We start from the raw sequence: 55,855 nt of genomic DNA on the forward strand, positions 1-55,855 counted from the left end.
TCGGAAATCGCGCCAGCATGGTGCCGTCGTGCCGAACCAGAGCGATCGAGCCGCCTTCGCCGAGCGCTACGGAGCGATAGAAATCCTCGAAATACTTCAATTTGACGGCGGCCTGGACCACGCCGAGAAACCGCCCGTCCGAGCCACCGACGCGCCGCGCCATGTAGAGCGTCCAGGCGCCGTCCAACTTGCTTTGAACCGGCTCGCTGATGAACAGCGCGCCGTCGTCGTGGTCCTGGTGATGGCGGAATTGTTCACGCTCGGAGATCGACATCACCGGCGTCGGCCACGATACCGAGCTATTGATCAACATTCCGTCGGCGCCGGCGAGGATCAGATTGCCGACCTGCGGCAGACCGAAGACCCGATCAGCGAGGATGCGATGCTGCTCCTCCCCGATCCAGCCGGCTCGCAACTGCTCCTCGCTGTCAGGATGCTTTGCGGCGATGCGGTCACCGATTTCCCGTAGCACCAGATCGACCGACTGAAACGATCGCGATGTTTGCTCTGCGATCACCAGTGCCAGCGTTCCCAGGCTGGCCTGGGTCTTTTGCTCAACGCGCTCGCGCAACGTCCAGACGTTGAAGATCGCGGCAACGACCATCAAAATGATCAACAGCGTGGCGGCGGCGATGATCGGAAGATGCGATTCCCGATCCAGCACGCTCGCGTCGACATCGCCCTCGAAATCGTCCGAAATCCAATTCACGGCTCACACCCATCCTCCGAGGTGACCCCCGCGACCCGCCGCAGCGCTGCCGTGGTCCGATCCAGCGCCTCGATCAGGGCCGGCATTCGCTGTCGCATCGCCTCAATCGCCGGCAATTCCAGTTCGATCTCGCAGGCAATAGCCGCCAGCCGCGCCGCGCCGAAAGTGCCGGCGCAGCCTTTGAGGATATGAGCCGAGCGCCGCGCCTGGACGACGTCGCTCGCGGCCAGCGCTTCAGCGATCGCTGCAAGCGAGTTCGCCGCTGCCGGCGGCAGTTCCGACAGCATCGCTAACAGATCCTCTGGCCCGACCGCATCCCGAAGCATGCCGATCTGCGCCTCGTCGAACAGTTCCTCGTCGGCGTAATCCGCTAGCATTGCCGCTCCTTTCGCAGGACCGTCAGCTCTGCAAGTCCGGGCACGAGCGATTCCAACGGCTCGTCAAAGAAGCAGTCGCGACACGAGCGCGCAGCCGCGGTGCCGCGGCGGTCGATGCAGACGATCGTGGTATCGTCCGGCAGCGCGCTGTCGCTGCCGATCCCCGCCGCGCGGCAGACGTGGTCGATGACTTCATGCGGCGTCAGCCCCGGATGCGCGGCCGCCACCGACCTCAGCAACCCATCCTCGCCGATACGGTCGCCGTAGTCGTCCGGGAATTCCGGCAGACCGTCGCTGAACAGCAGCAAACTCGATTCCGGCAAGAACGCCAATTCGTGCAAATCGTATTCCACGCCACGCACTACACCCAGCGGTACGCCGCAGGCCTCCGCGAACTGCGTCGGCCCCCGCAGTCCGCTCGTCACGATCGGCGGCGGCGCTCCGGCCGAGACAAATCTCAGCAAGTTCGCTTCGTGATTGATGACGACGTAGAGAAACGTCGCGAACTGACCGGGCGGCAGCAGCCGCGCCAGCCGTTCGTTGAGCATGGTCACGAGCCCGATCGGATCATCATGCAGCGCTCTGTATTCGTGAATCAGCGCATGTAGGCGAAACGTGTTGAGCGCCGCGGTCACGCCGTGGCCGGCAAAATCCGCCAGGAAGATGCCGAATTCCTCCGGACCAATAGGTAACAGCCCCCAGAGATCGCCGCCGATCTCCGATGACGGCCGGGCATAGGACCCCATCCGCAGCCCCGCCGCTGCGGCGATCTCCTGCTGCAGCAACCGCCCAGGCAACAATTCAGATTGCATGCGCTGCGCGGCTTCGAGTTCCTGCGAGGTGCGTCCGCGATAGTCGCGCAGTTCACGCAGCAATGTTTGACGTTCCAGATGGACCGCGACGCGCGAAATCAGTTCCGACGGATTGATCGGCTTGGACAGGAAGTCCGAGACCCCCGCCATGAACAACGCGCCCATTTCTTTGCGGTCCACCGTGGCGGTCTGCACCAGGATCGCCATGTCGATCAGTTCGGGCCGTTGCCGGACCTGCTCGACCACTTCCAGGCCGCTGAGATCCGGCATTTGCATGTCAAGTAACACCAAATCGGGCTGAAAACTATCGATCTGCTCCAATGCCGAAATGCCGCCGTCCGCAAAGCGCAGGTTGCGAAACTGATGCTTCTTCAGGATGGCTTCGAGCAGCCGACACGACAACGGGTCGTCGTCGACGACGAGAATCTTCGAGACGAAGATGCTCTTGCTGGTCCGCGTCCGGGTGATGCCTTCGCCGTGCCGCTTGCTGTTGACTGGCTGGCTCATAGATGGAATCCTAACCTGATCAAGGTGCCGCCCCGAAGCAGGGCAAGACGATCGCAGAACGCCTCCAGGATCAGGAAACCCCGGCCGCTGCCGATATGGCCCGCGGCTGACCATTCCTCCGACGCCGGTACCAGCTTTTTGTCGAAGCCGCTGCCGCTATCGCGCACCATGATCAGGAGTTCGGCGGCATTCCAAATCGCGTCGATGCGAATCGCGCTGAGCGCTACCTGCGGCTTCAGCAAAAGCTGCTCGATAGTGTCGTGGGTCTTGTCCATCCCGGCAAGGTCATCGCGCAACGCGGAATCGAGTTCCAGGTTGCCGTGCAGCACCGCGTTCATCACCGCTTCCTGCAGCGCCGTATGCGCCCGTTCCCGGACATCGTCCGACAGATCAATTCGTTCGGCGATCGCATCGACAAAAGGTCTGGCGACCATGCAGCGATAGGCAGATCGCGTCGTCAACACCAAGCCAAGGTGTCGACAAACCGGGCGCGGCCGCGACCAACGCTTGCATGAATCGATCAGATCCTGCTCGACGCAAACGGTCGCCGGGGGTAACAGCGACAGCGCAAGCGATGCCTCTGCTAGTCCGTTCCAACACGCCGTGGTGGATTCGACCTCCGCCGTCGCCATCTCGGCATCCAACGTCGACGTCATCGCATTACGCCTCGACGGAGAACAGCGTATCGAACTTGGTCAACCCGAACATCCGACCGACCTGCCCCTTGGCGCCGCGCAGCACCAACGTCCGGTTCAATTTGCGAGCCTCCTCGCGTGCGATCAGCAGCATGCCTAGGCCGGCCGAATCGATGAAGTCGAGGTTTGCGACGTCGATCACGATCGTCTTGTCGGTTGAGGCCCTCAGCCGGTCGGCGATCTCGCGGAACATCATGTGGTCGGCAAAGGTCAGATCTCCACTGAAGGACACGTTCGCGTCGTTGCCGTTGAATTCGAAACGCATTGCACTCTCCTCAAAAAAGTTCGACTGATCCACCTTGCGTCGGTCCGCTCTCTGCTGCCTGCTCCGGCATCTGCGTCGCGTGACCGTCGATAACTTGCGCTATGAAACGTTCGCGCACTTCGCTCATCGTGTACCGATCGAGCAGTTTCTTGACCCATTCCATATCGGCCGGCTCCAGTTCGGAGAGCTCGGGCGCGACCATTAGGGTACTTGATTTGACCTCCTGCACCGCCTCATCGAGGACGTGCAGCGTATCGACGACGTGCTCGAGCCGCTGCTTGGTACGGTCCTGAAACTGGATTCCGGTGACCATGCCGTCGACCACGCCGGAGATGATCTCCGCCTCCGTGATCGCGCTGTCGACTGTGATCTTCAGCAGCGCGCTGCGCGTGGCCAGCGCGCTGATCAACAGGTCAAGACGGTCCTTGGCCAGGATATTATCCGACATGTCGATCGTCGCGACGCGCCGTAATGTCTCCTGGCCTGAGGCAAGCCCTTCGCGGACCAGCTTCAGCTCGGCGTTCATCGTCGCCGCCAGCGAGTCGGTGGACTTGGACAGCTCGCGGACTTCATTGGCAACCACGCGAAATGCATTGCCGGCCGCGCCGGCCCGTTCGGCTTCGATCCGCGCATTCAACGCCAGCATGTTGGTGGTGCGGTTGATCTGCTCGAGGCGCACCATGCAGTCGTCGACGCGCTTGACATTGATGCCGAGCGCATCCAGCGCGTAGACCATCGACATCGAGTCTTTCGACAGCAGCAGGATCTTCGCCACGACGTCGGTCAGGGTCTGCTCCAGCAAGGAGCCGATATCCCGAACGGCGAAGCTCTGGTCTTCGAACTCCACGGTCTGCGCCAGGCTGGTCAGACTCTGCACCCGCTCGGTCTGTTGCTGCGCGCTGATCGCAAGTGTCTGAAATTTCTGGCTGAGGTCGTCCGCCTCGGTCTCGACAAAACCGGAGGTCTGGGTGATTTCGGCGGCGAGTACTTTGATGACCCGCTGCTGCATCTCGGCCAGCGACATCCAGCTTCGCAACAGCGCATCGTGACCGCCGGCAGCCGTCTCGCACGGCTCCGCTTCGGGCGGCGGCAGCGCCATCTCGACCGGCGCCAGGCGTTTCTTGCTCAATGCGAACATATCACACCCGAACGCCACGGCCGACCAGGGCCTGGCAATTGTGCAGCACCTGTTGCGCGATCTTCCTGATCGGCAGTTCGATCTCGATCGCCCCGCAATCCATCGCCGCCCGCGGCATGCCGTAGACCACGCAGGTCGCTTCGTCCTGGCCGATGGTCGAGGCGCCGGCGCGGCGCATCTCCAGCAGCCCCAGCGCGCCGTCGGCACCCATTCCGGTCAGGATGATTCCTACCGCATTGGCTCCTGCGGCTTTCGCCACCGAGCGGAACAGCACGTCGACCGAGGGCCGATGTCCGGACACCGGCTCTTGGTCGCCGACCCGACAGACGTAATTGGCTCCCGAGCGCGCCAGTTCCAGATGAAATCCGCCAGGTGCGATATAGACGTGGCCGGGCAACACCCGCTCGCCATCCTTCGCCTGAGTTACGGTGACAGCGCAGAACTGATCGAGCCGGTTGGCGAAACCGGCCGTGAAGGCCGCGGGCATGTGCTGGGTCACGAGAATTGCGGGCGAGTCCGGCGGGAACGCGGTCAACAGTTCCTGCAACGCCTCGACGCCGCCGGTCGAGGCGCCGACCGCGATCACCTTCTCGGACGAGCTGTAATGCTGACCGGAGCTCAATTGCGCCACCGGCGCCCTGGTCGCCGATGCCACGCGCACTTGAGCCTTGGCGGCCATCTTGATGGTCGCGATGATCTCGCTCCTCAACTCCTCGAAGCCTTCGCTGAGGCCGACCATCGGTTTGGCGATGTAGTCGACCGCGCCCATCGCCAGGGCGCGTACCGCGGCGTCGGCGCCCTTCTGGGTCAGCGACGAAATCATCACCACCGGCATCGGCCGCAGCGACATGATCTTCTCGAGAAAGGCCAGGCCGTCCATTCGCGGCATTTCGATGTCGAGCGTGATCACGTCGGGATTGAGCGTCTTGATCATGTCTCTGGCGACGATCGGGTCCGGCGCCGCCCCGACCACCATGATCGTCGGGTCCGACGACAGCAGTTGCGTCAGAACCTGCCGGACGAAGGCAGAGTCATCGACGATAAGGACGCGAATGGGCTGCATGGCCGACCTCAAAACAGTTCCGCAGAACCCGCCACGGGCTCGACCTGGATTTTCGATTTGTAATCGCGTTCGCTGCGAACCACGGCTTCTTCCTCGGTGCGCTGCAGTTCCAGCAACATCACCTTACCGGTGGCCGGGAAATAGTGGACGCGGCGGGGCAGATTGCCGCGTAGATGGTGGGCGTGGATGGGAAGGTTCTCCGCTGACAAATAGCTCTCGACGAATTCGGCATTGCGGTGGCCGATATTGGTCGTCCCCTTCATCACGTTGCCGCCGCCGAACACCTTGATCTCCAGCCGTTGCCGGCTCCCGCCCCTGGAAAGCACGTCATTGATCAACCGCTCCATCGCCACGTTGCCGTAGCGCATACTTGCCGAGGCGGTATCCCAGCCGGCGCCCCCGGCTTCCGGCAGCATGAAATGATTCATGCCGCCGACATTCGTCAGCGGATCCCTGATGCAAGCCGCAACGCAGGAGCCGAGGATGGTGACCAGCATTTCATCCGCATCCGCGGTCACGTAGTGCTCGCCCGGAAACACCTTGACGGCGATCGCATCGAACCGCGGATCGCGGTAGCGCCGCACGCCAGTCTGGGTCTCGGGACTGACGAGCGGCGCGGCGCGGCGAATACGTGAATGCCGCGTCATGATGTCCTGCGATAGATTGTGCGCCCAACCAGGCTGAAGCGGTTGGTGACGTTGAGCAGGCTCTCGGAGTGGCCGATGAACAGCCAGCCATCCGGCCGCAGCAACTCGGCATAGCGGTCGAACAGCTTGCGCTGGGTCGGCTTGTCGAAATAGATCACCACGTTCCTGCAGAAGATCACATCGAACGGGCCGCTCATCGGCCATTTCTCCAGCAGATTAAGCGGCGCGAAACTGATCAGTGAACGCACCTCGTCGTTGATCCGGAACCGACCGTCGTTCTCGACCGTGACGTAGCGCTTGCGAAACGGGGCCGGGATGGTCTCGAGCCGATCGGCGTCGTAGACACCGGCGGCGGCGTGCCCGACGACGTTGGTGTCGAGATCCGTCGCCAGAATCCGGGCATCCCAATCCGCCAGCGACGGCCGAAACTCACGCAGCGTCATCGCTATCGTGTGCGGCTCCTCTCCGGTCGAGCAGCCGGCTGACCAGATCCGCAACCGTCCGGGCTTGTTGCCGTGTTCGGTCGCAATGGTCGGCAGCACAGTCTTGGTGAGGTAGTCGAAATGATGCTCCTCGCGAAAGAAGCTGGTGTGGTTGGTGGTCACCGCGTTGACCAGCATGTGACGTTCGTCTTCGCCATCGCGGCTCTCCAGCAGTCGGCAATACTGGCTGAAATCCGACAGACCCAGCATCCGCAACCGTCGGCCGAGCCGTCCGTGGATGAACGCCCGCTTTTTTTCGCTCAGGACGATTCCGGTCTTGTCCATGACCAGTTTGGCGATCTTGCGAAAGTCGCCGTCCTGAAGGGCGTAGTCCTGTTCCACGATACTCTCCTCACTACCACCACCCGAAACGCCGGCTCACCGTGGTGAGCCGGCGCCAATCGTCGGCTTAGAACTGCTTCCAGTCGGTGTCGCCACCGCCCGCGGCACGACGCCGGGGTTCTTCCTCAACCTTCTGCGCTCTGGAACCATCGGCGCTCGACGGCCGCGACGAGCGGATCGCCGATACCGGTTCCTTGGCGGACCGCAGGGTGCGATCGACCACCGGATTTCCGGTCGACTTCATGGTGCTCTTTGCGGGGGCGCGATGACCGGGCTCGAAGCCTTCCGACAGCAGGAACTGGCTCACCATCTCCGACATCGAGTTGGTCTGATCTTCCATCGATTTGGCGGCGGCGGCCGCTTCCTCGACCAGCGCGGCATTCTGCTGCGTGACCTTGTCCATCTGGGTGACGGCGTTGTTGACCTGCTCGATGCCGCCGCGCTGCTCCTGCGACGCCGCCGAGATCTCCGCCATGATGTCAGTAACGCGCTTCACCGACTGCACGATCTCTTCCATGGTCTTGCCGGCGGTATCGACCAGACGCGAGCCGGATTCGACCTTGGATACCGAGTCCGAAATCAGACCCTTGATCTCCTTCGCGGCATTGGCGCTGCGCTGGGCCAGGTTACGGACTTCGGCGGCGACCACCGCGAAGCCGCGGCCCTGGTCCCCGGCGCGCGCGGCTTCGACCGCCGCGTTGAGCGCCAAGATGTTGGTCTGGAACGCGATCTCGTCGATCACGCCGATGATGTCGGCGATCTTGCGGCTGGCCTGGGTGATGCCATCCATGGTCTGCACCACCTCGGCGACCACCGAGCCGCCCTTAACCGCGACGTCCGATGCGGACGAGGCGAGCTTGTTGGCCTGCTGCGCATTCTCCGCGTTCTGCCTGACGGTGTTGGTCAGTTCCTCCATGCTGGCGGCGGTCTCCTCGAGACTTGCAGCCTGCTCTTCGGTGCGTTGCGACAGATCGGTATTGCCGGTGGCGATTTCGCGCGCCGCCGTGGTCAAGGTGTGCGAGGTGTCCGAAATCTCGCCGATCATCGTCGACATGGTGTCGAGCAAGCCGTTGACGCCCTCACACAATTGCGCGATTTCGCCGGTCTTGCCTTCGAGCGGGATGCGGTGGCGGAGGTCGTTCTCCTTCGCCGCGTTGACGACGTCCTGGGTCTGCTGCACGGCCGCCCGAAGCACCTCGGAGGCCTTGACCTGGGCGGTGATATCGGTGGCGTATTTGACGACTTTGAACGGCTTGCCGTTCAAATCCATGATCGGGTTGTACGACGCCTGGATCCAGACTTCGGTGCCGCCCTTGCCGATGCGTTTGTATTGCCCGGCGTCATATTCGCCGCGTCCGAGCTTGTCCCAGAACATCCGGTATTCCGCCGACGATCGATACGCCGGGTCGACGAACAGCGAATGGTGCTGGCCCTTGAGCTCGGCCGCAACGTAGCCCAGCGTCTGGCAGAAATTGTCGTTCACGGTAAGAATCTTGCCATCCATGCCGAATTCGATGACGGCCTGCGCCTTGTCGATCGCGGCAATCTGGCCCTCGAAATCCGCAGCCTTGAGGCGTTGCGCGGTGATGTCGGTCGCGATCTTGACGATCTTGACCACGCGCCCGACTTCATCCTTCACCGGCGAGTAGACCGCCTGGATCCAGACCTCGCTGCCGGCCTTGGTGATCCGTTTGAAGATCTCGCTGAATGCCTTGCCGGCGTTCAGGTCGGTCCAGAACTGCGCGTATTGGTGGGTTCCGGATTGTGCGGGATCGACGAAGGTGCGGTGATGCTTGCCGACGATCTCATCGAGCTGATAGCCCATCAGGCCGAGAAAGATCGGGTTGGCGGAGATCACGTGGCCAGATGGATTGAACTCGATATAGGCATAGTTCTCATTGATCGCGGTGAAGAGCCCACGCATGTTGTGGCGCTCGATTTCAGTCTCGGTGATGTCGTAACGAACCCCGAGATAGCCTTTGGGCTTGCCGTTATCGCCCATGATCGGCGCTACGACGGCGTCGACGTAATAGGGCGTTCCATCCTTGGCGCGGTTCTTGATGATGCCGCGGAACGTCCTGCCGCGGCCGATCGTGCTCCACAGTTCCTTGAACACCTCCTTCGGCATGTCCGGATGCCGGGTGGTGTTGTGCGGTTTGCCAATCAGCTCGTCGCGGGCGTACTTGGAAACTTCGACGAATTTGTTGTTGACCGACAGGATGTCGCCCTTGAGATCCGCATAGGAGACGATGCTGGTCGCATCCATGATGTCGGAGCGCAGCTTGAGTTCGACGGCGTCGGCCATGGTCTTCTGTATTGCGACCGTCACATCCATGCCGAGCGCGATGATGCGGGTCGGCTGGCCTTGGCCGTCGACTGCGCGGGCGTAGGAGCCCTGTAACCAGACTTCCTTGCCACCCTTGCCACTGAGCTTGTACTGCCCGGCTTCCTGTTCGCCGCGGGCAACCCTATCCCAAAAACTGCGATATTCCGGGCTCTGAGGCTGCTGCACGTCGACCAGCATCGAATGATGTTGACCCTTGATCTCCTCCAACGTGTAGCCGAGCGCGGCCAGGAAATTCGCATTGGCGTCGACGATGGCGCCATCCAATGCAAATTCGGCCATTGCTTGCGACCGGCTGATCGCATCGACAAAGCCGCCCAGCTTGCGATCGGCGCCGGATGCCGGCTTCGCGGGACTCGCGGCGACGGGCTTGGCCTTCTTGGCTTTGACAGGCGCGGGCTTCGCCACGTCCTGATCGTCCTGAGCGTCCAATTCGTGCATCATGGTGGTGTCCTCGATTGATGTTGGCTAATGACTCAAATGACTGGAACGCTCGGATCAGGCGGCCTTTGACGTGGCGAGGTCGCCCTTGAAGTGTCGCTTGGTCGCATCTGCCGATTTTCCGAACAGCCCGGCCAGCGAGACCAGCGTGACCATTCGGTTCTCGATTGCGACCAGGCCCTCGAGAAATTGGTCCTCGGTCGGAAGCCCCATTTCCGGCACCGGCCGGATCGCTTTCGGATCGATCGAGATGATGTCCGAAACGGTGTCGACCAACAGCCCGACGGTTCGTGTTCCGGCGGCCACGATGATCACCACGTGCATGCTGGTCGGAACCGTGAGACCGACCCCGAACCGCGCGCGCAGATCGAAGATCGGCACGATCACGCCGCGGAGATTGATCACGCCGCGCACATGAACCGGCGCGTTCGGGATCATCGTGGTGTCGGTCCAGCCCTTGATTTCACGGACCACCATGATGTCGATGCCATATTCCTCGGCGCCGAGCGTGAAGGTGATGAATTGTTGGCGGTTCTCTCCACCCGCCGGCGGATCAAGGTCATCCTGAGCGAAACCGGCGATCGACGTCTGATCAGGCTGCATGGGTGATCTCCTCTCGAGGTTCGCTGGTTGCGAACTGCTGAATGGGGGAAGGCTTCTCGGGCCGCGGTTCGGCGTCGATCTCGCGCAACCGGGCGATATCCAGGATCAGCGCCACCCGGCCATTGCCCAGAATGGTGGCGCCGCTAATGCCGTCGACCGGGTCGTAATTGGCCTCGAGGCTCTTCACCACCACCTGCTGCTGACCCAGCAGTTCATCGACCATCACGCCGACACGTCCGGCGCTTTCGCTTTGCACCACGATCACGATGCCGCTGCACGGATCGGAGATCGCGCCCTCCACCTCGAAACATTTGTGCAGCGGAATCAGCGGCAGGTATTCGCCGCGCAATGCCAGCACGTTGCCGCGACCGATCACCGGGTGAATGTCCGCAGCACGCGGGCGCAGGCTTTCGATGATCGCGGTCAGCGGGATGATGAAGGTTTCCTTGCCGACCGACACCACCATGCCGTCGACGACGGCGAGCGTCAGCGGCAGCGACAGTGTGAACCGCGAGCCGGCGCCGAACCGCGAATGCACGGTGATGCGGCCGCCGAGCGACTGTACATTGCGCTTGACCACGTCCATGCCGACGCCTCGGCCGGAAATATTCGAGACCACATCGGCGGTGGAAAACGACGGCAGGAAGATGAGGTTGTCGATCTCCTCCTCGCTGAGCGAGGCGCCCGGCGGCACCAGCCCGCGATCCTGCGCCTTGGCCAGCACCTTCTCGCGGTTGATGCCGCGGCCGTCGTCCGAGACCTCGATGACGATACGTCCGCTGCGCTGCGCGGCCGACAGATGAATGGTGCCCTGTCGCGGCTTGCCGGCGGCGACGCGTGCGTCCGGCCCTTCGATGCCGTGATCGAGCGCGTTGCGGATCATATGCGTCAGCGGATCGTTCAATTGCTCGATGACGGTCTTGTCGATCTCGGTCATCTCGCCGGCGGTGACGATGCGCACTTCCTTGCCGAGCGTGGCGGCGAGGTCGCGCACCACCCGCGGCATCCGGGCGAATACCGATTTGACCGGCTGCGCGCGGATCGCCATCACGCTTTCCTGCAATTCCCGCGCGCTTTGCGCCAGCGCCTCGATGCCCTGGATCAGCGCCGGATAATGATCGGCCGGCAGCAGCGTGCCTTGCTCGGTAAGCATCGCTTGGGTGATGACTAATTCGCCGACCAGATTGACCAACCGATCGACCTTGTCGACGTCGACCCGGATCGATTGGGTGGCGACCGGCACCGCGGCTGCGGGCTCGGCGGTTTTGGCGACGGACGCCGCGGCCGGTTCGGCCACGAATTCCGGCGTTGCTGTCACTGTCGCCGCAGCGACCGGCATGCCGGCTTCCGGAAGCGTTACCAGCAGGTCGCAATCGTCTTCCACGAATTCGAAGACTTCATGGATGGCGCTCTGCGGCGCGCCGGTGTCCAGCGTGAAGGTCCAGCCCAGATAGGCGGCTTCGGGATCCAGCGCCGCAAGCAACGGAATTCGCGAGGTATCGACCTCGACACTGACGCCGCCCAGCCGCCGCAATTGTCGAACCAGCAGCAGCGGCTCATTGGCCTTCTGCAGCATCTCGCTGTGCGGGGTGAACGCGATGCGGTAACGTCGCTCGCCAGTGACTTCAGGCTCGGCCGTGACCGCGGTCGCCGCCTCGGCGGCCTCGGGCTGAGCATCCGCGGCGCCAGCCAGCACCTCTTCCATCGCGGCAACGATCTCGGCCCCGAATCCGGCGTCCAGCGACTGCTCCGACCGCGCGGCGTTAACGATATCCGCCAATGCATCGCTGGCACGCAGCAACAGCTGCACGATTTCCGGCACCGCCGAGACCTTCTGCTCGCGCATGGCGTCGAGCAGGCTTTCAAACACGTGGGAGAACGTCACCAGCCCGGCAAATCCGAACGCGCCGGCTCCGCCCTTGATGGAGTGAACCGAGCGGAAGATCGCGTGCAGGGTTTCGGCATCGCCGCTGCCGTTCGACAACATGTCGAGATTCGACTGCAGCGCATCGAGCAGCTCTGTGCACTCCTCGAAATATGTCTTGCGGAATTGTGCGAGCGGATATCCCTCGCCTTCCGAGTTCATGGGCATACGCGCTGAACCAGTTCGATCAGTTTTTCCGGACTGAAAGGCTTGACCAGCCAACCGGTGGCACCGGCGGCCTTGCCGTCGGCCTTCTTGGTTCCGTCGCTTTCCGTGGTCAGGATCAGGATCGGAACCGCGCGATGCGATGAGGCGGCGCGTACGTTCTTGATCAGTGAGATGCCGTCCATATTCGGCATGTTCAGATCGGTAATGATCAGGTCGAATTTCGAAGCGCCGAGCACCACCAGCGCCGCCTTGCCGTCTTCCGCTTCGGCGACGTCGAAGCCGGCCTTCTTCAGCGTGAACGCGACCATGTCGCGCATGGTCTTGGAATCATCGACCGTGAGTATTCGCTTCGCCATTTCAGATCACCCAGTTCTTGAACTCTGCCTGCAATCCGAGATCGGCAAGTGCCGTTTGAAACACCTCGGAGGCGTTAACGATTTGAAATTCCAAGCCGGCGGCGTCGGCGGCGCGCCCGGCTGCCAGCAGCACCTGCGCGGACGGAGTCGACATCCGCTCGACCGCGCCGGCGTCGAGCACCACCGCACCCTCCGCTAGTAGTCGTATCAGGTCATCCTTCAGACCCTTGGCCTGCGGCAGATCGAGCATTTGCGGAAGGTTGTTCGATTTCGGATCCTGAGACGATAGAACTGTCACGTCGTTTGCCCCTTTTGCCTCAATCAGGCGTATCGCGTTCTTCACGATCGCCCATCACGTGGGAAAGCCCGCGTTCCGACGACGACGCTCACAGCCGATCGCTTCGCAGGCGTCCGGGCAATTCGAGAAGCAGCTAGCCTAGGGAGATGCAATCAAGACGCGAAACACACAACCGCTTTCCATTCATCCATTTGCGACTAAGGTCGTTCTCTAGTAGTTAATTTCAATGTGAGTACAACTACGAGTTGGTCGCTGATATCAACGATTCCTGTCGTGAAGCCGAATCCGATTTCGCTGCGCGTCGCACCACCGACGAATTCCAACCGCATACCAATTACGTAACTAGCTCTTCTCAGATCGAGATCTCCGCCATGAGCGTTCGGACTCCTAGTAGTCGTACGAGCGAGACAATGACACTGCGTCGCGCCGATCATCGTCGCCTTAAGTGGATGGAAACCTGAAAAACTAACGGAATGTTCGGCCGCACGGCGCATTAAGGCACATCCGATGCTTCAACCTTGGAAAGTGCCGCAATTGCAGGAAAGGTTCGGAGAGCGCTCGGTCGATGCCCCCAGCGACTCGATCAAGACCGCGCCAACGGTGACGCGGCGAGGCAAGGTCCACTGGATCATTCTCAGCGGCGTGCTGGTGATCGCGGGGCTGGCGACAGCGACCGCATTCATGGTCAACGATTTTCGCGAGCGCGCGCTGCTGAACTGCGAGCTCGAGCTGGAAAACACGGTCTTGTTGCTGTCACGTCATTTCGATCAGCAATTCGAAGACTTTGTCGACACCCAAAATCTTCTTGTCTCGCGATTGAATATTGCCGGCATCGCTTCCCCGGCGGAATTCAAGAGGCACTTTTCCGGCCCGCAAATCCAGCAATTGCTCGAGGCCGAAGTTCCCGAGTCGGTTCAGATCAACGCCATATCGATATTCGATGCCGGCGGGACGATAATCAACACATCGCAGCCGGGTCCGCTACCCGCGATCAACGTCGCGGATCGCAAATGGTTCAAGGCGCTCAGATCGGGCACCACGCCGGCAATGACTCTCACCGAGTCGGTGATCAGTCTATCGAACGGAAAGCCGACCACTATTCTTTCCCGCAAACTCGAAAATTCCGCAGGGGAGTTTCTCGGCGTCATGACGAGGCGGGTCGACTCGACCAAGTTCGAGAAGTTCTTTGAAAGCCTCGCGCTCGGACCGAGCGCTGCCATCACCATGGCTCACGGCACTGGCGAGTTGATCGCACGTTTTCCGCGCGCAACCGATTTGGTGGCTGGTCAGAACCTGGGAAAGCCGTTCCAGAATTTTGTCGCTCACTCTAACCAGAGGGCGGCGCGGGTCATAAGCCCCATCGACGGCCTTGATCGGCTGGCTTTGTCACGACAGTTGCGCCGTTTCCCGATCGTGATCGTCGCATCCACGACGACCGTCGCGGCGCTGGCCGAGTGGCGTCAACAAACAAGACTTCTGATCGCCGTCGCCTGTCTGCTGACCTTGGTAATCGTCGCTATCTTTCTGCTGGTCGAACGGCGACTGTCCCGTGAACGCAATTCTTCCGAGCAACGACTGGCGCTGGGCAAGTTGCGGCTCGACACCGCGCTGACCAATATGTCCCAGGGGCTCTGCCTGTACGACGCCGACATGAGGCTGGTGATCTCGAACCCGCGTTACCGGGAGATGTATGGTCTCGCAGAGGGACAAGTCCAGATCGGAATGTCGTTTAGTCAGATCCTGCAGCAGCATCGCGCCGTCGGTAACACCTTCAATTTCCCGGTCGATGGGACTGAAAATCCGCGCGTTGCGCGGCAGGACTTGAACTGCTGGCTGGCCGACGGCGGTGTTATTTCCATCCGCCGAATGCCGACGCCCGATGGCGGCTGGGTCTCGACGCACGAGGATATCAGCGAGCGCGAGCGCGCCGCGAGGATTCTGGCCGAGCGACTTGACGAGTTGATTCAGGCGCGTAACCGGCTCGAGGCACAGAAGCGGGAATTGATCGCAACCACCGAGGCACTCAGCGCCGCCAAGGACGCCGCCGAGGCGGCGAGCCGGGCGAAATCGGACTTTCTGGCGATGATGAGCCACGAGATTCGCACGCCGATGGCCGGCATGATGGGAATGATCGAACTGCTCTGCGGCACCTCGCTCGACACCGAGCAGCAGGACCTCGCCTCGGTGGCGCAGGAATCCGCCCGCAACCTGCTCGCCGTCGTCAACAACATCCTGGACTTTTCCAAGCTCGAGGCCGGCCAGCTCAATCCGGAATCGATTGATTTCAGCGTTCGACAATCGATCAACGGCATCGCCATGCTGCTCGGTCCGAAGGCGCGCGATCAGGGCCTGAGCCTGGAGACTTCGCTGAGCGACGACATGCCGGTGTGGCTGCGCGGCGATCCCGGTCGGCTGGGTCAGATTCTACTCAATCTGGTCGGCAATGCCATCAAGTTCACCGAGCAGGGCTCGGTACGCATCGTCGCGTCGCACCGGGTCTTGCAAGATGGATCGATCGAGCTCCGCATCGAGGTGATCGACAGCGGCGCCGGCATTTCCCGCGAAGTCCAGGCGTCGTTGTTCAGCCCGTTCACCCAGGCCGACAGTTCGATATCACGTCAATATGGCGGCACCGGTCTCGGTCTGGCGATCTGCAAGCAGCTTTGCCTGACCATGGGCGGCTCCATCGGCGTCGAGAGCGAGCCCGGCCGCGGCAGCAAATTCTGGTTCACGCTGCAATGCCAGCTCGGTGAGATGCCGCGGGTGAGCGCGCCGCCGCTGCAGCCGACGATCGATCCCCGCGCCGGTTCGCTCGACATCCTGGTCGCCGAGGACGACGCGATCATCCGAAAGCTGATTTCCAAGCTGCTGTCGCGACGCGGATATCAGCCGGACCTGGTGTGCAACGGCAAGGAGGCCGTCGCAGCGGTGCAGCGGAAATCCTACGATCTGGTGCTGATGGACATGCAAATGCCGGTAATGGACGGCATTTCCGCGGCGACCGCGATCCGCGCGCTGAGCGGGCCGGAACGCGACGTGCCGATCATCGCCCTGACTGCAAATGCGCTGGTCGGTCAACGGGAAATCTGCCTTGCCGCCGGCATGGACGACTTCCTCACCAAGCCGATCCAGCCGGACGCCCTATACGCGGCGATCCTTCACCGCGGCCGCGGCGCGGACTACTCCGGCGTCTCGGCGGATGGCGCTACCGGCTTGTCGCGCAGCGCGATATAGATCGCCGGAATCACCAGAACGGTGAGCAGCGTCGACGACGCGAGGCCGAACAGCAGCGAAATCGCCAGACCCTGGAAGATCGGATCGAGCAGGATCGTGGCCGCGCCGATCATCGCCGCGAGCGCGGTCAGCATGATCGGCTTGAACCGCACCGCACCGGCTTCGAGCACGACTTCGCGCAGCGTCTTGCCCTCCCCGCTGCTGTGCCGAATGAAATCCACCAATAGAATCGAGTTGCGCACGATGATGCCGGCCAGCGCGATGAAGCCGATCATCGAGGTCGCGGTGAACGCCGCGCCGAGCAGCCAGTGACCGATCAGGATGCCGATCAGCGTCAGCGGGATCGGGGTCAGGATCACCAAAGGCAGCCGGAAACTACGGAACTGCGCCACCACCAGCACGTAGATGCCGAGGATCGCCGCGCCGAATGCGGCGCCCATGTCGCGGAAGGTAACGTAGGTGATCTCCCATTCGCCGTCCCACAGCAGCGTGGGATGCGATTCGTCGTTCGGCTGGCCGTGCATGCTGACCACCGGCTTCGGCAGTTGGCCCCAATCATGCGCGTCGATCCGCTTGGCGACTTCCAGCATGCCGTAGAGCGGCGCCTCGAAACGGCCAGCGAGTTCGGCCATCACCATGTCGGCGTAACGGCCGTCGCGGCGGAAGATCATCGGCGAGCCCAGTTCATTGGTCGCCTTCACCAATTGCCCGAGCTCGACCACGGTCTTGCTGCCGGGCAGCGTGTTGGCCGGCACCGGCGTCGAAGCCAGCGCTTCGGTCCAGGCCAAGTCGCGCTTCGGCAGCCGTACCGCGATCTCGATCGGATTGCGGTCTTCGCCGCGATGCGAATAGCCGACCGGGACTCCGCCGAACAGCGTCTGGATGGTGTCGTAGACGTCGCGCTGCTCGACACCGAAGAATTCGAGCCGGTCCTGATCGATCGACAGCCGCAGCCGCGGCCGCTTCTCGCCGATCGAATCGTCGATGTCGACGATGAACGGCACCTCGGCGAAGACCTTCTTCATTTCCGCGGTGACGGCGCGGCGGGTCGCGGCGTCAGGCCCGTAAATTTCGGCCAGCAAGGTTCCCAGCACCGGCGGTCCGGGCGGCACTTCCACCACCTTGACGCTGGTGCCGGCCGGCACCGCGACGGCCTTCAGGCGCTGGCGCAGGTCGAGCGCGATATCGTGGCTGGCGCGCTTGCGATCGGCGCGCGAGGCGAGGTTCAATTGCAGTTCACCGAGCTCGGGCCGCTCGCGCAGATAGTAGTGCCGCACCAGGCCGTTGAAGTTGAACGGCGCCGGCGTGCCGGCATAGGACTGCACCGAAGTGATTTCCGGCAGGCCGCGGGCGATATCGGCGGCGGCGAACAGCGTCCGCTCGGTGTCTTCGAGGCTGGCGCCTTCCGGCAGGTCGACCACCACCGCGATTTCGGATTTGTTGTCGAACGGCAGCAGTTTCACGGTGACCGACTTGGTATAGAACAGCGCCATCGACGCCAGGGTGGCGATGCCGACGCCGATCAGGAAGATCCAGGCCGAACGCCGGCTGCGCACCACCGGCGCGGCAAAGCGCCGGTACAGCCGGCCGAGTCGTCCTTCGTCGTGCGCTGCGTGACCGACGCTAACGCCTTCTTTCGGTGCCAGTTTCAACATCAGCCATGGCGCCACCACCATCGCGACGAAGAACGAGAACAGCATTGCCGCCGAGGCATTGGCGGGAATCGGCGCCATATAGGGGCCCATCAGCCCGGACACGAACAGCATCGGCAGCAACGCCGCGACAACCGTCAGCGTGGCGATCACCGTCGGGTTGCCGACCTCGGCGACCGCCTCGATCGTCGCCTGCAGTCGCGGCCGGCCGTCGCGCATCGCCCAATGCCGAGCGATGTTCTCGACCACCACGATGGCGTCATCGACCAGGATGCCGATCGAGAAGATCAGCGCGAACAGGCTGACGCGGTTGATCGTGTAGCCCATCAGATTCGCGGCGAACATCGTCAGCAGGATCGTGGTCGGAATCACCACCAGCGTGACCAGCGCCTCGCGCCAGCCGATCGCGATCGCGATCAGCACCACGATCGAGATCGTCGCGATGCCGAGATGCAGCAGCAGTTCGTTGGCCTTCTCGTTGGCGGTCTCGCCATAGTCGCGGGTCACCGTGACCTCGACGTCGTCGGGGATCAGGCGGGACTTCAGCCCCTCCAGCCGGTCAGCGATATTCTTCGAAACCACCACCGCGTTGGCGCCGGCGCGCTTGGCCAGCGCCAGACTGACCGCGGGAACGCGGTGCCAATTGCCCTTGTCGTCATGGGCGTCGTTCCAAACCCGATGTTCGGCGGCGCTGGGTCCGATCACCACCGCCGCCACATCCTTGACGTAAACCGGACGGCCATCCCTTGTCGTGATCAGCAACAGGCCAATGTCCGGAATGCCCGACAATGTCTGACCCGCAACCACGCTGCGGACGGTGCCCGCTTCGCGCACTTCGCCGGCGAGGAACGAGCGATTGGCATCCTTCACCTTACCGACGAGTTGCTGCAGCGTGACGCCGAACAGCGACAGCTTTTCCGGATCGGGCTCGACCCTGATCTGCTGGGCGCCGCCGCCGGAGATATAGGTCAGGCCGATGCTGTCGACCTTCATTAGTTCGGAGCGCAGCTTGTCGGCGAGTTCGTACAGGTCCTTGTCTGACCAGCGCTCCGCCGCGCCGGGCTTCGGCGACAGCGTCAGCACGGTGACGGCGACATCGTTGATGCCGCGCCCGACGATCAGCGGCTCCGGAATGCCGACCGGAATCCGGTCGAGATTGGCGCGGATTTTTTCGTGGACGCGCAGGATGGCGTCCTCGGATTTGGTGCCGACCAGAAACCGCGCGGTGACCATGACGCGGTCGTCCTCGGTCTGGCTATAGACGTGCTCGACGCCGTCGATGCCCTTGACGATGGCCTCGAGCGGCTTGGAAACCAGTTCGACCGCATCGGGCGCGCGCAGGCCATCCGCGTTGATGCGGATGTCGACCATCGGCACGCTGATCTGCGGCTCCTCCTCGCGCGGAATCGCGGCGAGTGCGATCAGGCCGACGATCAGCGAGGCGAGTAGGAACAGCGGCGTCAGCGGCGAATTGATCGTGGCCTTGGTCAGTCGGCCCGACAGTCCGAGATTCACGGTTGCACCAGGTTGTCGCCAACACGAATGCCGGACAGGATTTCAAGGCCATCGGGCAGATCGGGGCTGGGGAGTTCGCGGCCGCGCTGCACCGGGACGGCGACGACGCGGTCCGGCTGCTTGAGCGTGACATAGTCAATGCCGAAGCGCGTGCTGACATAGCGCGACGGGATCACGAAGGCGTTCCGCTCGCCGCCGGAGATCCACACCCGCAGCCGGTCGCCCACGAAATATTCGCCGAGACCCGGGACGGTGGCGTCGGCGATCACGCGGCCATCTTCGATCTGCGGATAGACGAGATCGATCACGCCGGATTTCGCGGTGCGCCCGGGCAATTCCGCGCCATCGACACGAAGCTTGTCGCCGGCTTTGAGGAATCGAGCGTGGCGCTCCGGCACCCGCAGTCGCAGCTTGAAATCCTGCTGCGCGATGGTCGCTACCGCGTCGCCGGCCAGCACCACGGAGCCGACCGCGACCTGCTTCCTCAGCACCCGGCCGTCCGCCGGCGCCAGCACCTGACCCTCGGTGCTTTGCTGCTGCACCACCGCGCGTTCCGCGGTGCGCGCCCGCAAACCATTTTCCGCGACGTTGAGCGCGGTGCGAGCCTCGTCGAGTTTGACCCGGGGCAAGGTGCCGCGCTCGACCAATCCTTCGACGCGGGTGAAATCGATCTGGGCCTGGCTCGATTGCGCCTGCAAGGCGGCGATCTGCGCGTCGAGCGCCTTAATCTGCAACCCCAGCTTCTCGTCGCCGATCGTGGCAATCACCTGGCCGCGCTTGACACTGTCGCCCTCGCGGACGCCGAGTGCCACGATGGTGCCGCCGATCCGGCCGCGCGCGGGCACCACGCTGATGCTTTCGACGGTGGCGAACACCGCCTTCTCGTCGGCGACCTGCCGGGACGCCACCGTAAACGTTTCCGCCCTGGCCACCGATTGACCTAACGCGACCGTGGCCAAGAGGCCGACCGTGATCAAAACGCGCATTTGCACCTTACGCCTTCGCAGGCTGTTTTCGAATTTTTTTGCCGGTCACCGGCGGACAATACACGCGGTACAGCGTGGTCAGCACGCAGCGCGCCGGCTCGCTGGAGATCGAATAATAGATCGTCTGCCCGTCGCGCCGCGCCGTCACCAGCGCGTCTTTGCGCAGCAGCGCGAGATGCTGCGACACCGCCGAATCGCGCAATCCAAGCTGCTCCGCGAGGTGGCCGACCGACCGCTCGCCGTCGATCAACTGGCACAGAATCAGCAGCCGATGCCGGTTCGACAGCGCCTTGAGCAGGTCGCTGGCCTGATCGGCCGCCGCTTCCATCATGTCGACATCTAATTTCATAGTTGCATATATACAGATATTCGTATATATGTCAAGCGCAATTCAGCCGTCCGGGCCATGCGCCGGACCTATCAAAAGGAAGACACACGATGAATCTCGATCAAGCTGTTCTGGGCTTCGCCGGAACCGTGGTGCTGCTCGGACTGGGGTTGGGCTGGTTCGTCAGCCCGTATTGGCTGCTGCTGACGGCGTTCGCCGGGCTGAACATGATCCAGGCCTCGATCACCGGCTTCTGCCCCGCCGCAATGGTGTTCAAGAAACTCGGCCTCAGCAACGGCTGCGCATTTTCCTGAGCGCCTGACGCGGCGGGCATTCAACGACTGTCAGCTAAGTTCGTCATTGCGAGGAGCGCAGCGACGAAGCAATCCAGCGCTGCGCCAGACGCCCTGGATTGCTTCGCTCTCGGGCGGCGCGATGCGCCGCCCTCGGCTCGCAATGACGTTGGAGTCAGACTTTCTCGATCTCGCCGCCGGCGTCGAGCCAGCCCTTGAAGGCGCCGAGATTGCGCACGTCGGTGTAGCCCATGTCCTTCAGGGTCTTGCCGACCAGCGCCGAGCGACCGCCGGACGCGCAATAGGCGATCACGATCTTGGCGCGATCGAATGCGGCGTCGTGCAGCGCCGACGCCGGATCGGCGCGAAATTCCACCAGACCTCTGGGGACCGACAGCGCGCCCTGAACCTTCCCCGCGGCCGCAAGCTCGGCCGGTTCGCGGACGTCAAGAAACAGCACGTTGGGCTGGCCGAGCAACACCTTGGCCTCGTCCGGGCTGATCCGCGGCACAACGGCATCGGCTTCCGCCACCATCATCTGCACTGTCTTCATCGCAAGCTCTCCAAGTCACCGACAAACGAACGAGGCCACCTGCATACTAGCGCTTGCGGCCGATGGCCACCGTCAATTTGCGCCGCAGCTACAATTGCAGCCGCCGTCTTCGTCATGATCGTCATGGTCGTCGGAAGCCGGCGCTACCAATGTCCCCGCCAGATAATTCGCCACGGCAGTCATCGGATCGGTTTCCGATGTGACAACGGCTTTGATGCCGCGCGCCGCCATCCGGCTGACGAAGCCGGCTCCAGCGCTGCCCGCGATCACCACCTGTACGGCGTCCAGAGGATGTGCGCCCTCGCCGCGGAATTCGTGAATCGATTGCTCCTTCGGCAGATCGAGCCGTTCGACTTCATGCGGCGGCCGGCCCGGCTCGGCGTCGAACACCATGAAGCGACGGGTCATTCCGGCATGGCCCGTGATGGTACGAAAGTTCTGGCTGGCGATGGCGATCAGCATGTTCACTCCAAGCGAAATCGGGCGCCGCTGCCGCGCGTTTGGCGGTTGTTGGCATCGTGACGAGGCGGGTATTAGGACTTGGTATCAAACCTTGCTATCAAGCTTTGCCGATCCGAATCTTGTCGTCCGAGACAAATTCGTAAGGCACCAGCGGCAGATTGCGTGGCGCCGGCCCGAGCCGGATGCGGCCCGACGAATCGTATTGCGAGCCGTGGCACTGGCAGAACCAGCCGTCGAAATTGCCCTGATGCTCGGTCGGAATGCAGCCGAGATGGGTGCAGATCGCCGACACCACCAGCCATTGCTCGCGGCCGGGCTGAACCCGCGCCGAATCCGGCTCAGGATCGCGCATCGATTTCCAGTCGGCGCTCTGCGCCGATTCGATTTCCTTTGGGGTGCGATGGCTGATGAAGATCGGCTGGCCGCGCCAGAACACCTTGATCACCTGTCCCACCGCCATCGGTGCGAGATCCACATCGAGCGGAAAGCCGGCCGCAACCGTGGAGGCGTCGGGATTGAACTGCGAGATCATCGGCCAGGTCACGGCCGCGGCGCCGACCGCGGCGACCGCCCCGGTGGCAATAAACAGAAAGTCGCGACGGTTTGGTTCGACTGGAATGGCAGTCATGTCTTCCTCCTGTTAGCGAATGACCGCGACGCGGCGCGCGTGGCCATTGGGTCGAATGAGGTGAATCGATGGCGCATGATCGGCGGCTCACGCCTTGCGAAGCTCGCCGGCGGCGCGCGCGAGGATCGCGACCAGCTCGGCTTCGGCATCTGGGTTGGCGGCAAGCCGCTTGCCGGCGACGTCGCGCAGATTGATCAGCGCGGCGTGCAGCAACGGCGGCAGTTCGGAATTCGCATCGTTGGCGCGGTCGGTAACGTCGCTTTCGGGCTGGCGCATCATCGATGCGCGCGCGCCAAATGCGGCGAGCCGATCCAGCACCGCGTCGGCGATGGCACGGTTGTCGGCCAGATGGGCGCTACCCTCCGGCGTGATGACGTAAAGCTTCTTGGCGCCCTCCGGCTGCGAGGTCAGGAAACCGACTTCCTCGAGAAAGGTCAGCGTCGGATAGACCACGCCGGGGCTCGGCGCATACCATCCGGCGGTCTTCTCCTCCAGCACCTTGATGATGTCGTAGCCGTGGCGCGGCTGTTCCCCGATCAATGCCAGCGCAATGAGTTTCAGGTCACCCTGCGCCAGCATCCGGCCGACCCGCATCTCGCCGCCCGCCATGCCGCGACCTCCACGCCAACCAAGGCCGCGCCCGCGACCGCCGCAGAAGCCGTTGGAACCGCAATTTTGCTGATCTGCCACCGAGTACCTTTCGAAAGATATGACTTAAGATATAGCATGAGATGCCGGCGTAAAGATATATCTTAGTTCAATACGCAGGCCTCTCATGGCGGCGAGATGCGGTAGCCGGTTAGCGATAGAACCGCCCCATGCCGCGGCCGCCGCCAGTGCCGTCGAGCGCTGCCCGGCACGATGCCGACAGCGATGATCGATGGTTGGCCAAGCAATTGCGCACGCCGCGGTTGCCATGCCGGATGCCGGCGCAGTGGACGTCGATGTCGCGGACGCACAGCCGGCCGACCGGGCCGCTGCCATTGCCGCGGAACTGCGCCGCAGCCGGATCGACCGCCGCGAACGACAGCGCAGCAAACGTGGCGGAAGCGATAAGTAGAGTCTTGGTCATCTGCGTTCTCCTTCTTCTCAGCTACAGGTGAGTAGTTCGGGTCACTGGAACGAGGCGCCGCGCCGACGGCCCCAGCCGGTGTTGTCGAGCGCAAGACGGCAGCCCTCGCTCAGTTTGCTGCGGGACGTTTCGAGGCATTGCCGGACCAGTCCAGTGCCGTGCTCGATCCCCGCGCAGTGTTCGGCGATCTCGGTCATGCACAGCCGCGCCACCGGCCCCATGCCGGGTCCCATGTCGGGGCCGGTGCCCTCGACCGCGGCCAGGCAGGTTTCGCCGAGGTCCTTCTGACGACCATTGAGGCAGACCCAAGCGGCCGGACCGCGCGGGGTCGCGGCGCAGAAAGTGTCGATTTCCTTGGCACACAGTGCCGAGATGACGCCCATCTGGCCGGCGCCTCCACCCCCGCCGAACCCTGGTCCTTGCGCGAATGCGGGCGAAATGAACGAGGCGACGAGAGCGCCGAGTGCGAGAATGGCATATCGTTTGCGGATCATCTGAAGTCTCCCACGATCGAATATCGTGAGAACCCTAATCCCGCTGCTCTGTCGCGATGCTGAAAGCCGTCTTCAGCTTCGCGTAAGCTAGCCAAGCGCAAGAATTGCCGCCCACCACATTTCGGAAGACGCAGGATTGAGCATGAACGTGATCAGAAAATCGCTCGCGGCTGTGTCGCTGATGCTGATCCCGATATCGGCGACGGCCCAGACCGACGCCGTGCCTCGCGCCCAGCCCTGCGCGCTGCACAGCGACACCCCGGTCGAGACCACCGCGGCGATGGAGCAACTATTGGCCAGGATCAAGGCGAGCTACCCGAAAGCCAGTATTCTCAAAATCGATCGCACGTCGCAGGACCTCGAAGGCTGGATATTGACCTACAAGGTCAAGATATTTCCGCCGGACGGCCGGATCGTGTGGCTGAAGTTCGACGCGAGAACGCTTGAACCGCTGGAGGGCTCAAGCGCCGACTCGCGCGGCAATCCCGAATGCAAGACCGGTCACTCGTAAGCAAGCGAGCGGCATCGGCGCTGGAGCGCACCGTGCGAATTCTCCTGATCGAGGACGACACCAGGCTGGCGCGACAGATCGCGGATGCCCTTGGCAACGCCGGCTACACGGTCGATCGCAGCACCGATGGCGAGGACGGCTGGTTCCGCGGCGACAGCGAGGATTACGATGCGGTCATTCTCGACCTCGGCCTGCCGGCGATGGACGGGCTGTCGGTGCTACGACGCTGGCGCAACGCCAAGCGCGCGATGCCGGTGCTGATTCTGACGGCGCGGGCATCGTGGCGCGAGAAAGTCACGGGATTGCGCGAAGGCGCGGACGACTACCTCGCCAAGCCGTTCGAGATCGAGGAATTGCGGGCGCGGATCGAGGCGTTGATCCGCCGCGCCTGCCGCCATGCCGCGGCGGAAATCAGCTCCGCGGGCCTTTGCCTCGATCCGTCGTCGCAGCGCATCAGCCGGAGCGGCGCGCCGCTCGATCTCACCGCTCTGGAGTATCGCGCGCTGGCCTATCTGATGATGCATCAGGGCAAGGTCGTTTCCAAAACCGAGCTCACCGAACACATCTACGGCCAGGACGACGATCGCGATTCCAATGTGATCGAGGTGCTGATCAACCGGCTGCGCAAGAAGATCGGCGCCGAACTGATCCGCACCCGCCGCGGCCAGGGCTACGCGATCGGCGAGCAACCGCCATGACCCGCGCGCCTGCGCTCCGGCTGCGTCTGGTCACCGCGTCATTGGCGTGGATCGTAGTGTCGCTCGCCATCACCGGCGTGTTGCTGGTATGGCTGTTCCGCTCCCATATCGAACAGCGCTTCGACCGCACGCTGTACGATCATCTCGAAGAACTGGCGGCGGCGGCCGAGATCGGCGCGGGCGGCGCGCCGACGCTGTCGTGGGAGCCCGCCGACCCGCGCTTCAAGCCGGCGCTGTCCGGTTGGTATTGGGAAATCCACGCCGACGGCCTGATGTTGCGGGCATCGCCATCGCTGAATGGCGCCACGCTCGGCGTCCAGGGCCCGGGAGCCGGGCAGCCTCGCTCCTATCAATATGCCAAAGGCCCCGCGGGAGAGGATTTGCGGCTGATCGTGCAGGACATCGTGTTGCCGGAACGGCCAGGAGCGCTGACCATCGTGGTGGCCGGGCCATGCACCGACATCCATACCGACGTCCGCAGTTTCGCCGGCAATCTGGCGATGTCGCTCGGCGTGCTCGCTCTCACGCTGGGGATGCTGGTGCTGCTACAAGTCGGCTATGGCCTGCGTCCGCTTTGCAATATGCAATCGGCGCTGAACGCCGTCCGGCTCGGATCGCGCGACCAGCTCGCGGAGAGCGACAGCCCCGCCGAGGTGCTGCCGCTGATCGAGGAGGTCAATGCGCTGCTGCGGCAGCGGCAAGCGATGATCGAACGCGCCCGCGCCGAAGCCGGCGACCTCGCCCATGCGCTGAAGACGCCGATCGCGGCGATCAGCAACGAGGCGGGCCGGATCGACGACGAGGCCGGCGCCATCATCCAGGCCGAAATCGGCCGGATGCGGCAGGCGGTCGAGCATCATCTGGTGCGCGCCCGCGCCGCCGCCGGCTTCCGCTCGCCGCATGCGCGCGCGGCGCTCGACGACGTGCTCGCCGACGTGCAGTTCAGCCTACAGCGACTTTACCCGGAGCAGGCTGTCGTGGTCGAGACTCCAGCGGGCGCATCGTTTGCCGGTCAAGCCGACGATCTCGGTGAGATGATCGGCAACCTCGCTGACAACGCCGGAAAATGGGCGCGCGGGCGGATCACGATCGCCGCCGCCGTGGTCGGCGAACGCCTCGCCGTTACCGTCGACGACGACGGTCCTGGCCTCGATGCGGCTGGCCAGATCGCGGCAGTCGAGCGCGGCGGCCGGCTCGATACCGAAAAACCCGGGCACGGGCTCGGCCTCTCGATCGTCGCGCATCTGGCCGAACTCTATGGCGGCCGCCTGACGCTGTCGTCCTCGCCGCTCGGCGGCTTGCACGCCGAACTGGACCTGCCGGCCGGCTGAGCCTGTTCAGGCGGGAATCGAAAATCAATCGATTGAAACGAACGATTTAACGCATATTATGCGTTGGATCGATTGATCGCGAATGGTGATGGTCGACCGGGACCCACAATGGAGACTCGGTCATGCATACGCTGGCTCGGAAGGAAGATCCCTCGCCCGCCCTTGTCGCCCCACATCCAGCAGCGCCCTCGCTGGCGGTTGCACTCGAGAGCGGGATCTGGCCGGGCCTGGTGCTAACGGCCATCGTGGCCGCCGCCGCTTACGCGGTGCGGCAATTGCCGGGTGGCACAATCTTCAGTCCGATGATCCTGGCGATCGTGATCGGCATCGCGTTTCAGAACATCGTCGGCACGCCGCACAAGGCCAGGGCCGGCGTCACCTTCGCGCTGCGCCGACTGCTCCGCCTCGCGATCGTGCTGCTTGGCCTGCAACTGACGACGGCGCAGGTCGCGGGCGTCGGCGGCACCGGCGTAGCGGTGATCGCGCTGTCGTTGGTCGCGACCTTTCTGTTCACCACCTGGCTCGGCCGCCTGCTCGGCGTCGACCGCAAACTCACCGAGTTGATCGCCGCCGGCACATCGATCTGCGGCGCCTCGGCGGTGATCGCCGCCAACACGGTGACCGAGGCGCATGACGAGGACGTCGCCTATGCGGTCGCCTGCGTCACCGTGTTCGGCTCAATCGCGATGTTCGTCTATCCGCTGCTACCAGGCCTGCTGGCTTTGAGCCCGCATGGCTATGGATTGTGGGCGGGCGCATCGATCCACGAAATCGCCCAGGTGGTTGCGGCCGGATTCCAGGACGGCCGCGACGCAGGAGAATTCGCCACCATCGCCAAATTGTCCCGGGTGATGCTGCTGGCGCCGGTGGTGATCACGCTCGGGCTGCTGGCGGCGCGGCGGCTGCGCCGTCACGGCCATGCCACCCGCGCGGCGAAGCCGCCGATGCCGTGGTTCGTGCTCGGCTTTGTGGCGATGGTCGGCCTCAACAGCCTTGTCAGCATTCCCCAGGAGATCAAGACCGGGATCGCCACCGCGACCACGCTACTGCTGGCGATGGCGCTGGCGGCGATGGGACTCGAAACCAAGATCGACAAGCTCCGCGCCAAGGGGCTGCGGCCATTGCTGCTCGGCCTCGCTGCCTCGCTGTTCATCGCCGGCTTCAGCCTGATGCTGGTCAAGATCACCACATGATGGAGCCACATGACGCTTGAACAACTGCGTATCTTCGTCGCGGTCGCGAGCCGTGAACACGTCACCCAGGGCGCGCGCGACCTCAATCTGACGCAATCGGCAACCAGTGCGGCGATCGCCGCGCTGGAAGCGCGCTATGCGACCAAATTGTTCGACCGGATCGGCCGGCGGATCGTCTTGACCGAGGCCGGACGCACCTTTCTCATCGAGGCACGGGCGGTGCTGGCGCGCGCAGCCGCGGCCGAGACGGTGCTGGCGGATCTCGCCGGCCTGAATAGCGGCTCGCTGACCCTGGCCGCGAGCCAGACCGTCGCCAACTACTGGCTGCCGCCAGCGATCGCTCGCTATCAGGCACGGCATCCGGCAATCTCGATCAAGCTGGTGATCGGCAATACCGAAGCGGTCGCGGCGCTGGTCCAGGAGGGCATCGCCGATATCGGCTACGTCGAGGGCGAGATCGATGAACCGGCAATGTCGATCGCAGCCGTCGCCGATGACGACCTCGTGCTGGTGGTCGGCCCCGGCCATCCCTGGGCGACACACGCGCCGCTGCCGTCGCGCGATTTCGCAACGGCGCGCTGGATCCTGCGCGAACGCGGCTCGGGAACGCGATCGATGTTCGAAGCAGCGTTGCCGGCGCTCGGCGTCGATCCGCGCCAATTGAACGTCGCGCTGGAGCTTCCATCCAACGAGGCGGTGCGCTCGGCGGTCGAAGCCGGCGCCGGCGCAACGGTGGTCTCGAAACTGGTCGCGGTCGGTTCGATCAAGGCCGGAACGCTGGTTGCGGTCGACGTCGCGATGCCGAAGCGGCAATTCTTCGCGCTGCGTCACAAGCAGCGTTATGTCACTCAGGCCGCACAGGCATTCATACGGTTGGCTGCTAACCGCGACGACGATCAGCCGTGATTGCCGGCTCCGCGCGGCAACGCCGATCCGATCGTCAGCTGGCGCCATCGGTCAGCTGCCAGGCATGCAGCGCGATCATCAAATCTTCATTGGTCGGAATCACCCAGACCGAGGTCTTACTATTCGCGATCGTGATCCGCGCGGCACCGGCGGTGTTCGCCGCGGCATCGATGGTCACGCCGAGCCATCCGGCTTGAGCGCAGACAAGCCGGCGAACCTCAGCGGCGTGTTCGCCGATCCCACCGGTGAACACCAGCGCATCCAGCCCGCCGAGCGCCGCGGCGAGCGAGCCCAGCTCGCGGCCGATGCGATAGACGAACAATTCGATCGCCTCGGCGGCGTGCGGGTCGGCGCTCGACAGCAACGTGCGCATGTCGTCGCTGATGCCGGAGACACCCAGCATGCCCGACGAATGATACAGCATGTCGCTCACCGTCTGCGCGGTCATGCCGAGTTGCTGGATCAAATACAGTACCGCGCCGGGATCGAGGTTACCGCAACGGCTTCCCATCGGCAGACCGTCGAGTGCGGTGAAACCCATGGTGGTCGCCACGCTGGTGCGCCGGTGCATCGCGCAGAGACTGGCGCCGCCGCCGAGATGCGCGACGACGACTCGTCCCTCAGCGGCGACCGGGCCGAGGATGCCGGGCAGTACGCTGGCAACGTACTCGTAGGACAGGCCGTGAAAGCCATAGCGCCGGACGCCCCGCTCGGTGATGCTGCGCGGCAGCGCGAAGGCCGCGGCCACCTCCGGCTGAGTGTGGTGGAAGGCGGTGTCGAAGCATGCGACCTGCGGCAGCGCCGGGTGCAGCTTCGCCAGCGCCTCGATGGCGGCGAGGTTATGCGGCTGATGCAACGGCGCCAGCGGAATCAGCTCGCATAGCCGTTGCATCACCGCGGCGTCGACGCGCACCGGCGCGGTGAAAATCAACCCGCCATGCACCACGCGATGTCCCGCAGCGGTCAGGGCCTGATCCGGAAAGCTGCGCTCGATCCAGCCGATCAGCGCCGCGATCGCATCCTCGTGGCTGGTGGTCTCGGCCAGATGGTCGTCCGCCAGCGCGGCCCCCGCGCGATCGGTCGCGGTGAAATGCACGCGGTGTCCGATGCCGTCGAACGCGCCTTCGCAGATCAAGTGCTGCGGGGTCGGCCGCATATGCGCCTCGAACAGCGCGAACTTGATGCTGGAGGAGCCGGCGTTCAGCACCACGATGACGTCGCTCATGGCATCGTTCCCGCCTTGTGGCGCGCCAACAGCAGCGCGATCGCACAGGAGCCGAGCCGAGCCAGCGTCTTGTCGGCGCGGCTGGTCAGGATGATCGGCACCCGCGCGCCGAGCACGATCCCGGCGATCTCCGCCGCCGCGAGATATTCCAGCTGCTTCGCCAGCATGTTGCCGGCCTCCAGATCCGGCACCACGAAAATGTCGGCGCGGCCGGCGACCGGCGAGACGATGCCCTTGGTTTTCGCCGCCTCCGCCGAGACCGCATTGTCGAAGGCCAGCGGTCCGTCGAGAATGCCGCCGGTGATCTGGCCGCGATCGGCCATCTTGCACAGCGCTGCGGCGTCGAGCGTGGAGCGGATGGTTTCGGTGACGATCTCGACCGCCGAGAGAATCGCCACCCGCGGCTGCGGAATCCCGAGCGCATGTGCGAGCTCGATCGCGTTCTGGATGATGTCGCGCTTGTCGGTCAGTGTCGGATAGATGTTGATCGCGGCGTCGGTGACCAGTAGCGCCCGCGGATAGGCCGGCGCATCGATCGCATAGACGTGGCTGATGCGTCTGGCGGTGCGCAGGCCGAGATCGTGATCGGTCACCGCGTGCATCAGTTCTTCTGTGTGCAGCGCGCCCTTCATCAGCGCCTCGACCTTGCCGGCGCGCGCCATTGCCACCGCGACGGCCGCGGCGGCGGCGCTGTGATCGGCGGCGACGATCTCATACGGCGCCAGATCAAGCGCGGCCAGGGCGGCAGCGGCAAGGATCTTGAGCTTCGGACCAACCAGCACCGGCAGGATCAATCCGGCGCGGGCGGCCTCGATCGCGCCAAGCAGCGACGGCGCGTCGACCGGATGCACCACCGCCGTGCGGATCGGCTCGAGCCCCTTGGTCATCTCGATCAGGCGCTCGTAGCGCCTCCCCTTGCGGTGCAGATCGATCTCTGGGAGCAGGATGCGCGGGCGCGAGATCTTCTCGGTCGGCGCCACCACCTCGGCGGTGCCGACGATCACCTCCTCGCCACTTTGGTTGGTGGCGCGGCAGTCGAGCACGACCTTGTGTTTCTCGCTGGATTTCTCCGCCACCCGTACCGTCACGGTGATGGTATCGCCGACGCTTACCGGCTTCACGAACCGCAACGATTGATCGAGATAGATCGTTCCAGGACCGGGCAATTGCGTGCCGAGCAGCGTCGAGATCAGCGCACCGCCCCACATGCCATGCGCCACCACATGATGAAAATGATCGCTCTTGGCAAACGTCGCGTCGACATGCATGGGGTTGACGTCTCCCGACATGATCGCGAACGACTCGATGTCGTGGTAGCTGAGCGTCCGAACCAGGCTCGCGGTGTCTCCCACCCGAATCTCGTCGAATGTACGATTTTCGATTTGTTCCATCGGCTGCCCCGGTTTGGCTGAGAACTCAACCGACAATGTGATAACCCGCGTCGATGCAGCCGAAAGCGATACTGTGTTCGTTGGCGATACCGACGATCAATCCCTTCTTGCCTCTAAGCGACATCGTCTCTTCCTGGTCCAATGACATCAGCCGTCACCGATGCGACGACCGGGACGTAACCGCCCGCCGCACCGCGACGGCGCTCCAGCCGTTCGTATAGCATCGTTGTGCGCTCGGATTCGTGACCGAACTGCCGCGCCCCGCGCACTGCTCACTTCACCAACTGCCTGCGGAATTTCATCAACTCCCTGTGGCGCGCGGCGGTGGTCTTCGGATAGCTCATCTCGAGCCCCTCGAGCGCGTCGACAATGACCTGAGACACGATCAGACGGGCGCTTTCCTTGTCGTCTGCCGGCACCACAAACCACGGCGCGTGCTCGGTGCTGGTCGCGCTCAGGCACTGCTCATAGGCCTTCATGTAGTCCTTCCAATATTTGCGCTCCTAGATGTCGGCCTCGCTGAATTTCCAGTTCTTGTCGACGTCGTCGATCCGCGCCAGGAACCGTTTGCGCTGTTCGTCTTTCGACAGATGCAGGAAGAACTTGATGATCCGCGTGCCATTAGCGTGGAGGTGCTTCTCCAGATCGACGATCGAGCGATAGCGCCCCTGCCAGATCTTCTTGTCGTGGTGCGGGGTCTCCGGAATCGATTCGCTGCGCAGAATGTCCGGATGGACGCGGACGATCAGCACTTCCTCGTAATAGGATCGGTTGAAGATGCCGATCCGGCCGCGTTCCGGCAGATCGCGCGTGGTACGCCAGAGGAAGTCGTGCTCCAGCTCGGCCGCGCTGGGATGCTTGAAGCTGGACACCTGGCAGCCCTGCGGATTGATGCCCGACATCACATGCTGGATCGCGCCATCCTTTCCCGCCGCGTCCATTGCCTGGAAGATCAGCAACACGGCATGACGGTCGGAGGCGTAGAGCAGCTTCTGCTGCTTACTGAGCTGCGCGACGTGCTCCGCAAGCAGCGTCTCGTAATGCTCCTTCGATTGGTAGAAGGATTTCACCCTGGTCGGCCATTTGTGCAGCTTGACCTGATCGCCCTCGCCGACGCGAAAGTCCTTGGTGTCGATCTTCATTTCGATTCCTTTCGATGCTGTCGCGAGCCACCCAGCGCCTCGAAGCCGGAAATCACGTCGAACAATTCCTCGTCAATGCCGCTCTGGCGCAACTGGTGGAAAGCGCCGTCGAGATGCTGCAGCAGATCGCTAATGTTCTTGTCGGCGCGCTGCATCGCTGCCAGCCGGCTGGCGTTTTCGCTGGCCAGGGACTCGGCGCAGGCCCGGAACAGCGAGATGAACAGATATTCCCCGATCAGCGCCTTCAGGGTGGCGGCGCCGCCCATCACCTCGGGCAGGTTGCCGGTCGGCCAGCGCAGCTTCGCCAGTCCGCGTTGCCATTGCGCATCGAGCGGCAGCAGGCGCTGGCCGACCGGTTGGTACAACGAACCGGACAGCGGCTGGTTGTGGAACACCCAAAGGCTGCCACGCTCACCTTGCGGCAGCAGCTTATCGGTCTCGATACGAAGCTGCGCCACCAGCGGGGTGATGCCCTGCACCGAGTTCGGCACGGTGAGTAATCCGGCCAGCGGCAGCCCGGCATCCGCCAGCCGCGCGTGAACGCGTTCGCCGACCGCCCAGACCTGAAGCGTGCCCGGCAGTGCCGCGAGTGCCTCGATCGCATAATCCGCAACGACATCGTTGAACTGCCCGACCAGTCCCTGGTCGGACCCGAACACGATGGCGCCGACCGCACGCGCCTGCCGCGGCGCCTGCGGTTCCTCGGGCGCCGGCTCTGCTTCGCGGAAACATACGCTGAGTCCAAGTTCGACGGTCCGATAATAGTCGATCAGCGCGCGCACCGACTTCTCGTATTGCCCGATGCTCGATGCCGCCAGCGCCTTCATGGTACGGACCACGGATTGCAGGTCCCCGGCGCTGCTGATCTTTCGGCGAAGTCCGTCGACGGTGTCACTCATGGCCGATCTTTGGCCTCCACCTTGATCGCCTTGGTGGCGTCCGGGTTGGGGTTGGGCTCGAACGGCGCGAGTGCCTGGCGGGCGATCTCGGTGATAGTCTTCCGATCCGCGTCGCTCAATTGGTCGGCGCTCTCGAACCGGGCACAGACCTCGGCCGGAATGCCGGCCGCCGCCGTCTGCACGGCATTCTCCGCGTCGATCATGCGGTCGAGCGCGACGCCGTCGAACAACCCCGCCGTCAGCGCCAGCAGAACGGCGATCTGCGCGGCCACCGCCACCGGCGAGAACTCCGGCTGTTTCAGGCAGGCGCGGATCCGCCGTCCATGCTCGATGGTGTTGCGAGTGTCTTCATCGAGCCGTGCGCCGAACCGCGCGAAGGTCTCCAACTCCTCGAATTGCGCATAGGCCAATTTGAGGTCACCCGCCACCGCGCGATAGGCCGCCCGTTGCGCCTTGCCGCCGACCCGCGACACCGATTTGCCGACATCGACGGCGGGCAGCACGCCCAGTTCGAACAAAGACGGCGACAGATAGATCTGCCCGTCGGTGATCGAAATCAGGTTGGTCGGAATGTAGGCCGAGATATTCTGTGCTTCGGTCTCGATGATCGGCAGCGCCGTCAGCGAGCCGCCGCCAAGCTCCTGGCGCAAATGTGTCGCGCGCTCCAGCAGCCGGGCGTGAATGTAGAAAATGTCGCCGGGGAACGCCTCGCGGCCCGGCGGCCGGCGCAGCAGCAGCGACAGCTCGCGATAGGCGCGGGCGTGATGGGTAAGATCGTCATAGACGACCAGCACGTCGCGGCCCTGCTCCATGAAATATTCGGCGATCGAGGTCGCGGCGTAAGGCGCGATGAAGGCGAGCCCCGGCGGATCGTTGCCCTCGGTCACCACCAGCACGGTGTAGTCCATCGCGCCCTGTTGCCGCAGCGTCGCCACCGCCTTGGCGACCGCAGCGGCGCGCTGGCCGATCGCGCAATACACGCACACCACGTCCTTGCCGCGCTGGTTCAGGATGGTGTCGATCGCGATCGCGGTCTTGCCGGTCTGCCGATCGCCGAGGATCAATTCTCGCTGGCCGCGACCGACCGGAATCAAGGCATCGACGACTTTCAACCCGGTCTGCAGCGGCACCGTCACCGGGGCGCGATTCATGATATGCGGTGCCGGGCGTTCAATCGGCCGGCGTTCGGTCGCCGCGACCGCTCCATTGCCGTCGAGCGGCCGGCCGAGCGGATCGATCACCCGCCCGAGCAGGGCTTCGCCGACGCTGACGTCCATCACCCGGCCGGTGCGCCTGACCTCGTCGCCGGCGTTGAGGTGCCAGTAGTCGCCGAGCAGCACCACGCCGATTTCGTCTTCATCGACATTAAACGCGATGCCGAGCACGCCGCCAGGAAACGCCACCAGTTCCTCGAAGCCTACGCCGGGAAGCCCGGACACCTTGGCGATGCCGGTGGCGATGCTGATCACCGTGCCGACCTCGCGCGGCGTCAATTGCGGCGTCAGCGCCTCACGCGCCTGACCGATTTCGGCGAAGGCGCGGTCGAACACGCTCTGCAGGCTGTCGGGCTCGATGGTCATTGCGACTTCGATTCGAGCTGGGGCTCTTTGGGTCTTGAAGTGGCCTTGGCCGTCGCCTTTGGCGCCACCTCGCCGCCGGGCTCAGCAGCGGTGGTCGACTCCGGCTCGACTTTCGATTCTGGCTTGGCCTTCGCTTTCAGCAGCTCACCAACTCGCGTTTCGAGCGACTCCAGATAATCCGCAATGCTCCAGGCCAACTTCTGGCCATTTGTCGTCAGCTCGATTCCGCTGACCAGGTCCGGCGCGGTCTCGAAGGTTACTTTGACGTCGGCCGAAAAGGTCTGGTTGAGTGCCTGCTGGATCGTCGCGCGTTGCTCAGCGGGCAAGTCGAACACGCTGCGGATCAGCGCCGGCTCGGGCGATGCCGCGAGCCCCTGGGCCAGTCCCTGCTTCACCTTGGCGTCGATCGCGCCGAGCTTTTGCGCGAACACCTCGACCATGCGCTGTTCCAGACTGGCTCCGGCCAGATCGCTCAGCGCCTTCCGCGCGATGGCGAAGACTTCCTGCTGGGTGCGACGAAGGATCGCCTGATTGAGCTGCTCGGCGTCGTTGCGCAGCGTCTCCTGTCGCTTCAGGCTCAACGCGTTGGCGGCGCTGCGCGCCTCCTCGAGCAGCCGTTGACGCTCGGTATTCGCCTCGTCGGTCGCCCTGCCGATCAGCGCCGCGCGCTGCCGGTCGAACTCTTCGTTCCTGTGCTGGAATTCGTCGCGCTCCCGTTGCGCTTCGGCCTTCTTCGCGTCGGCATCCGCGAGCTCGACTGCGATCCGCCGCTCGCGCGCGTCGACGGCATCGAGGATCGGCTTGTAGAGATATCGCTTCAGCAACCACACCAGGATGATGAAGTTGACCGCCTGCGCACCGACAGTGAACCAATCGATGAGCATGAACTACTTCCCGGCGGCCTGGACGATGACGTGGTTCCAGAACGGATTAGCAAAGATCAGAATCATCGAAACCACGAAACAGTAGATCGCGATCGATTCGATCATCGCCAGTCCGACGAACAGGGTGCGGGTAATGGTCGTCGCTGCATCGGGCTGCTGCGCCAGCGAACTCAGCGCGGTCGCGACCGCTCGCCCCTCGCCGAGCGCGGGTCCGATGCTCCCCAGCGCAATGGTCAGGCCGGCGGTGACGATCGAGGCGATGGCAATCACCGTCATGCTATCCATAATGTCTACTCTTGTTGTCGTCATTCATGCGTTGGCGTTCATTTGGTGGCGTCCAGCGCCGGTTCGGCTTTGGATTTGCGGCCGCTTGTGGCGGCCGCGATATAGACCGCGGCGAGGATGCTGAATATGTAGGCCTGCACCATGCCGGTGAGCAGGCCGAGCGCGCTCATCACGATCGGGAACAAAAACGGCGTGATAGTCAGCAGGATGGCGATGATCATCGCCCCGCTCATCATGTTGCCGAACAGCCGGACCGCCAGCGCCAAGGTACGCGACAATTCGCTGATGATGTTGAAAGGCAACATGATGAACGTCGGCTCAACGTAGGATTTGAGATAGCCGCGCAGCCCCTGCTGTTCGATGCCGAAATACGGCACCGCGATCAGTACGGACAGCGCCAGCGCGGCGGTGGTCGACAGCGATCCGGTCGGCGGCTCATAGCCAGGAATGACGGTGCACAGCGTCGCCAGGGCGACAAACAGGAACAGCGTGCCGAGAAAGCCGATATAGGTCCGGGGCTCCGCCAACCCGACATCCTCGATCTGCTTCTCGATGCCGGTGACGATGATCTCCAGCAGGTTCTGCCAGCGCGAGCGTTGCAGATCCATCGACAGACGGCGGGTCACGAGCTTGGATCCGACCGCAAGAACCGCCATCAAGGCCCAGGTGAACACGATGGTGCCGTTGAGTTTGATGAACCCGGACTGCCAAAAGATGATGTCGTCGGGACTAAGGCGCATAGCTGGTCTCGGATCTGGGCGCGGCGCGGCGGTCGGGCTGGGTCAACCATTGCACGGCGAAGCGCGCCAGCACGAAGCCAACGAGGCAGAGTAGCCAACGTTCCCAGCGCTCGCCCCCGACAACAAGAAATCCGGTCAAGGCGATCGCCATGCGCAGCAACATGCTGCCAAAGAACCATAGCGCCGGCCGCGGCGACGAAATGCCCCGTCGCACCGTCCACCACAAACCGCCGAAGAACATCGCGCCGAGCAGCAAGCCCGCCGCGAAGGCGGGCGCAAGATCCATGAATTCAGTCACCGCCATTCTCCTGTTCGTCCTGGACCGCCTTGGCTTCCTTCGCCACCCAATGCCAGGCATTGAAGCAGCCGATGCACAGCCCGGCGACCAGCAACGCCAGGGTCCAGCCATGTTTGCCGGGATAGTGCTGGTCGAGCCAGATCCCGAGCGCCGCGCCGAGCAGGGTCGGAACCGCGACCGACCAGCCGATCAGCCCCATCATCCCGAGCCCGAACCAGACGCCCTGCTCGGCGTGACGCCGTGCTTTCAGCTTGCGCGCCGCCTTGGCGCCGACTTCCTCGCCCAGCGTCGATTTCGGCTTCACCGGCGTGGTCTCGGACTCTTCACTCATGGTGCATCCTCGCCATTCGCCGCACCAGATCGCTTTCCATTTTCGCCAGCACCGCGCGAACGTCTTGTTCGTGCGCGTCGAGCGTCAGGAAGTCACGCTCGACCGCCGCGCGCAACTGGCCGAGATCAGCGCCGCCCTGCGCGCGGCGGACCGACACCAGGACCTCGGCGCCGGTCTTGACCAGCACGCCTTCGTCCACCGCAACAAACATCTCGCCGTCCGATTGCGTCTCGTAGGTCAAGATCCCCGGCGCCAAGGCGGCGACGCAGTCCAGCCGTTGCGGCAACAACCCGAACGAGCCCTCGCGAGTCTCCGCGACGATCCGCAGCACGCCGGCCTTTTCGGCGAACACCTGGAACGGCAACAGGATCTTAAGATGCATCGGCGTCGACGGCATCTGCAACCTCCGGCTGGGGTTTCGCCGTGGCGGCCGGCCTGGCGGAGGTCGCGGGCTTTGCCTTGGCCTTTGCCTCGTCGATCGCCCCGATCATATAGAGCGCGCTTTCCGGGTAGCTCTTGAATTCATCGTTCAGAATGCGCTCGCAGCCATCTAGCGCATCCTTCAAGCTCACCAGCTTCCCTGTCAGCCCGGTGAATTGCTCGGTGGTGAAGAACGGCTGGGTCAGAAAGCGCTCCAGCCGGCGGGCGCGGTCCACCACGTTGCGGTCCTCCGGCGACAATTGCTCCAGACCGAGCATGGCGATGATGTCCTTCAGCTCGGCATATTGCGCCAGCGTGCGACGGATCTCCTGCGCCAGGCGATAGTGTCGCTCGCCGACGATGCCCGGAGTCGCCATCTTGGAGCTGGATTGCAACGGATCGATCGCCGGAAACAGCCCTTCGCTGGCGCGGTCGCGCGACAGCACGATCGAGGCGGACAGATGCGAAAAGGTATGCACCGCCGCCGGATCGGTGAAGTCGTCGGCCGGTACATAGACTGCCTGGATCGAGGTGATCGCGCCGGTGTCGGTGTTGGCGATGCGCTCTTCCAGCCCCGATAGTTCGGTACCCATGGTCGGCTGATAGCCGAGCCGCGACGGCATCTGTCCCATCAGGCCGGAGACTTCCATCCCGGCCTGGATGAAGCGGAAGATGTTGTCGACCAGCAGCAGCACGTCGCGATGCTCGTCGTCGCGGAAGTACTCGGCCATGGTCAGCGCCGCATGGCCGACCCGAAAGCGCGCGCCGGGCGGCTCGTTCATCTGTCCGAACACCATCACCATGTTCGGCAGCACGCCCGCCTCCTTCATCGCGTCGTAGAGCTCCTGCCCTTCACGACAGCGCTCGCCGATGCCGCAGAAAATGCTGACCCCCTCATGATGACCGACCATGTTGTGGATCATTTCGGTCAACAGCACGGTCTTGCCGACGCCCGCCCCGCCGAACAGGCCGGCCTTGCCGCCACGCTCCAGTGGCACCAGCACGTCGATCGCCTTGATGCCGGTCTCGAAGATTTCGGACTTGGTAGAACGCCGCGCCAGCGACGGCGGCGCGCGATGCACCGAACGCCACTGCACGTCGGACGGGGCCGGCTCGCGATCAATGGCGTTGCCGAACACATCGAACATCCGCGACAGCACCGCATTGCCGACCGGCGCCTGCAACGGTCCGCCGCTGTCCTCCACTGCCGAGCCGCGCGCCAGACCCTGCGTCGGGGTCAGCGCGATCCCGCGCACGTGCCGCGCGTCCAGCTGCGCCAACACCTCGATCACGATCGCCTTGTCGGCGCCGGCACGCAGCACCGAGTAAATCGGCGGCAAGTGCCGATCGAATCGGACATCCACCACGCTGCCGCGCACCGAAACCACAAGGCCGACGTTGGTTGGGCTGGTGCTGTATGCCATGTCTGCTCCGGTCAGCCCCAGCCTCGCTTTGCGCTGGGTCTGGTCCTCAACATAGGTATCCTTTGTGTCGTTGCGCTGGCAACGGCCCAAGAATTCGGAGGACCGGCGCCGACCGCGGTCCTCACAGCTCAATCAGATCGATCGCGTGGCCCTGCACCGACTTCGCCAGCTCGACGACATGCCGATGATGCGTGAATAGTACGATCTGGTGCCGGCGGCCGGCGTCGGCCAGCAGCCGCAGCGTGGCCAGCGTGCGATTGTCGTCGAAGCTGGTCAGCAGGTCGTCGCCGATGAACGGCATCGGTTCGGAGCTGCGGCGTTCCAGCAGCGCCAGCCGCAGCGCCAGAAACAACTGATCGCGCGTGCCTTCGCTGAGACCCGCGACCGGCAAACGGTCGCCGTCGCCGCGCTGCGCCACCAGCACAGGCTGATCGTCGTCGCCATAGGCGATGCCGAGGCCGCTGAAGGCGTCGCCGGTTGCCATTGCGAACAGCGCGCTGGCGCGTGCGATCAGCGGATCCTGCACCATCGCGCGATGGCGCTCGATCGCCCGGGCGGCGAGCCGCGACGCCGCCGCGCGCAGCAGCCAGCGCTCGGCGATCGACAGCAGCTCGGCACCGGCATCGGCGCGTTCCGCGGCCTGAGCCGCCGCGTCACGACCCTTCACCAACGTGTTGAATTCGCCCTGCGCCTGATGATGGAGCGCGGAAGCCTCGGCGATATCCTTGAGCAATTGCGCCTGTGCAAGCGTTTGCCGATCGATGTCGCCGGGCAGCCGGTCGAGATCGAGCCCATCGCGCTCCTGCCGCAGCGCGGCTTCGTCGCGGCCGTCGGCGATTGCGTACAGATCGCGGCGGAGGCCGGCCCGATCGGTCTCGTAACGATGCCGCGCGCTGGTGCGCTCGAGCGGCTCCGCCAGTTCCGCGATTCCAGCCACCCCAAGAACGCGGCAGGCGTCGTCCAGCACCGCCTCAGTTGCGGCGCGTTTCGCCACCAGCGCGTCGCGGCTGGCGGCGCGCTTGACGGCGGCCTCGCGCAGCCGCCGGCAGGTCTCGCTGTCGCGACGCGCGGCCGCCAGTTGCTCCGCAAGCCGCGCCACCGCATCTTGCGCCGACTGACTTCGGAGTTGTGGCGCCACCCGATCGACTACGGCGAAAACGTCGCGATCGAACGCGATCAGGTCGGATTCGATGGTCGCCACCCGGTGACCCTCGCCTTCGAAGCTCGCCTTCGGCACCGCCACCGTATGCCACACCGAAAGCGCCGCCTCGGCCTGAACCGACGTCGCTTCGCCCGACAGGCCGATCCCGGTCATCGCCGCGGGCCAGGCTTCGTGCGCGCGGTCGAGCGTGGCTTGCGCGATTTCGCGTGCCGACGTTGCCTCGGTCAGGTCGCGCTCGATGCGCTTTTCGGCCACCGATCGCGCCTTGGCCTCGGCCCAGGCCGCCTGCAATTCCTCGAACCGCGCTTTGGCCTCGCGAAACAGCAGGTCCGGCGCCAGGCTGCGATCGGGCACGCGGCCGGTGCTATCAAGGAACGAGAGCACCGCGGCCTTGCCGGAGTCCAGGTTTGCCGCCAACGCATCAATGCCGGCCTGCTCGGCGTCGCGCCTGCCGAGCCGCGCCAGAATATCGTCGAACCGTTCGCGCCAGCGCAGCATCTCCGCCGGGCCACGCGGCGTCAGGCCCGACGCGGCCCAGGTGTTTCTCCACGCGATGTCAACCTCGGCAAGCCTGGCCTGCAATCCGGCGAGCTTGGCGGCGATGCGATCGCGTTCGTCCCGATAGGCCGCGAGGCGCTGCCGCGCGTCGTCATGGCGGGTGGCGCGCTCGGTATCAGTCAGCAGCAGGTCGGTGACGCGATCGATCGCCTGCGACGACCGCACCACCTCGTCGAAACGCCGCACACGCATCCCGGGATCGCCATCCAGGGCCACGCGCAATCCATTGAGCTGCTCATCACGTTCGCGGCGCGCGCGGGACAGGTCCGCGCGGCTCGGCACAATTCCGTCGCTGGACAGCCGCGCCAACTCGGCCTCGGTGGCAACGATGGCCTCATCCTGTGTGGCGACCGCCTCGGCGAGCCGCGTTGCGTCGGCGTCGCTGAGTTCCGTGGCGTGCGCGAATTTCGCGATCGCCGTATGATCCGGCAGCGGTAACGCTCGCAGCTGGTCCAGTGCGCCCGGCGAAGGGTCGAGCGACGCCGCAGCGGCCGCCAGTGCGCTCGTCTCGACGGCGAGCGCCGTGCTGTCGCGGCGCAGCCGGTCCGCCTGCGCCGGAATGTCGCCCAGCGCATCGAAGCGCTGCCGCAGCTGCTCGATATCGACCACCGCAACCGCATGACTCTCTTCGGCCGCGAACGCGTCATGTTCCTGCTGTGCGCGCGCCTGACGCGCCTCGGCCTCGGCGATCGCCTGCCCGGCGCGCTTCGTTAGCTCGATCAGTTCGCGCGCCTGCGCCTGCGCTGGGTCGGTCGGCCGCCGCGCCAGCAATTGCGCGTGCGACGACAGCCCGAGCCGATGCGCGGCGGCGTCAAGCGCGCCCTCGGCCAGATCGCGGGCCTGGCGGCGGCGCGGCAAATCCTCCAGCGCCTTGCGCACGGCGCCGAGCCGCTCGCGCAGCGCATCGATCGCCGAGCCTTGCGACAGCAGCGTCTCATCGACCGCCATCGCGGCGATATCGGCGGCATCGGCGGCGGCCGCCGCGTCGAGCGCGGCGATGTCGCGCGCGAGCCCGGCATCGGCGTCAAGCGCGGCGCGCCATTCCGCCAGCGCGTGCGCCGGCACCTCTGGCAGATCGGCAAGCGTGGCCAGTTCGGCGCCGATGCCCTCGAGCCGCGCCAGATGCGAGCGCACCCGCAGCGTCCGCTGCCACAACGCCAGCGTCACGCCGGCGTCCCGATGCGCATCGCTGAGCTGATCGAGCTGCTGTCGCGCCTCTTCAACCGCCGTCTCTGCCTGCGCAATCGCCTCGCGGGTAACGATGGCGTCGCGCAGCGCGCGGTCGGCGTCGTCGCGGCGCTCGAGCGCCACATAAAACGGCTTGCCGGCGGATTTGCGCGGCGTGAACAATTCGTCGGCCTCGTCCTGCAGCCGCTGCCTGGTCCGCGACAATGCCGCCATGCCGGCCGAACTCGCCGCCAGCGTCTCTGCTAGCCGGCCGCCGGCGGTGAGCAGTTCGTGGCCGCCCTCGCGCAGCGCCTGCGCGGTCAGACCGAATTCGCGGCTGAAGGCGTCGCGCGACAACCCGGCCAACAGCGGCGCCAGCAGGTCGTCCGGCAATGGCTGGTCGTCGGCATCGACCAGGGTGTTCTTGTTGCCCTTGCGACGCCGCGCGGTAACGACGCGGCCGTCGGAATGGCGGAAGCTGCCGCCGATTCGCAGAATCTTGGTGTCATGCCGGAAATCATATTCGGTGCGGCCGCCGAAGCCGAACAGCAGGTCGCCGATCGCCGCCAATGCCGAAGTCTTGCCTGCTTCGTTGGCGCCGAGCACGATATGCAGCGCGGCGTCGGGCGCGAAGGCCAATGCCTTGTCCGTAAACAGGCCGTAGCGCTCGAACACGAGTCGCTCGATCCTCACGACAGGTCTCCGGCGAGCAGCGCGCGTGCGTCATCGGCCAACGTGGTCAGGACATCGGATCGTGCGAATTCGTCGTGCAGGTCTTTCGGCATCTTGGCCTTGATCGCTTCGGTGAGTTCGGCAAGTACCGCAGCGAAGTCCGGATCGCTGGCCGCCTCCGCCACCAAGCGATCGACATCGAGCGCATCGGCTGCCGCCAAAGCAGCGAGCGGCCGCGGCGGCAGAGTGGTCTTCACCTTGAGCTGTTCGACCCAGCAATCGGCTGACAACTGAAAGCCGCTGGCGCGGACGTCGTCCTGCAACGCCTCGCGCCGGGCGACCAGATGATTGTGCAGCGGCGTCACGCCAACCAGCGTCACCCGTGCGGCCAGCGGCCGGCCCTCGCTGGCCGCCTGGGCCTCGGCCAACGCGGCCCCGATCAGTACCACCACCTCGGCCTCGTCGACGACGCCGGCGACATCGACCGACAGCTGCGTCCAGCGCGCGCCGTCCAGTGCCAGCGGCGTCACCTCGACGATGCGGCCGTCGTCCACCGTCACCCGCATCGCACCCTTGGCGCCGGTCTCGCGCACGCTGCGGCCCTGCAGATTGCCGGGATAGACGATCCACGGATCGCGGCTGACGATCTCGGCGGCGTGGACGTGACCGAGCGCCCAGTAATCATAGCCGAACCGCTTCAGATCCTCGATGCTGCACGGCGCGTAGCCCTCGTGGCCGCGCGTTCCGTCGAGCGAGGTGTGCAGCACCCCGATATTGAGCCAGCCGTCGCGGCGCTTGGGATAGCTCTCGACGAATTCGGCGGTGAGCCGATGCGGAAAGCTGCGGCCATGCAGCGCAACCTGATGGGCATCGAGCGTGTGGGTTTCCGCCTTGCTGGAGCGAAACACCGTCACCGTCTCGGGATAGGGCAGTTCGCGCGACATCACGCTCGCCGCGTCGTGATTGCCCTTGACTATAAATACTGGAATACCCGCGCGGTGCAGCGCACTGATGGCGCGAACGAAGAACAATCCGGTGGTGACGTCCTTCCAGTCGCCGTCGAAAATGTCGCCGGCAATGATCAGGAACGCCGCTTTGTTGGCGATGGTTTCAGCGATCAACGCTTCCACCGCGCGCCGGCCCGCCTGCGCGAAGCGCTCGGCCACGGCCTTATCCTTCAGGCCCAGCCCGGAGAGCGGGCTGTCTATGTGAAGATCGGCGGCGTGGATGAAAGAGAAGCGCATGAGATCCGGGCTGGCGTTGCGATCCGCCATCCAGATTTGGCATGGCCCGCATCACGCGTGTGTCTCGCGACGAGTCCTCTTATAAGTAGAAGCTTCGCTCGCGATCAAGGCCGCATGCTGACGCCAACCGACGGCAACTCTCGCCCGTTTGCGACGACCGCTGGCCAGATATTGATGCGACAGGCTTTGTGCGGCCCCGAAATCGGGGAAAGTCGCGACGCCGAAGCTGCTTCGTCAACAGTGCTCCAAATGAAAGGCGGCCGGCGCTCCGAGGGCGCTTCTGCTCGGCGGATTGATCCACTCAACTTTGTAGTTGGCAGGCATTCCGGAGCCTCGTCCAGCCAATCGGCCTCCACCTTGAAGCCAGGTCGAGAACTCGCCGATATCACCAAATCGGAATTCGAGCGCATCCGGCCGGCGCCGACAAGAGCGCCCGTTATTGAAATTTTATGATTACAATCAGATATTTGCAGAATTTTTGGTAACGGGAGACGGACTCTAACCCCAGCCCCCAGGATCATGATGTCGGTGTTCCAAGGTCAAACGGTTTCCGCCAGTCGAAATTAGCCACTTTTGCGGCATTTTGCCCCTAAGATCCATCCTGACGCAACTCTCCCCTCGCCAAGAACGGCAGTCTGGTTGTGCGCAAGGTTGTACGGACCGAGCGGAAAGAGACCATGGCCATCGAGCGTTGCGACATCGACCAGGCAATAGTCACCAAGGCGCTCGACGCCGCCGATGCCGGTCGCGAAGGAACCGCAGCGACGACTTTTTTCTTCCAAATCAAAAGGACCCGTTGTCCCGTCCTGGGTCGTGACGAATTGATATTGTACTGTGCGATGGCAACGGTAATCGCGGCCTGCTGGCGGAGTCGGCCACCGCCAGCAGGCGGAGCGCTGTTGCGGATCAGGCGGCCTTGGATTTCGCCACATGGGTGGCGATCGCATCCATCAAGGCCGGCGACAGACAGTCGTAGGGCTCGAGGCCGAGTTCCTTCAGACGAGACCTGATGCCGCCCATATCGGCCGGTTTGACCCCGGACTCGATCACCGACGAAACGAACGCCGCGAAACCCGGCGCTTCCGAGCCGGCCTCCTGGAACAATTCGGGGTGGATGAAGTCGAGGCCATAGAACGGGTGTGCCTTGTTCTCGATGCGGCCGTACATGTGCGTGCCGCAGACCTTGCAGGCATGTCGCTGGATTGCCGCCGATGCATCGACAATCTGCAGTTTGTCACCGTTTTCAGTCACCGAGAGATTTTCGCGCGGCACGACGGCAACCACCGAAAAAGTTGCGCCATCGGGCTTCCAGCATTTCGTGCAGCCGCAAGCGTGATTATGGGCAACGTCGCCCTTGATGGCGACCTTGACCGGCTTGTCCTTGCACTTGCAGACTAGGGTCCCGCCAGCAAAGCTGCCGGAGCCCTTCTTGACGCCGCTGTCGACCGATGGGTGGATATGAACAGTCATGGGCCTCTCCTCCGATTGTGGGACGTTTTTGATTTCAGAACACGACGACCGACCGGATCGATAGGCCCTCGTGCATCAGATCGAACCCCTTGTTGATCTCCTCGAGCTTGAGGACGTGAGTGATCATCGGATCGATCTCGATCTTGCCGTTCATGTACCAGTCGACGATCTTCGGCACGTCGGTGCGGCCGCGCGCGCCGCCGAACGCGGTGCCTTTCCAGACCCGCCCGGTCACCAGTTGGAACGGGCGCGTGGAGATTTCCTTGCCGGATTCCGCGACTCCGATCACCACCGAGACGCCCCAGCCGCGATGGCAGGCTTCCAGCGCCTGGCGCATCACCGTGGTGTTGCCGGTGCAATCGAAGGTGTAGTCGGCGCCGCCGTCGGTGAGCTGAACCAGGTGCTGGACGATGTCGCCGTCGACCTTCGTCGGATTGACGAAATGCGTCATGCCGAAGCGGCGGCCCCACTCTTCTTTGCCGTCGTTGATGTCGACGCCGATGATCTTGTCGGCCCCGACCATTCGGGCGCCCTGGATCACGTTGAGCCCGATGCCGCCGAGACCGAACACCACGACGTTGGCGCCAGGCGTTACCTTGGCGGTGTTGACCACGGCGCCGACGCCGGTGGTGACGCCGCAGCCGATGTAGCAGCTCTTGTCGAATGGCGCGTCGTTGCGAATCTTCGCCACCGCGATTTCCGGCAGCACGGTGAAGTTCGAAAACGTCGAGCAGCCCATGTAGTGGTAGATCGGCTGGCCCTTGTAGCTGAAGCGGCTGGTGCCGTCCGGCATCACTCCCTTGCCCTGGGTGGCGCGAATAGCGGTGCAGAGATTGGTTTTCTGGCTGAGGCAGCTTTTGCACTGCCGGCATTCCGGGGTGTAAAGCGGGATCACATGGTCGCCCGGCTTCACCGAGGTGACACCCGGTCCGACCTCGCGAACGATACCGGCGCCTTCGTGGCCGAGAATCGAGGGGAAGATCCCCTCGCTGTCGAAGCCGTCCAGCGTATAGGCGTCGGTGTGGCAGATGCCGGTGGCCTTGATTTCGACCAGCACCTCTCCCTGCTTTGGTCCTTCGAGATCGACCTCGACGATCTCGAGTGGCTTCTTGGCCTCGAACGCAACTGCGGCACGGCTCTTCATTCTGGCACCCTTGTCGATCTAAGACTGCAACGTATCACGGCACCCGCGCGACCTCATTCGGGTTTCCCCATGCAGGCGTTTTCGGCCTGAGTAAAGGCCTCGGGTTTGTCTTCGTGTTTGCCGGGGCGTGTTCGCCCCACCGCGTCGTTGGCGCGGGCGCGGAGATAGATGTAGATATCGTCGATGTAGCAGACGACGTTGGTATTGTCGCCGAAGGACGGCATGACGTTCTCTTGAGACGAGGTGACATTCTTGCGACCGCTGGCGACGACGCCAAGGAAGTCGCCGTAGCTCATCGTCTTGAGCGAGTCCTTCAGTGAGGGTGCATAGGTCGAGCCCATCCCGTCAGGGCCGTGGCAGACGTGGCATTCCGAGTGATAGCGTCGGTAGCCCGAATAGGTGTACCAATCGACGGTGCCATCGGCCGAGACCTTGTAGGTCGGAGTACCTTCCCTGTCGAGGTACTTGCCGTCGACGGACTTGCCCGGCGTTGAATCGGCAGCGGGTTCGGCGAAGGCAAGCTGCCCGGATGCCACGATCAAGATCGCAGCACACACATAACGGAATTTCTGCAAGAGCGTTTCCTCGAGATTTTTTCAGTGACGAACGGACCGGCGCATGGAGCGGTTCCATGCGCCGGAACGTGGCCCAATCAGGTCACTGCGGCAGGGCGAAGACCGTGAGGCTTCCGCCGAGCGAGGTGTAGTTGCTCAGTGCGGCGTAACCACCGACGGCGCCGAGGCCGGCGGTCGGATCGGTGAGGCCGGCGGCAAGACCGATACCGGCCCAACCGCCGACGCCGGACAGCACCGCGACATATTGCCGTCCGCCGTTCTCATAAGTCGTGACGTTGCCGATGATGCCGGACGGCGTCTTGAACTTGTAAAGTTCCTTGCCCGACTTGGCATCGACCGCCTTGAGGTAGCCTTCGAGCGTTCCGTAGAACACCACACCGCCAGCGGTGGCGAGCGCCCCCGACCAGACCGAGAACTGTTCCTTGTTGGACCAGACGATCTTTCCGGTCTTGCCGTCCCAAGCAACGAAGTTGCCCATGTGGGTTTCACCCGCGGGCGGATACATCGACAGCGTCGCCCCGACATAGGGCTGGCCGGCGGTATAGCTCACCTTGAAGGGTTCGTAGTCCATGCAGACGTGGTTGGTCGGAACGTAGAACAGTTGCGTATCCGGCGAATAGGCCGCGGGCTGCTCGTCCTTGGTGCCGAGCGCGGCCGGGCAAACTCCCTTGACGTTGTGATCTTCGCCGCCCTTGTCGGTCGAGTACTGCTCGACGACCTTCGGACGGCCATAGTTCGGAGAGTTCTTGTCCATATCGACGCCGCTGGTCCAGTTGACCTTGGGATCGTACTTCTCGGCCACCAGCAATTCGCCGGTGGCGCGATCGAGCGTGTAGCCGATGCCGTTGCGGTCGAAATGAGTCAGCAGCTTGCGATCGGCACCATTGATATTCTGATTGCTCAGGATCATTTCGTTGACGCCGTCATAGTCCCATTCGTCATGGGGCGTCATCTGATAGACCCATTTGGCAACGCCGGTATCCGGGTTGCGCGCCCAAATGGTCATCGACCATTTATTGTCGCCCGGTCGCTGCTTCGGATTCCAGGTCGAAGGATTGCCGGAGCCGTAATAGACCAGGTTCAGCTCCGGATCGTAGGAGATCCAGCCCCAGGTGGCGCCGCCGCCGATCTTCCATTGATCGCCCTGCCAGGTCTTCAGGCTGGAATCCTTGCCGATCGGTTTGCCGAGCGCGGTGGTCTTCTCGGGATCGACCAGGATCTGGTCGTCCGGTCCTTCCGAAAAGCCGCGCCAGGCCAATTTGCCGGTCTTGATGTCATAGGCGGTCATATGGGCTTGCACGCCGAACTCGCCGCCGGAGATGCCGACCAGCACCTTGTCCTTGACCACCAGCGGTGCCGAGGTGCCGGTGGCGCCCTTGCCGGGATCCCCGTTCTTCACCGACCATGCGACCTTGCCGGTCTTGGCGTCGAGCGCAACCAGCGTGGTGTCGGCTTGATGCAGGAAGATTTTGCCGTCGCCATAGGCCACGCCGCGGTTAACTGTGTCGCAGCACATCACCGGGATGACGTTCGGATCCTGCTTGGGCTCGTACTTCCAGACGATCTTGTTCTCGTCGGACAGGTCAAGAGCATAGACCTTGTTTGGAAACGGCGTGTGGACGTACATCATGTTGCCGATGATCAGCGGCCCGCCTTCGTGGCCGCGCAGCACGCCGGTCGAGAACGTCCAGGCGACCTGCAGCTTGCCGACGTTGGCCGCGGTGATCTGGTTGAGCTTCGAGTAGCGCGTACTGGCGTAATCGCCTGCCGGAATCACCCAATCTTTCGGGTTCTGCGACATCTTGGTTAGTTCTTCATTGGCATAGGAAGCGCCGGTGGCGAACGACGCCATAGCGGCAAGACAGGTAGCAGATAGCACCTTGCGCATAATGGTCTCCTCCCAGTTATACAATTTGGGTTACGCCGAGACGGCCCAACTTTGCGTTCTTGTTCGTAGCCAACCGTAGCGCGTTCGATCGTTGCAAGCTTGCCCAAGAGCGAACGGCGCTTGCTCTACAGCGAAACCCGATCAACTTTGTGACTTCCGACGAAATTTCGCCGAATGCGCCACGTTGCAGTGCAGCGCAGACAGATAGGCTCAACTTGAGGTTCCGCTTGACGAAGCGAAAACTAAGTCGGAGGATTATCCAGTGGCGCCAGGGGACCTTGCGCAGCCCACGGACTATTCTAAATAATTAGTAATCGCTTTCCACGTGACTGAGGCCGTCCTGCGGCAGCAGTCATGTCCTGATCTCGAATCGGTGGCTGGATAATGGCTGATACAGTCGGCTCACTCAGCACTTGCGGATTGGCGCCGAGGAAACAGATTCAGTGTTGGACCGAAGCACTGGAGGATCTGTGCGGCCACTTCGACATCGATCCGTTGCAGGCGTCCTCGCTTGAGGCGCGGATCAACTACGCTACCGTCTCCCGCCTGAAGCTCTGCCGGATTGAGGTGAGCCAGCATCGGGTAGCACACACCGTCTCCCGGGCAAGGTTGACTGACCATCCCTACATCAAGATCCTGTTTCAGACCCACGGAATTTCCTATTTCGAGCAGGACGGACGCCACATCGACCTGATGCCCGGAGATTGTCTGGCCTATGATGTGTCGTCACCGCATACCATCGTCAGTCCGTCGCTGACGCGGCACGACGTCGTCATCGCGCCGAAGGAACTGTTGCGGGAACGCGGCTTCCGCTCGGCAAGGATGTCGGCCTGCAAGCTTTCGGCGCGCGCCGGCACCGGCCGGATCGCGCATGATTTCGTCCGTGCCACGCTCGACGAGGCGACCAAATTGTCGCCCGGCAGCGCGATCGGCGTTGCCGACTCGCTGATTGATCTGCTGCTGTTGCCGCTCCGCGACGCTGACATGATGTTCGACCGCGTCGGTCCGGAGGCGATGTATGTGCGCGCCCAGGGTTTCATTCGCGAGCATTTGCGCGACCCGGACCTCTGTATCGATCAGATCTCAATGGCGCTCGGCTGCACCAAACGTTATTTGCACATGCTGTTCAGCGACAGGGGAATGACCGTCAGCGACTATATCTGGCAGGCAAGGTTGCAGAACTGCCGCCAGGAGTTGGAGACCCAGCCCGGCAAGACAGTCACCGATGTTGCATTCTCGTGGGGCTTTTCGAGCTCGTCACATTTCAGCCGGATGTTCCGCAAGTATTTCGGGATTGTTCCATCATCCATCCATAAGGCACTGCAGAGCAGCCAGGCCACGAACGCGTCCTGACCGCCGTGCGCTCGCTTTGCGCAACCGCGACACGAGCCACTCGCATCCCGGTGTACCGGTGCAGGGCATTGCCGCCCACGTGTTGACTTCGCAAGCGCCTGCCTGTGGTCGCGACTGCCCCTGTCACCGGCACCGCGGCATGATCATTGCTTTGACTATCTCGCCCTGGTCACGAAGGAGCGAGGTGGATGAAGCAGGTCATGCTTTTTCTCTGTGTTTTCGGCTGTTTAGCGGGGGGCGCGACGGCGCGCGATCTCGGTCAATGGGGTGCCGTGGATCCTGGCATTCGGCAATGGTACGAAGCCTTGATGCAGCCGGACGTTCCGAATGCCTCGTGTTGCGGCGAAGCCGACGCCTACTGGGCTGACGAGATCCATGTCAGGGATGGCAAGGCCTACGCAACCATCACCGACGACCGGCCCGACGAACCGCTTGGCCGGCCCCACATCGACGTTGGCTCGGAAATCGAAATCCCGAACAACAAACTGAAATGGGACAGGTCGAATCCCACCGGCCACGGCATCGTCTTCCTGAGCCGCAACGGTTACGTCTTCTGCTACGTCCAGCCCGGCGGGGCCTGATTGGCGGAGAATGTTGCGACGGCGCTTTCGTCAGTTCAGGGCAAGTCTTTGGCGGGGAGAATTGGCGCCGGCAACGGGGCGAACTCGATGCTCCCGGATTCCCCCGTCAGAAACGCCAGGTCGAGCGGACCTCCGCTCGCTGGATCGCCGCCCGGCGCCGCCGCGGGGCGAAGGGTTGCGACATTGGACGGACCGTCGGGCGCGGATATCCCGTCGCCTCTGCCGAAATCGGCGGCGCGGCCGCCTTGCGGATGGCCTTTCAGGATTTCGTCGCGGGCGGCTTCCACCTTGCCGGCCAGCGCCGCAGAATAGGGCAGCCGATAGGCCCGGGGCTGTCCGCTCGGCAGGTTGCTTGCATCGAGTGCCTCGACCCAGACATGCACCGCGCCTGGGTCACGATCAAGCGGATTGGGATCGACAACCCGCCCCCAAAGTAACTGGAACTGAGGCGGTAATGGCGTCGGCGATGACCAGCCGGACAGGCCTTCGATGCGGAAATACGCCAGGCAATAGAAGCCGCTGGTCACGACGACCGCGGCGACCTTGAGCGGCCACGGAACGCGAGCCCGCAAGGCGACGACCAGCAACAGCGCCGCCAGCAGCACATACGCAATCGACAGTCCGAGAATTTCCCGCTGCAATTCCATAGCGTCAGCCCGCGTTGCGGCGCGGATTGCGCAGCGTCTGCAGCAACGACTTCTCGTGACTGTTGACATCGATAATGGCGCCGCTGTCGTTAATCGAAAACCGCACCGCCGTGCGTTCGGTGCCGGCTCGCTCCAGCATCATGGTGTCGTAGTGAACCACCTGAACCGTGGGGTTGAGCTTTTCGACTTTCACCGAGACCGGTACGGGTTCGCGGCCCATTGCGACAAAATGATAGACGTTGACGGTGTACTCGCCGGCGACGATGCCCCGGATGCTGACGATTTCCTGGCGGATCGGCGATAGAACCTTGTGTCCGTTGACCAGAATGAAATCGTTTGCGCCGCCGCGGTCGTCGCGATCGAGAACCATGAAACCGGCTTCGCGCCGGCGATACCAAACCATGTTCCCGAGCGGGTCCTGGACAAACATGTCGAAGTCGTCCGGATGCTGGTCGGGCCATGTCATGGTCACGAGGAATTCGGCCTTGCTGTCGATCTTGCCATCCTTGGCGTCAGGCGCGATGGCGAGCAGCGCGATGAAAAACAGGAACGCGAGCACCTGGAGTGCCTTGAACAGCATGACCGCGAACGGATCAAACGGCTCATCGCGCGGCATGAGGTCAAATTCGTCGATCATTCCGCCGCCCCGGGCTGGGCTTCCAGGATCGAAACGACCCGAACCTCGGTCAGGGCGACCGCATAGGCAAACAGCTTCGCGGTCGCATCGTCGAGCATGTAGTATTGAATCTTGATGAGGATCGATCCGACCAGCCCGGCCAGAGTCGTGTACATCGCGACCGCCATGCCGTCGCTCATCAGGTTCATCGAGGATCGGATGGCGCCGCGGTCACCGGGGTCGAGCCCGGCGATCGGCGCCAGCATCATGATGAAGCCGATGATGGTGCCGAGCAGACCGAGCTTCATCAGCGTGTCGCTGGCGAAGCTGCCGAACTGATTGGAGCCGCGCAGCCGGCCGGCAAGTCCGCGCAGCAGCAGGGTCTGGTCGAGACGTCGCGGGCCCTGCAAGCGCGCCTTGACTGCAAGATCGTGGATATGCGAGGCGACCAGGCCGGGCGGAAGTTTGCCTGCCCCCCCGACCACGATCGCGTCGCCATCGACGCCAAGGCTGCCGGATCCGGCTTCGATCAGTTTGCCGCCGCGGCGAGCGGCCGTGGCCTCGCGCGAGATCATGATCGTCCGCCACAGGCAATGCATTGATGCTGCAGCGTAAAGCAGCCCGATCAGCGAAGACAGATAGGTTCGATCGCTCGCCACCATCTGGCGGATCAGTCCGAAGCGCCACAGCAGGACGAAAGCGAAAGTACAGAGACCGGTGAAGACCAGCCATCGCAAGAGCGGCCCGCGGTCGCCGAAAGAATCTGGGGTCGCGTTCGTTTTTGGCATTTTCACACCTGACCCGAAGCTGGATCGCCGCGCAAAGCATCCGCCGCAGGCAGACAAATTATGCAGCCGAATTTTCGGGATAGCCACGATTTCATTGAGAAGCTGCGCGGAAACTACACGCCGGCATCGGAAGGCACTGTGGCGATTGTAGAAATAGGCCACGTCACGCGGACGAAGTGAGCTCGTTTCCGAGGTTGTTAGTCCGGCCGAACTACAAAAGTGACTACGTAGTGCAGCGCACAACACGATGCGAGCACTTGCGTTATGGCCGGGCCAGCCCTAGCCTTAAAGTGGCGCGACGTCGCGCAAAACCCCTTAGGAGACCCGAATGACCTGGAAAACTCCGAAGATTGTCGAAGTGTCGGTGGGCATGGAAATCAACATGTACGCCTGCGCTGCGCGTAAATAGCGAGCATCGAGACGATCTGTCCGGCTCCGGCAGCATCGCTGCCGGGACCGGGCAGGTTTTCCGCTTTATGGCTTCATATCGAATGCAAAGCGGTCAAATTTCCTTCGTATCGAACAAATAGAGCTCCGCACCGCCATCGGCAAAATTGGCAAGATCCCCTGCTGCGGCGGCCCCTTCTGGCGACGCCAGTCCGGCCTTGAGGGCGTCGAGCGAGTCAAAATCCAGCGTGGCGACAAGATGAAGTGCGCTCGGTCCGGCAGGGGTTCCGACTGGGCCTGTGCTGATTTCGTATTTCTTCAGACCGGGAATTTTCTTGGCCAGCGGAATATGGACCGATGCGTAGTGCTTGTCGAAAGCGTCAGCACTGTTAGGCTTCTTGTACAATACGAGAAGTTTCGCCATTCGATGTTTCCTCCGGAATCCATTGTTGTTGCAGGCAAGCCTGATCCGGTATTGCAGCCGATCCGACCCCGGGGATCAAGTGTTGCGATTCCTCGCCGCCGATTCTCGTGTTAGGCTGCGTTCTCGCTTAGCGGTGCGTCAATTCACCCCAATGGCTCTCGAATGTGAATGCCAATCAACTCAAGAACCTTCGGGGCGGCAATTGCGTGCTTGTTCGCGCTGGTTCCGGTCGATGTGCGCGGTGAAGACATCGATACGGAGCATCTGTTCGGATTCATGATCGGCGCCGATGTCGGCAACCTCGGCGAGCGCGAATTCCAGAGCCAGACCACCGGGCGACTCGGCAAGGCCGGTGGAACCTATCGCGCCCTCGGCCAGGAATTCGAACTCGAGTTCGTGCCCGCCCGGAATTTTCGAATTGAGGTGGGAGCCGCTCTTGCGGCGCACGATATCGGTGGCGTGCCTGGTCTCGAGGATCGCCGCCAATTGTCCTTGCAGGGGGCGTCGATCGACCTGCGCTACAGGTTTCTCGATCGGGAGGCGGCTCCGTTCGGCTTGACCTTCGCATTGCAGAACCATGCCGACCGGGTCGATGAGACCACGGCTGATTTGGTTCGAAGCTACGGCACGGAATTCACGCTGGCGTTCGATCGGGAGTTGGTTCCAAACGTCGTTATTGCAGCCCTCAATCTGATCTATCAGCCGGAATGGACGCGTTTTGTCGGCACCGGCTTGACCGAACGGGATTCCACGGCGGGCGCTGCGTTCGGAGTGATGGCGCAGATCTATCCGGGCGTGCTGCTGGGCGGCGAAGCGCGCTATCTGCGGCGATATGACGGGATTGGTTTGGACGATCTCGCAGGCCAGGCTTTGTTCATCGGCCCTACCGCATATTTCCAGTTGTCGAAACTGTCGCGGCTGACCGCAAGCTGGAGCAGTCAGGCGTGGGGCCGGCCGGCCGGATCGAGTGCCGGCCTCGATCTGGTCAATTTCGAACGGCATCAGGCCCGGCTGGTGTTCGGGGTCAATTTCTAGGCCGGAACCGCCACCGGACTGGGCGTGCTGTCACGCGGTATTGAAACCGAGGCCCGCCGTTTTCGTAGCTGTGTTGTGCTATCCATTCAGCGACTGAGCCGAGGACGGAAGGCATGAATCCGATAAACCTGATAGTGACAGTGTGTGCGGTGCTGTCGCCAGCCACCTGCGAAGAGACGGTCTTGGTTTTCGACTGGAATGGGTCGCTGAGGCAATGCGTGATGGGCGCGCAGCCCTACATCGCCCAGTGGGTCGGCGAACATCCGAAATGGAATGCGGTGAAGTGGCGCTGCGAATATCCGCACAGGAATGACAAGGCTGACGGCGCCGCCGCGACGTCTGCGGGCTAACCGCGACTGACCGAACCGAGCGCAGCGGCTATTTGTTGCAGTCCGTGAGGTCCTTGTCTGCAATCGAAAACACCGCGTCGGCCTTGATCTCGATACCCCGCACCAGACACTGCTTCGCGCCCGCGTAGCTGACCTTGGCATCGTAGCG

At 63.5% G+C, this 55,855-nt stretch carries 59 protein-coding genes and 1 pseudogene (2 of these 60 cut by a window edge); 13 read left to right on the top strand and 47 right to left on the bottom strand.

Features of this window, described 5'->3' with window-relative positions; genetic code table 11:
* The 14 genes from HXX15_RS02330 to HXX15_RS02395 form a co-directional block, all read right to left on the bottom strand.
* On the bottom strand, window positions 1-709 hold the start of the coding sequence (locus HXX15_RS02330; protein WP_296512224.1) for an ATP-binding protein. 2,381 nt of this gene lie to the left of the window's left edge; the window shows 709 of its 3,090 coding nt (coding positions 1-709); the start codon lies at window positions 707-709; the stop codon falls past the left edge of the window.
* On the bottom strand, window positions 706-1,086 hold the full coding sequence (locus tag HXX15_RS02335) for an Hpt domain-containing protein (RefSeq protein WP_296512226.1): 381 nt from the start codon (window positions 1,084-1,086) through the stop codon (window positions 706-708). The genes HXX15_RS02330 and HXX15_RS02335 overlap by 4 nt, the downstream gene beginning before the upstream one ends.
* A complete protein-coding gene (locus HXX15_RS02340) occupies window positions 1,080-2,405 on the bottom strand; it encodes a PP2C family protein-serine/threonine phosphatase (RefSeq protein ID WP_296512227.1) in 1,326 nt (441 codons plus the stop codon). Before HXX15_RS02340 ends, HXX15_RS02335 begins: the two co-directional genes overlap by 7 nt.
* On the bottom strand, window positions 2,402-3,061 hold the full coding sequence (locus HXX15_RS02345) for an ATP-binding protein (protein ID WP_366558552.1): 660 nt from the start codon (window positions 3,059-3,061) through the stop codon (window positions 2,402-2,404). Before HXX15_RS02345 ends, HXX15_RS02340 begins: the two co-directional genes overlap by 4 nt.
* Window positions 3,062-3,065: 4 nt before the next feature.
* Complete coding sequence (locus HXX15_RS02350) at window positions 3,066-3,365, bottom strand: STAS domain-containing protein (RefSeq protein WP_296512229.1); 300 nt, start codon at window positions 3,363-3,365, stop codon at window positions 3,066-3,068.
* A 10-nt stretch (window positions 3,366-3,375) separates the two neighbouring features.
* Complete coding sequence (locus tag HXX15_RS02355; RefSeq protein WP_296512231.1) at window positions 3,376-4,494, bottom strand: methyl-accepting chemotaxis protein; 1,119 nt, start codon at window positions 4,492-4,494, stop codon at window positions 3,376-3,378.
* 10 nt (window positions 4,495-4,504) lie between these two features.
* The gene (locus tag HXX15_RS02360) at window positions 4,505-5,566 is read right to left on the bottom strand and encodes a chemotaxis response regulator protein-glutamate methylesterase (protein ID WP_296512233.1); all 1,062 of its coding nucleotides are present in this window, start codon (window positions 5,564-5,566) and stop codon (window positions 4,505-4,507) included.
* Between the two features lie 8 nt (window positions 5,567-5,574).
* On the bottom strand, window positions 5,575-6,150 hold the full coding sequence (gene cheD / locus HXX15_RS02365; protein ID WP_296512236.1) for a chemoreceptor glutamine deamidase CheD: 576 nt from the start codon (window positions 6,148-6,150) through the stop codon (window positions 5,575-5,577).
* Window positions 6,151-6,209: 59 nt separating this feature from the next.
* Window positions 6,210-7,037, bottom strand: a complete 828-nt coding sequence (locus HXX15_RS02370) for a protein-glutamate O-methyltransferase CheR (protein ID WP_296512238.1) — start codon at window positions 7,035-7,037, stop codon at window positions 6,210-6,212.
* A gap of 67 nt (window positions 7,038-7,104) precedes the next feature.
* Window positions 7,105-9,825, bottom strand: coding sequence for a methyl-accepting chemotaxis protein (locus HXX15_RS02375; protein WP_296512241.1), 2,721 nt, complete (start codon window positions 9,823-9,825; stop codon window positions 7,105-7,107).
* Window positions 9,826-9,879: 54 nt separating this feature from the next.
* Entirely contained in the window at window positions 9,880-10,425 is a 546-nt protein-coding gene (locus tag HXX15_RS02380) for a chemotaxis protein CheW (protein ID WP_296512243.1), read from the bottom strand.
* Entirely contained in the window at window positions 10,415-12,517 is a 2,103-nt protein-coding gene (locus HXX15_RS02385; protein ID WP_296512245.1) for a chemotaxis protein CheA, read from the bottom strand. The genes HXX15_RS02380 and HXX15_RS02385 overlap by 11 nt, the downstream gene beginning before the upstream one ends.
* The gene (locus HXX15_RS02390; protein ID WP_296512248.1) at window positions 12,508-12,873 is read right to left on the bottom strand and encodes a response regulator; all 366 of its coding nucleotides are present in this window, start codon (window positions 12,871-12,873) and stop codon (window positions 12,508-12,510) included. Before HXX15_RS02390 ends, HXX15_RS02385 begins: the two co-directional genes overlap by 10 nt.
* A 1-nt stretch (window position 12,874) precedes the next feature.
* Window positions 12,875-13,216: an STAS domain-containing protein gene (locus HXX15_RS02395; protein ID WP_296512251.1), complete on the bottom strand. Its 342-nt coding sequence runs from the start codon at window positions 13,214-13,216 to the stop codon at window positions 12,875-12,877.
* Window positions 13,217-13,678: 462 nt separating this feature from the next.
* On the opposite strand from HXX15_RS02395, the gene HXX15_RS02400 reads away from it, so the two are divergent.
* Window positions 13,679-16,405, top strand: coding sequence for an ATP-binding protein (locus HXX15_RS02400; protein ID WP_296512253.1), 2,727 nt, complete (start codon window positions 13,679-13,681; stop codon window positions 16,403-16,405).
* On the opposite strand, the gene HXX15_RS02405 is transcribed toward HXX15_RS02400, so the two are convergent.
* The 3 genes from HXX15_RS02405 to HXX15_RS02415 are packed head-to-tail and all read right to left on the bottom strand — an operon-like array spanning window position 16,351 to window position 20,886.
* Complete coding sequence (locus HXX15_RS02405; RefSeq protein ID WP_296512255.1) at window positions 16,351-19,572, bottom strand: efflux RND transporter permease subunit; 3,222 nt, start codon at window positions 19,570-19,572, stop codon at window positions 16,351-16,353. The two genes, HXX15_RS02400 and HXX15_RS02405, sit on opposite strands and share 55 nt — an antisense overlap.
* The gene (locus HXX15_RS02410; protein WP_296512257.1) at window positions 19,569-20,558 is read right to left on the bottom strand and encodes an efflux RND transporter periplasmic adaptor subunit; all 990 of its coding nucleotides are present in this window, start codon (window positions 20,556-20,558) and stop codon (window positions 19,569-19,571) included. Before HXX15_RS02410 ends, HXX15_RS02405 begins: the two co-directional genes overlap by 4 nt.
* A 7-nt stretch (window positions 20,559-20,565) precedes the next feature.
* A complete protein-coding gene (locus tag HXX15_RS02415; RefSeq protein WP_296514778.1) occupies window positions 20,566-20,886 on the bottom strand; it encodes a metalloregulator ArsR/SmtB family transcription factor in 321 nt (106 codons plus the stop codon).
* 110 nt (window positions 20,887-20,996) lie between these two features.
* On the opposite strand from HXX15_RS02415, the gene HXX15_RS02420 reads away from it, so the two are divergent.
* Complete coding sequence (locus HXX15_RS02420; protein ID WP_296512260.1) at window positions 20,997-21,200, top strand: DUF2892 domain-containing protein; 204 nt, start codon at window positions 20,997-20,999, stop codon at window positions 21,198-21,200.
* A gap of 154 nt (window positions 21,201-21,354) precedes the next feature.
* Here the strand turns inward: HXX15_RS02420 and HXX15_RS02425 are convergent, their stop codons facing one another.
* The 6 genes from HXX15_RS02425 to HXX15_RS02450 all read right to left on the bottom strand — a co-directional run bounded on the left by HXX15_RS02425 (window position 21,355) and on the right by HXX15_RS02450 (window position 24,388).
* The gene (locus tag HXX15_RS02425) at window positions 21,355-21,732 is read right to left on the bottom strand and encodes a rhodanese-like domain-containing protein (RefSeq protein WP_296512262.1); all 378 of its coding nucleotides are present in this window, start codon (window positions 21,730-21,732) and stop codon (window positions 21,355-21,357) included.
* 72 nt (window positions 21,733-21,804) lie between these two features.
* The gene (locus HXX15_RS02430; RefSeq protein ID WP_296512264.1) at window positions 21,805-22,194 is read right to left on the bottom strand and encodes a NifB/NifX family molybdenum-iron cluster-binding protein; all 390 of its coding nucleotides are present in this window, start codon (window positions 22,192-22,194) and stop codon (window positions 21,805-21,807) included.
* Window positions 22,195-22,291: 97 nt separating this feature from the next.
* A complete protein-coding gene (petA, locus tag HXX15_RS02435) occupies window positions 22,292-22,822 on the bottom strand; it encodes a ubiquinol-cytochrome c reductase iron-sulfur subunit (RefSeq protein WP_296512266.1) in 531 nt (176 codons plus the stop codon).
* Between the two features lie 87 nt (window positions 22,823-22,909).
* Window positions 22,910-23,512, bottom strand: coding sequence for a PadR family transcriptional regulator (locus HXX15_RS02440; protein WP_296512268.1), 603 nt, complete (start codon window positions 23,510-23,512; stop codon window positions 22,910-22,912).
* A gap of 109 nt (window positions 23,513-23,621) precedes the next feature.
* Complete coding sequence (locus HXX15_RS02445; RefSeq protein WP_296512270.1) at window positions 23,622-23,894, bottom strand: hypothetical protein; 273 nt, start codon at window positions 23,892-23,894, stop codon at window positions 23,622-23,624.
* Between the two features lie 41 nt (window positions 23,895-23,935).
* Entirely contained in the window at window positions 23,936-24,388 is a 453-nt protein-coding gene (locus tag HXX15_RS02450) for a hypothetical protein (protein WP_296512272.1), read from the bottom strand.
* 142 nt (window positions 24,389-24,530) lie between these two features.
* Between HXX15_RS02450 and HXX15_RS02455 the strand changes: the two genes are divergently transcribed.
* From HXX15_RS02455 to HXX15_RS02475, 5 genes are all read left to right on the top strand, one after another.
* Window positions 24,531-24,899, top strand: a complete 369-nt coding sequence (locus HXX15_RS02455) for a hypothetical protein (protein ID WP_296512273.1) — start codon at window positions 24,531-24,533, stop codon at window positions 24,897-24,899.
* 32 nt (window positions 24,900-24,931) lie between these two features.
* Window positions 24,932-25,597, top strand: coding sequence for a response regulator transcription factor (locus HXX15_RS02460; RefSeq protein WP_296512276.1), 666 nt, complete (start codon window positions 24,932-24,934; stop codon window positions 25,595-25,597).
* Window positions 25,594-26,928 carry a HAMP domain-containing sensor histidine kinase gene (locus HXX15_RS02465; protein ID WP_296512278.1) on the top strand — a complete coding sequence of 445 codons (1,335 nt, stop codon included), beginning with the start codon at window positions 25,594-25,596 and terminating at the stop codon, window positions 26,926-26,928. Before HXX15_RS02460 ends, HXX15_RS02465 begins: the two co-directional genes overlap by 4 nt.
* 122 nt (window positions 26,929-27,050) lie before the next feature.
* Window positions 27,051-28,121: a YeiH family protein gene (locus HXX15_RS02470; RefSeq protein ID WP_296512280.1), complete on the top strand. Its 1,071-nt coding sequence runs from the start codon at window positions 27,051-27,053 to the stop codon at window positions 28,119-28,121.
* A gap of 9 nt (window positions 28,122-28,130) precedes the next feature.
* Complete coding sequence (locus HXX15_RS02475; RefSeq protein ID WP_296512282.1) at window positions 28,131-29,027, top strand: LysR family transcriptional regulator; 897 nt, start codon at window positions 28,131-28,133, stop codon at window positions 29,025-29,027.
* Window positions 29,028-29,061: 34 nt separating this feature from the next.
* Here the strand turns inward: HXX15_RS02475 and HXX15_RS02480 are convergent, their stop codons facing one another.
* From HXX15_RS02480 to HXX15_RS02545, 14 genes and pseudogenes are all read right to left on the bottom strand, one after another.
* Window positions 29,062-30,252 carry an acetate/propionate family kinase gene (locus HXX15_RS02480; protein ID WP_296512284.1) on the bottom strand — a complete coding sequence of 397 codons (1,191 nt, stop codon included), beginning with the start codon at window positions 30,250-30,252 and terminating at the stop codon, window positions 29,062-29,064.
* On the bottom strand, window positions 30,249-31,643 hold the full coding sequence (locus tag HXX15_RS02485) for a bifunctional enoyl-CoA hydratase/phosphate acetyltransferase (protein ID WP_296512286.1): 1,395 nt from the start codon (window positions 31,641-31,643) through the stop codon (window positions 30,249-30,251). The genes HXX15_RS02480 and HXX15_RS02485 overlap by 4 nt, the downstream gene beginning before the upstream one ends.
* Window positions 31,644-31,915: 272 nt before the next feature.
* Window positions 31,916-32,785, bottom strand: a pseudogene (locus HXX15_RS02490) (ADP-polyphosphate phosphotransferase).
* The gene (locus HXX15_RS02495) at window positions 32,782-33,684 is read right to left on the bottom strand and encodes a F0F1 ATP synthase subunit gamma (protein ID WP_296512288.1); all 903 of its coding nucleotides are present in this window, start codon (window positions 33,682-33,684) and stop codon (window positions 32,782-32,784) included. Before HXX15_RS02495 ends, HXX15_RS02490 begins: the two are co-directional and overlap by 4 nt.
* Window positions 33,681-35,264, bottom strand: a complete 1,584-nt coding sequence (locus HXX15_RS02500; protein ID WP_296512290.1) for an alternate F1F0 ATPase, F1 subunit alpha — start codon at window positions 35,262-35,264, stop codon at window positions 33,681-33,683. The genes HXX15_RS02495 and HXX15_RS02500 overlap by 4 nt, the downstream gene beginning before the upstream one ends.
* Entirely contained in the window at window positions 35,261-36,148 is an 888-nt protein-coding gene (locus HXX15_RS02505) for a F0F1 ATP synthase subunit delta (RefSeq protein WP_296512291.1), read from the bottom strand. The genes HXX15_RS02500 and HXX15_RS02505 overlap by 4 nt, the downstream gene beginning before the upstream one ends.
* A gap of 3 nt (window positions 36,149-36,151) precedes the next feature.
* Complete coding sequence (locus HXX15_RS02510; RefSeq protein ID WP_296512293.1) at window positions 36,152-36,424, bottom strand: F0F1 ATP synthase subunit C; 273 nt, start codon at window positions 36,422-36,424, stop codon at window positions 36,152-36,154.
* Window positions 36,425-36,471: 47 nt separating this feature from the next.
* Entirely contained in the window at window positions 36,472-37,173 is a 702-nt protein-coding gene (locus HXX15_RS02515) for a F0F1 ATP synthase subunit A (protein ID WP_296512296.1), read from the bottom strand.
* Window positions 37,163-37,471, bottom strand: a complete 309-nt coding sequence (locus tag HXX15_RS02520; protein ID WP_296512298.1) for an ATP synthase subunit I — start codon at window positions 37,469-37,471, stop codon at window positions 37,163-37,165. The genes HXX15_RS02515 and HXX15_RS02520 overlap by 11 nt, the downstream gene beginning before the upstream one ends.
* The gene (locus HXX15_RS02525; RefSeq protein WP_296512301.1) at window positions 37,464-37,802 is read right to left on the bottom strand and encodes an AtpZ/AtpI family protein; all 339 of its coding nucleotides are present in this window, start codon (window positions 37,800-37,802) and stop codon (window positions 37,464-37,466) included. The genes HXX15_RS02520 and HXX15_RS02525 overlap by 8 nt, the downstream gene beginning before the upstream one ends.
* Window positions 37,795-38,199 (bottom strand): F0F1 ATP synthase subunit epsilon, encoded by a 405-nt coding sequence (locus HXX15_RS02530; RefSeq protein WP_296512304.1) that lies wholly within the window; start codon window positions 38,197-38,199, stop codon window positions 37,795-37,797. The genes HXX15_RS02525 and HXX15_RS02530 overlap by 8 nt, the downstream gene beginning before the upstream one ends.
* Complete coding sequence (gene atpD / locus HXX15_RS02535) at window positions 38,174-39,646, bottom strand: F0F1 ATP synthase subunit beta (protein ID WP_296512307.1); 1,473 nt, start codon at window positions 39,644-39,646, stop codon at window positions 38,174-38,176. Before atpD ends, HXX15_RS02530 begins: the two co-directional genes overlap by 26 nt.
* A gap of 121 nt (window positions 39,647-39,767) precedes the next feature.
* Window positions 39,768-43,226 (bottom strand): YhaN family protein, encoded by a 3,459-nt coding sequence (locus HXX15_RS02540; protein ID WP_296512310.1) that lies wholly within the window; start codon window positions 43,224-43,226, stop codon window positions 39,768-39,770.
* On the bottom strand, window positions 43,223-44,449 hold the full coding sequence (locus tag HXX15_RS02545) for a DNA repair exonuclease (RefSeq protein ID WP_296512313.1): 1,227 nt from the start codon (window positions 44,447-44,449) through the stop codon (window positions 43,223-43,225). Before HXX15_RS02545 ends, HXX15_RS02540 begins: the two co-directional genes overlap by 4 nt.
* A gap of 114 nt (window positions 44,450-44,563) precedes the next feature.
* Here HXX15_RS02545 and HXX15_RS02550 point away from each other — a divergent pair, with 114 nt between their 5' ends.
* Window positions 44,564-44,902 (top strand): hypothetical protein, encoded by a 339-nt coding sequence (locus tag HXX15_RS02550; protein ID WP_296512317.1) that lies wholly within the window; start codon window positions 44,564-44,566, stop codon window positions 44,900-44,902.
* Window positions 44,903-45,355: 453 nt separating this feature from the next.
* Here the strand turns inward: HXX15_RS02550 and gfa are convergent, their stop codons facing one another.
* The 4 genes from gfa to xoxF5 all read right to left on the bottom strand — a co-directional run bounded on the left by gfa (window position 45,356) and on the right by xoxF5 (window position 49,526).
* The gene (gene gfa / locus HXX15_RS02555) at window positions 45,356-45,919 is read right to left on the bottom strand and encodes an S-(hydroxymethyl)glutathione synthase (RefSeq protein ID WP_296512320.1); all 564 of its coding nucleotides are present in this window, start codon (window positions 45,917-45,919) and stop codon (window positions 45,356-45,358) included.
* A 34-nt stretch (window positions 45,920-45,953) separates the two neighbouring features.
* Window positions 45,954-47,063: an S-(hydroxymethyl)glutathione dehydrogenase/class III alcohol dehydrogenase gene (locus HXX15_RS02560; protein WP_296512322.1), complete on the bottom strand. Its 1,110-nt coding sequence runs from the start codon at window positions 47,061-47,063 to the stop codon at window positions 45,954-45,956.
* Between the two features lie 53 nt (window positions 47,064-47,116).
* Window positions 47,117-47,599, bottom strand: coding sequence for a c-type cytochrome, methanol metabolism-related (locus tag HXX15_RS02565; RefSeq protein ID WP_296514780.1), 483 nt, complete (start codon window positions 47,597-47,599; stop codon window positions 47,117-47,119).
* A gap of 121 nt (window positions 47,600-47,720) precedes the next feature.
* Complete coding sequence (gene xoxF5, locus HXX15_RS02570; RefSeq protein ID WP_296512324.1) at window positions 47,721-49,526, bottom strand: lanthanide-dependent methanol dehydrogenase XoxF5; 1,806 nt, start codon at window positions 49,524-49,526, stop codon at window positions 47,721-47,723.
* A gap of 384 nt (window positions 49,527-49,910) precedes the next feature.
* Here xoxF5 and HXX15_RS02575 point away from each other — a divergent pair, with 384 nt between their 5' ends.
* Window positions 49,911-50,879 (top strand): helix-turn-helix domain-containing protein, encoded by a 969-nt coding sequence (locus HXX15_RS02575; protein WP_296512326.1) that lies wholly within the window; start codon window positions 49,911-49,913, stop codon window positions 50,877-50,879.
* 188 nt (window positions 50,880-51,067) lie between these two features.
* A complete protein-coding gene (locus tag HXX15_RS02580) occupies window positions 51,068-51,460 on the top strand; it encodes a hypothetical protein (RefSeq protein ID WP_296512327.1) in 393 nt (130 codons plus the stop codon).
* Between the two features lie 35 nt (window positions 51,461-51,495).
* On the opposite strand, the gene HXX15_RS02585 is transcribed toward HXX15_RS02580, so the two are convergent.
* The 3 genes from HXX15_RS02585 to HXX15_RS02595 all read right to left on the bottom strand — a co-directional run bounded on the left by HXX15_RS02585 (window position 51,496) and on the right by HXX15_RS02595 (window position 53,511).
* Window positions 51,496-52,047 carry a hypothetical protein gene (locus HXX15_RS02585; RefSeq protein ID WP_296512329.1) on the bottom strand — a complete coding sequence of 184 codons (552 nt, stop codon included), beginning with the start codon at window positions 52,045-52,047 and terminating at the stop codon, window positions 51,496-51,498.
* A gap of 64 nt (window positions 52,048-52,111) precedes the next feature.
* Window positions 52,112-52,744, bottom strand: a complete 633-nt coding sequence (locus HXX15_RS02590) for a hypothetical protein (RefSeq protein ID WP_296512332.1) — start codon at window positions 52,742-52,744, stop codon at window positions 52,112-52,114.
* Complete coding sequence (locus tag HXX15_RS02595) at window positions 52,741-53,511, bottom strand: MotA/TolQ/ExbB proton channel family protein (protein WP_296512334.1); 771 nt, start codon at window positions 53,509-53,511, stop codon at window positions 52,741-52,743. The genes HXX15_RS02590 and HXX15_RS02595 overlap by 4 nt, the downstream gene beginning before the upstream one ends.
* 328 nt (window positions 53,512-53,839) lie before the next feature.
* On the opposite strand from HXX15_RS02595, the gene pqqA reads away from it, so the two are divergent.
* Window positions 53,840-53,920: a pyrroloquinoline quinone precursor peptide PqqA gene (pqqA, locus tag HXX15_RS02600; RefSeq protein ID WP_296514783.1), complete on the top strand. Its 81-nt coding sequence runs from the start codon at window positions 53,840-53,842 to the stop codon at window positions 53,918-53,920.
* A gap of 93 nt (window positions 53,921-54,013) precedes the next feature.
* Here the strand turns inward: pqqA and HXX15_RS02605 are convergent, their stop codons facing one another.
* Both HXX15_RS02605 and HXX15_RS02610 read right to left on the bottom strand, forming a co-directional pair.
* Window positions 54,014-54,322, bottom strand: a complete 309-nt coding sequence (locus HXX15_RS02605) for an EthD family reductase (RefSeq protein ID WP_296512336.1) — start codon at window positions 54,320-54,322, stop codon at window positions 54,014-54,016.
* A gap of 180 nt (window positions 54,323-54,502) precedes the next feature.
* The gene (locus HXX15_RS02610) at window positions 54,503-54,808 is read right to left on the bottom strand and encodes a hypothetical protein (RefSeq protein WP_296512338.1); all 306 of its coding nucleotides are present in this window, start codon (window positions 54,806-54,808) and stop codon (window positions 54,503-54,505) included.
* Between HXX15_RS02610 and HXX15_RS02615 the strand changes: the two genes are divergently transcribed.
* Both HXX15_RS02615 and HXX15_RS02620 read left to right on the top strand, forming a co-directional pair.
* Window positions 54,809-55,357, top strand: coding sequence for a hypothetical protein (locus HXX15_RS02615; RefSeq protein WP_296512340.1), 549 nt, complete (start codon window positions 54,809-54,811; stop codon window positions 55,355-55,357).
* A gap of 113 nt (window positions 55,358-55,470) precedes the next feature.
* The gene (locus tag HXX15_RS02620) at window positions 55,471-55,707 is read left to right on the top strand and encodes a hypothetical protein (protein ID WP_296512343.1); all 237 of its coding nucleotides are present in this window, start codon (window positions 55,471-55,473) and stop codon (window positions 55,705-55,707) included.
* 28 nt (window positions 55,708-55,735) lie between these two features.
* On the opposite strand, the gene HXX15_RS02625 is transcribed toward HXX15_RS02620, so the two are convergent.
* A protein-coding gene (locus tag HXX15_RS02625; RefSeq protein ID WP_296512345.1) for a hypothetical protein crosses the window boundary here: on the bottom strand, window positions 55,736-55,855 show its 3' end. The gene runs 234 nt beyond the window's last position; 120 of the gene's 354 nt are visible here — the last part of the coding sequence; the start codon falls outside the window, past its right edge; it ends in the stop codon at window positions 55,736-55,738.

The organism is Rhodopseudomonas sp. (assembly GCF_013377015.1).
Taxonomy (GTDB): Bacteria; Pseudomonadota; Alphaproteobacteria; order Rhizobiales; family Xanthobacteraceae; genus JARJEH01.

Coding starts and splice junctions, on each gene's coding strand:
- HXX15_RS02510 (WP_296512293.1), bottom strand. CDS start 36,424: ATGACGGTGATTGCCATCGCCTCGATCGTCACCGCCGGCCTGACCATT.
- HXX15_RS02410 (WP_296512257.1), bottom strand. CDS start 20,558: ATGCGCGTTTTGATCACGGTCGGCCTCTTGGCCACGGTCGCGTTAGGT.
- HXX15_RS02595 (WP_296512334.1), bottom strand. CDS start 53,511: ATGCCAAAAACGAACGCGACCCCAGATTCTTTCGGCGACCGCGGGCCG.
- HXX15_RS02345 (WP_366558552.1), bottom strand. CDS start 3,061: ATGACGTCGACGTTGGATGCCGAGATGGCGACGGCGGAGGTCGAATCC.
- HXX15_RS02420 (WP_296512260.1), top strand. CDS start 20,997: ATGAATCTCGATCAAGCTGTTCTGGGCTTCGCCGGAACCGTGGTGCTG.
- HXX15_RS02580 (WP_296512327.1), top strand. CDS start 51,068: ATGAAGCAGGTCATGCTTTTTCTCTGTGTTTTCGGCTGTTTAGCGGGG.
- HXX15_RS02470 (WP_296512280.1), top strand. CDS start 27,051: ATGCATACGCTGGCTCGGAAGGAAGATCCCTCGCCCGCCCTTGTCGCC.
- HXX15_RS02400 (WP_296512253.1), top strand. CDS start 13,679: ATGCTTCAACCTTGGAAAGTGCCGCAATTGCAGGAAAGGTTCGGAGAG.
- atpD (WP_296512307.1), bottom strand. CDS start 39,646: ATGGCATACAGCACCAGCCCAACCAACGTCGGCCTTGTGGTTTCGGTG.
- HXX15_RS02445 (WP_296512270.1), bottom strand. CDS start 23,894: ATGACCAAGACTCTACTTATCGCTTCCGCCACGTTTGCTGCGCTGTCG.
- HXX15_RS02480 (WP_296512284.1), bottom strand. CDS start 30,252: ATGAGCGACGTCATCGTGGTGCTGAACGCCGGCTCCTCCAGCATCAAG.
- HXX15_RS02605 (WP_296512336.1), bottom strand. CDS start 54,322: ATGGCGAAACTTCTCGTATTGTACAAGAAGCCTAACAGTGCTGACGCT.
- HXX15_RS02390 (WP_296512248.1), bottom strand. CDS start 12,873: ATGGCGAAGCGAATACTCACGGTCGATGATTCCAAGACCATGCGCGAC.
- HXX15_RS02430 (WP_296512264.1), bottom strand. CDS start 22,194: ATGCTGATCGCCATCGCCAGCCAGAACTTTCGTACCATCACGGGCCAT.
- petA (WP_296512266.1), bottom strand. CDS start 22,822: ATGACTGCCATTCCAGTCGAACCAAACCGTCGCGACTTTCTGTTTATT.
- xoxF5 (WP_296512324.1), bottom strand. CDS start 49,526: ATGCGCAAGGTGCTATCTGCTACCTGTCTTGCCGCTATGGCGTCGTTC.
- HXX15_RS02455 (WP_296512273.1), top strand. CDS start 24,531: ATGAACGTGATCAGAAAATCGCTCGCGGCTGTGTCGCTGATGCTGATC.
- HXX15_RS02415 (WP_296514778.1), bottom strand. CDS start 20,886: ATGGAAGCGGCGGCCGATCAGGCCAGCGACCTGCTCAAGGCGCTGTCG.
- HXX15_RS02495 (WP_296512288.1), bottom strand. CDS start 33,684: ATGAGTGACACCGTCGACGGACTTCGCCGAAAGATCAGCAGCGCCGGG.
- HXX15_RS02475 (WP_296512282.1), top strand. CDS start 28,131: ATGACGCTTGAACAACTGCGTATCTTCGTCGCGGTCGCGAGCCGTGAA.
- HXX15_RS02500 (WP_296512290.1), bottom strand. CDS start 35,264: ATGACCATCGAGCCCGACAGCCTGCAGAGCGTGTTCGACCGCGCCTTC.
- HXX15_RS02485 (WP_296512286.1), bottom strand. CDS start 31,643: ATGGAACAAATCGAAAATCGTACATTCGACGAGATTCGGGTGGGAGAC.
- HXX15_RS02350 (WP_296512229.1), bottom strand. CDS start 3,365: ATGCGTTTCGAATTCAACGGCAACGACGCGAACGTGTCCTTCAGTGGA.
- HXX15_RS02525 (WP_296512301.1), bottom strand. CDS start 37,802: ATGAGTGAAGAGTCCGAGACCACGCCGGTGAAGCCGAAATCGACGCTG.
- HXX15_RS02450 (WP_296512272.1), bottom strand. CDS start 24,388: ATGATCCGCAAACGATATGCCATTCTCGCACTCGGCGCTCTCGTCGCC.
- HXX15_RS02465 (WP_296512278.1), top strand. CDS start 25,594: ATGACCCGCGCGCCTGCGCTCCGGCTGCGTCTGGTCACCGCGTCATTG.
- HXX15_RS02425 (WP_296512262.1), bottom strand. CDS start 21,732: ATGAAGACAGTGCAGATGATGGTGGCGGAAGCCGATGCCGTTGTGCCG.
- HXX15_RS02340 (WP_296512227.1), bottom strand. CDS start 2,405: ATGAGCCAGCCAGTCAACAGCAAGCGGCACGGCGAAGGCATCACCCGG.
- HXX15_RS02620 (WP_296512343.1), top strand. CDS start 55,471: ATGAATCCGATAAACCTGATAGTGACAGTGTGTGCGGTGCTGTCGCCA.
- HXX15_RS02335 (WP_296512226.1), bottom strand. CDS start 1,086: ATGCTAGCGGATTACGCCGACGAGGAACTGTTCGACGAGGCGCAGATC.
- HXX15_RS02385 (WP_296512245.1), bottom strand. CDS start 12,517: ATGCCCATGAACTCGGAAGGCGAGGGATATCCGCTCGCACAATTCCGC.
- HXX15_RS02515 (WP_296512296.1), bottom strand. CDS start 37,173: ATGCGCCTTAGTCCCGACGACATCATCTTTTGGCAGTCCGGGTTCATC.
- gfa (WP_296512320.1), bottom strand. CDS start 45,919: ATGACTGTTCATATCCACCCATCGGTCGACAGCGGCGTCAAGAAGGGC.
- HXX15_RS02380 (WP_296512243.1), bottom strand. CDS start 10,425: ATGCAGCCTGATCAGACGTCGATCGCCGGTTTCGCTCAGGATGACCTT.
- HXX15_RS02590 (WP_296512332.1), bottom strand. CDS start 52,744: ATGATCGACGAATTTGACCTCATGCCGCGCGATGAGCCGTTTGATCCG.
- HXX15_RS02530 (WP_296512304.1), bottom strand. CDS start 38,199: ATGCCGTCGACGCCGATGCATCTTAAGATCCTGTTGCCGTTCCAGGTG.
- HXX15_RS02560 (WP_296512322.1), bottom strand. CDS start 47,063: ATGAAGAGCCGTGCCGCAGTTGCGTTCGAGGCCAAGAAGCCACTCGAG.
- HXX15_RS02550 (WP_296512317.1), top strand. CDS start 44,564: ATGCTGACGCCAACCGACGGCAACTCTCGCCCGTTTGCGACGACCGCT.
- pqqA (WP_296514783.1), top strand. CDS start 53,840: ATGACCTGGAAAACTCCGAAGATTGTCGAAGTGTCGGTGGGCATGGAA.
- HXX15_RS02375 (WP_296512241.1), bottom strand. CDS start 9,825: ATGATGCACGAATTGGACGCTCAGGACGATCAGGACGTGGCGAAGCCC.
- HXX15_RS02575 (WP_296512326.1), top strand. CDS start 49,911: ATGGCTGATACAGTCGGCTCACTCAGCACTTGCGGATTGGCGCCGAGG.
- HXX15_RS02360 (WP_296512233.1), bottom strand. CDS start 5,566: ATGCAGCCCATTCGCGTCCTTATCGTCGATGACTCTGCCTTCGTCCGG.
- HXX15_RS02505 (WP_296512291.1), bottom strand. CDS start 36,148: ATGCTCATCGATTGGTTCACTGTCGGTGCGCAGGCGGTCAACTTCATC.
- HXX15_RS02545 (WP_296512313.1), bottom strand. CDS start 44,449: ATGCGCTTCTCTTTCATCCACGCCGCCGATCTTCACATAGACAGCCCG.